This window comes from Maribacter sp. HTCC2170 (assembly GCF_000153165.2).
Classification (GTDB): Bacteria; Bacteroidota; Bacteroidia; order Flavobacteriales; family Flavobacteriaceae; genus Maribacter_A.
In genome coordinates this window covers 3,328,087-3,385,757 of record NC_014472.1, presented here as the reverse complement: position 1 = coordinate 3,385,757, position 57,671 = coordinate 3,328,087, and the positions used below count along the sequence as shown (strand labels likewise).

General features: G+C 36.8%; 52 protein-coding genes, 1 pseudogene and 1 riboswitch (2 of these 54 only partly in view). Of the genes and pseudogenes, 21 read left to right on the top strand and 32 right to left on the bottom strand.

All coding sequences use genetic code 11. The annotated features are described in order from the left end of the window. From FB2170_RS14875 to FB2170_RS14855, 5 genes are all read right to left on the bottom strand, one after another. Positions 1–243, bottom strand: the start of a protein-coding gene (locus FB2170_RS14875) for an acyl-CoA dehydrogenase family protein (protein WP_013307414.1). The gene continues 1,569 nt to the left of window position 1, outside the view; 243 of the gene's 1,812 nt are visible here — the first part of the coding sequence; it begins with the start codon at positions 241–243; the stop codon falls past the left edge of the window. 24 nt (positions 244–267) lie between these two features. Next, positions 268–1,458: an acetyl-CoA C-acyltransferase gene (locus FB2170_RS14870; protein WP_013307413.1), complete on the bottom strand. Its 1,191-nt coding sequence runs from the start codon at positions 1,456–1,458 to the stop codon at positions 268–270. Between the two features lie 3 nt (positions 1,459–1,461). Beyond that, positions 1,462–3,867, bottom strand: coding sequence for a 3-hydroxyacyl-CoA dehydrogenase/enoyl-CoA hydratase family protein (locus FB2170_RS14865; protein ID WP_013307412.1), 2,406 nt, complete (start codon positions 3,865–3,867; stop codon positions 1,462–1,464). 15 nt (positions 3,868–3,882) lie between these two features. Beyond that, a complete protein-coding gene (locus FB2170_RS14860) occupies positions 3,883–4,335 on the bottom strand; it encodes a MarR family winged helix-turn-helix transcriptional regulator (protein WP_013307411.1) in 453 nt (150 codons plus the stop codon). Positions 4,336–4,723: 388 nt separating this feature from the next. After that, positions 4,724–6,496 carry an AMP-dependent synthetase/ligase gene (locus tag FB2170_RS14855; protein WP_013307408.1) on the bottom strand — a complete coding sequence of 591 codons (1,773 nt, stop codon included), beginning with the start codon at positions 6,494–6,496 and terminating at the stop codon, positions 4,724–4,726. Positions 6,497–6,765: 269 nt separating this feature from the next. On the opposite strand from FB2170_RS14855, the gene FB2170_RS14850 reads away from it, so the two are divergent. Beyond that, positions 6,766–7,887 (top strand): hypothetical protein, encoded by a 1,122-nt coding sequence (locus FB2170_RS14850; RefSeq protein ID WP_013307407.1) that lies wholly within the window; start codon positions 6,766–6,768, stop codon positions 7,885–7,887. A gap of 84 nt (positions 7,888–7,971) precedes the next feature. On the opposite strand, the gene FB2170_RS14845 is transcribed toward FB2170_RS14850, so the two are convergent. Both FB2170_RS14845 and purL read right to left on the bottom strand, forming a co-directional pair. Continuing rightward, the gene (locus FB2170_RS14845; RefSeq protein WP_013307406.1) at positions 7,972–9,603 is read right to left on the bottom strand and encodes a beta-N-acetylhexosaminidase; all 1,632 of its coding nucleotides are present in this window, start codon (positions 9,601–9,603) and stop codon (positions 7,972–7,974) included. 15 nt (positions 9,604–9,618) lie between these two features. Then, positions 9,619–13,275 (bottom strand): phosphoribosylformylglycinamidine synthase, encoded by a 3,657-nt coding sequence (gene purL / locus FB2170_RS14840; protein WP_013307405.1) that lies wholly within the window; start codon positions 13,273–13,275, stop codon positions 9,619–9,621. A gap of 147 nt (positions 13,276–13,422) precedes the next feature. On the opposite strand from purL, the gene FB2170_RS14835 reads away from it, so the two are divergent. Beyond that, positions 13,423–15,021 carry an amidohydrolase gene (locus tag FB2170_RS14835; protein ID WP_013307404.1) on the top strand — a complete coding sequence of 533 codons (1,599 nt, stop codon included), beginning with the start codon at positions 13,423–13,425 and terminating at the stop codon, positions 15,019–15,021. On the opposite strand, the gene FB2170_RS14830 is transcribed toward FB2170_RS14835, so the two are convergent. Together FB2170_RS14830 and FB2170_RS14825 are read right to left on the bottom strand one after the other, a co-directional pair. Then, a complete protein-coding gene (locus tag FB2170_RS14830; protein ID WP_013307403.1) occupies positions 15,018–16,229 on the bottom strand; it encodes an RsmB/NOP family class I SAM-dependent RNA methyltransferase in 1,212 nt (403 codons plus the stop codon). The genes FB2170_RS14835 and FB2170_RS14830 overlap by 4 nt on opposite strands. A gap of 101 nt (positions 16,230–16,330) precedes the next feature. After that, complete coding sequence (locus FB2170_RS14825; RefSeq protein WP_013307402.1) at positions 16,331–17,551, bottom strand: NADH:flavin oxidoreductase/NADH oxidase family protein; 1,221 nt, start codon at positions 17,549–17,551, stop codon at positions 16,331–16,333. A gap of 111 nt (positions 17,552–17,662) precedes the next feature. On the opposite strand from FB2170_RS14825, the gene FB2170_RS14820 reads away from it, so the two are divergent. Then, positions 17,663–18,694, top strand: a complete 1,032-nt coding sequence (locus FB2170_RS14820; RefSeq protein WP_013307401.1) for a VPS10 domain-containing protein — start codon at positions 17,663–17,665, stop codon at positions 18,692–18,694. Between the two features lie 44 nt (positions 18,695–18,738). On the opposite strand, the gene FB2170_RS14815 is transcribed toward FB2170_RS14820, so the two are convergent. The 8 genes from FB2170_RS14815 to FB2170_RS14780 form a co-directional block, all read right to left on the bottom strand. After that, entirely contained in the window at positions 18,739–19,089 is a 351-nt protein-coding gene (locus tag FB2170_RS14815) for a DUF6515 family protein (protein ID WP_013307400.1), read from the bottom strand. A gap of 146 nt (positions 19,090–19,235) precedes the next feature. After that, complete coding sequence (locus tag FB2170_RS14810) at positions 19,236–19,691, bottom strand: hypothetical protein (RefSeq protein WP_013307399.1); 456 nt, start codon at positions 19,689–19,691, stop codon at positions 19,236–19,238. Next, on the bottom strand, positions 19,681–20,208 hold the full coding sequence (locus tag FB2170_RS14805; RefSeq protein ID WP_013307398.1) for a hypothetical protein: 528 nt from the start codon (positions 20,206–20,208) through the stop codon (positions 19,681–19,683). The genes FB2170_RS14810 and FB2170_RS14805 overlap by 11 nt, the downstream gene beginning before the upstream one ends. A 33-nt stretch (positions 20,209–20,241) precedes the next feature. Next, the gene (locus FB2170_RS14800) at positions 20,242–20,784 is read right to left on the bottom strand and encodes an RNA polymerase sigma factor (protein ID WP_013307397.1); all 543 of its coding nucleotides are present in this window, start codon (positions 20,782–20,784) and stop codon (positions 20,242–20,244) included. Positions 20,785–20,932: 148 nt separating this feature from the next. After that, a complete protein-coding gene (locus FB2170_RS14795; protein WP_013307396.1) occupies positions 20,933–22,753 on the bottom strand; it encodes an ABC transporter ATP-binding protein in 1,821 nt (606 codons plus the stop codon). Further along, positions 22,753–24,462: a phospho-sugar mutase gene (locus FB2170_RS14790; RefSeq protein ID WP_013307395.1), complete on the bottom strand. Its 1,710-nt coding sequence runs from the start codon at positions 24,460–24,462 to the stop codon at positions 22,753–22,755. Before FB2170_RS14790 ends, FB2170_RS14795 begins: the two co-directional genes overlap by 1 nt. 28 nt (positions 24,463–24,490) lie before the next feature. After that, positions 24,491–25,462 (bottom strand): glycosyltransferase family 2 protein, encoded by a 972-nt coding sequence (locus tag FB2170_RS14785; protein WP_013307394.1) that lies wholly within the window; start codon positions 25,460–25,462, stop codon positions 24,491–24,493. A gap of 41 nt (positions 25,463–25,503) precedes the next feature. Continuing rightward, positions 25,504–26,025 carry a DUF4199 domain-containing protein gene (locus tag FB2170_RS14780; protein ID WP_013307393.1) on the bottom strand — a complete coding sequence of 174 codons (522 nt, stop codon included), beginning with the start codon at positions 26,023–26,025 and terminating at the stop codon, positions 25,504–25,506. A 181-nt stretch (positions 26,026–26,206) separates the two neighbouring features. Between FB2170_RS14780 and FB2170_RS14775 the strand changes: the two genes are divergently transcribed. The 3 genes from FB2170_RS14775 (at position 26,207) to mtaB (ending at position 29,160) form a co-directional block, all read left to right on the top strand. Continuing rightward, positions 26,207–26,476 (top strand): type B 50S ribosomal protein L31, encoded by a 270-nt coding sequence (locus tag FB2170_RS14775; RefSeq protein ID WP_013307392.1) that lies wholly within the window; start codon positions 26,207–26,209, stop codon positions 26,474–26,476. An 88-nt stretch (positions 26,477–26,564) separates the two neighbouring features. Continuing rightward, the gene (locus FB2170_RS14770; protein WP_013307391.1) at positions 26,565–27,737 is read left to right on the top strand and encodes a GlmU family protein; all 1,173 of its coding nucleotides are present in this window, start codon (positions 26,565–26,567) and stop codon (positions 27,735–27,737) included. Between the two features lie 109 nt (positions 27,738–27,846). Further along, positions 27,847–29,160 carry a tRNA (N(6)-L-threonylcarbamoyladenosine(37)-C(2))-methylthiotransferase MtaB gene (mtaB, locus tag FB2170_RS14765; RefSeq protein WP_013307390.1) on the top strand — a complete coding sequence of 438 codons (1,314 nt, stop codon included), beginning with the start codon at positions 27,847–27,849 and terminating at the stop codon, positions 29,158–29,160. A 57-nt stretch (positions 29,161–29,217) separates the two neighbouring features. Here the strand turns inward: mtaB and FB2170_RS14760 are convergent, their stop codons facing one another. After that, a complete protein-coding gene (locus tag FB2170_RS14760) occupies positions 29,218–29,511 on the bottom strand; it encodes a GNAT family N-acetyltransferase (RefSeq protein ID WP_013307389.1) in 294 nt (97 codons plus the stop codon). Positions 29,512–29,676: 165 nt separating this feature from the next. Between FB2170_RS14760 and FB2170_RS14755 the strand changes: the two genes are divergently transcribed. Beyond that, positions 29,677–30,339 carry an alpha/beta hydrolase gene (locus FB2170_RS14755; RefSeq protein WP_013307388.1) on the top strand — a complete coding sequence of 221 codons (663 nt, stop codon included), beginning with the start codon at positions 29,677–29,679 and terminating at the stop codon, positions 30,337–30,339. A 45-nt stretch (positions 30,340–30,384) separates the two neighbouring features. Then, positions 30,385–31,344, top strand: a complete 960-nt coding sequence (locus tag FB2170_RS14750) for a lytic transglycosylase domain-containing protein (protein WP_013307387.1) — start codon at positions 30,385–30,387, stop codon at positions 31,342–31,344. Positions 31,345–31,348: 4 nt separating this feature from the next. Here the strand turns inward: FB2170_RS14750 and FB2170_RS14745 are convergent, their stop codons facing one another. Further along, positions 31,349–31,864: a membrane protein gene (locus FB2170_RS14745; RefSeq protein ID WP_013307386.1), complete on the bottom strand. Its 516-nt coding sequence runs from the start codon at positions 31,862–31,864 to the stop codon at positions 31,349–31,351. 210 nt (positions 31,865–32,074) lie between these two features. On the opposite strand from FB2170_RS14745, the gene rpmH reads away from it, so the two are divergent. After that, positions 32,075–32,242 carry a 50S ribosomal protein L34 gene (rpmH, locus tag FB2170_RS14740; protein WP_013307385.1) on the top strand — a complete coding sequence of 56 codons (168 nt, stop codon included), beginning with the start codon at positions 32,075–32,077 and terminating at the stop codon, positions 32,240–32,242. A 91-nt stretch (positions 32,243–32,333) separates the two neighbouring features. Further along, entirely contained in the window at positions 32,334–35,186 is a 2,853-nt protein-coding gene (gene carB, locus FB2170_RS14735) for a carbamoyl-phosphate synthase large subunit (RefSeq protein ID WP_013307384.1), read from the top strand. A gap of 65 nt (positions 35,187–35,251) precedes the next feature. Here carB and gndA read toward each other — a convergent pair whose 3' ends face one another. The 6 genes from gndA to FB2170_RS14705 all read right to left on the bottom strand — a co-directional run bounded on the left by gndA (position 35,252) and on the right by FB2170_RS14705 (position 41,502). Next, positions 35,252–36,664: an NADP-dependent phosphogluconate dehydrogenase gene (gndA, locus tag FB2170_RS14730; protein WP_013307383.1), complete on the bottom strand. Its 1,413-nt coding sequence runs from the start codon at positions 36,662–36,664 to the stop codon at positions 35,252–35,254. A gap of 81 nt (positions 36,665–36,745) precedes the next feature. Further along, positions 36,746–37,111 (bottom strand): 6-phosphogluconate dehydrogenase, encoded by a 366-nt coding sequence (locus FB2170_RS14725; RefSeq protein WP_013307382.1) that lies wholly within the window; start codon positions 37,109–37,111, stop codon positions 36,746–36,748. Continuing rightward, positions 37,108–38,454: a DNA recombination protein RmuC gene (gene rmuC / locus FB2170_RS14720; protein WP_041633254.1), complete on the bottom strand. Its 1,347-nt coding sequence runs from the start codon at positions 38,452–38,454 to the stop codon at positions 37,108–37,110. The genes FB2170_RS14725 and rmuC overlap by 4 nt, the downstream gene beginning before the upstream one ends. A 64-nt stretch (positions 38,455–38,518) precedes the next feature. Next, positions 38,519–39,265 carry an ABC transporter ATP-binding protein gene (locus FB2170_RS14715; protein WP_316927708.1) on the bottom strand — a complete coding sequence of 249 codons (747 nt, stop codon included), beginning with the start codon at positions 39,263–39,265 and terminating at the stop codon, positions 38,519–38,521. Between the two features lie 58 nt (positions 39,266–39,323). Continuing rightward, positions 39,324–40,298: a FecCD family ABC transporter permease gene (locus FB2170_RS14710; protein ID WP_237701177.1), complete on the bottom strand. Its 975-nt coding sequence runs from the start codon at positions 40,296–40,298 to the stop codon at positions 39,324–39,326. A gap of 58 nt (positions 40,299–40,356) precedes the next feature. Further along, complete coding sequence (locus tag FB2170_RS14705; RefSeq protein WP_013307378.1) at positions 40,357–41,502, bottom strand: ABC transporter substrate-binding protein; 1,146 nt, start codon at positions 41,500–41,502, stop codon at positions 40,357–40,359. 225 nt (positions 41,503–41,727) lie between these two features. Beyond that, positions 41,728–41,953, top strand: a riboswitch (cobalamin riboswitch). A 70-nt stretch (positions 41,954–42,023) separates the two neighbouring features. On the opposite strand from FB2170_RS14705, the gene FB2170_RS14700 reads away from it, so the two are divergent. Further along, positions 42,024–43,895: a TonB-dependent receptor plug domain-containing protein gene (locus tag FB2170_RS14700; protein WP_013307376.1), complete on the top strand. Its 1,872-nt coding sequence runs from the start codon at positions 42,024–42,026 to the stop codon at positions 43,893–43,895. Between the two features lie 71 nt (positions 43,896–43,966). Here FB2170_RS14700 and FB2170_RS14695 read toward each other — a convergent pair whose 3' ends face one another. Then, positions 43,967–45,445: a S41 family peptidase gene (locus tag FB2170_RS14695; protein WP_013307375.1), complete on the bottom strand. Its 1,479-nt coding sequence runs from the start codon at positions 45,443–45,445 to the stop codon at positions 43,967–43,969. A 231-nt stretch (positions 45,446–45,676) separates the two neighbouring features. Here FB2170_RS14695 and FB2170_RS14690 point away from each other — a divergent pair, with 231 nt between their 5' ends. The 6 genes from FB2170_RS14690 (at position 45,677) to FB2170_RS14665 (ending at position 49,362) form a co-directional block, all read left to right on the top strand. Further along, positions 45,677–46,186, top strand: coding sequence for an RNA polymerase sigma factor (locus tag FB2170_RS14690; protein ID WP_041632887.1), 510 nt, complete (start codon positions 45,677–45,679; stop codon positions 46,184–46,186). Beyond that, the gene (locus FB2170_RS14685) at positions 46,173–46,592 is read left to right on the top strand and encodes a hypothetical protein (RefSeq protein WP_013307373.1); all 420 of its coding nucleotides are present in this window, start codon (positions 46,173–46,175) and stop codon (positions 46,590–46,592) included. Before FB2170_RS14690 ends, FB2170_RS14685 begins: the two co-directional genes overlap by 14 nt. Positions 46,593–46,602: 10 nt before the next feature. After that, positions 46,603–47,148 carry a DUF4252 domain-containing protein gene (locus tag FB2170_RS14680; RefSeq protein ID WP_041633253.1) on the top strand — a complete coding sequence of 182 codons (546 nt, stop codon included), beginning with the start codon at positions 46,603–46,605 and terminating at the stop codon, positions 47,146–47,148. A gap of 89 nt (positions 47,149–47,237) precedes the next feature. Further along, positions 47,238–47,783 carry a DUF4252 domain-containing protein gene (locus tag FB2170_RS14675; protein WP_013307371.1) on the top strand — a complete coding sequence of 182 codons (546 nt, stop codon included), beginning with the start codon at positions 47,238–47,240 and terminating at the stop codon, positions 47,781–47,783. An 80-nt stretch (positions 47,784–47,863) separates the two neighbouring features. After that, positions 47,864–48,403 (top strand): DUF4252 domain-containing protein, encoded by a 540-nt coding sequence (locus FB2170_RS14670; protein ID WP_013307370.1) that lies wholly within the window; start codon positions 47,864–47,866, stop codon positions 48,401–48,403. A gap of 143 nt (positions 48,404–48,546) precedes the next feature. Beyond that, complete coding sequence (locus FB2170_RS14665; RefSeq protein WP_013307369.1) at positions 48,547–49,362, top strand: mechanosensitive ion channel family protein; 816 nt, start codon at positions 48,547–48,549, stop codon at positions 49,360–49,362. A gap of 65 nt (positions 49,363–49,427) precedes the next feature. Here FB2170_RS14665 and purB read toward each other — a convergent pair. Together purB and FB2170_RS14655 are read right to left on the bottom strand one after the other, a co-directional pair. Further along, positions 49,428–50,770: pseudogene (gene purB, locus FB2170_RS14660) on the bottom strand (adenylosuccinate lyase). Between the two features lie 106 nt (positions 50,771–50,876). Continuing rightward, positions 50,877–51,437 (bottom strand): hypothetical protein, encoded by a 561-nt coding sequence (locus FB2170_RS14655; RefSeq protein WP_013307367.1) that lies wholly within the window; start codon positions 51,435–51,437, stop codon positions 50,877–50,879. 34 nt (positions 51,438–51,471) lie between these two features. Here FB2170_RS14655 and FB2170_RS14650 point away from each other — a divergent pair, with 34 nt between their 5' ends. Beyond that, positions 51,472–51,945 carry a heme-binding domain-containing protein gene (locus FB2170_RS14650; RefSeq protein WP_041633252.1) on the top strand — a complete coding sequence of 158 codons (474 nt, stop codon included), beginning with the start codon at positions 51,472–51,474 and terminating at the stop codon, positions 51,943–51,945. Here the strand turns inward: FB2170_RS14650 and FB2170_RS14645 are convergent. Further along, a complete protein-coding gene (locus tag FB2170_RS14645; protein ID WP_013307365.1) occupies positions 51,908–52,600 on the bottom strand; it encodes an SIR2 family NAD-dependent protein deacylase in 693 nt (230 codons plus the stop codon). The genes FB2170_RS14650 and FB2170_RS14645 overlap by 38 nt on opposite strands. Positions 52,601–52,634: 34 nt before the next feature. Between FB2170_RS14645 and FB2170_RS14640 the strand changes: the two genes are divergently transcribed. The 3 genes from FB2170_RS14640 to FB2170_RS14630 are packed head-to-tail and all read left to right on the top strand — an operon-like array spanning position 52,635 to position 54,249. Beyond that, entirely contained in the window at positions 52,635–53,285 is a 651-nt protein-coding gene (locus FB2170_RS14640) for a TrmH family RNA methyltransferase (RefSeq protein ID WP_013307364.1), read from the top strand. A 48-nt stretch (positions 53,286–53,333) separates the two neighbouring features. Further along, complete coding sequence (locus tag FB2170_RS14635; RefSeq protein ID WP_041632886.1) at positions 53,334–53,861, top strand: SRPBCC family protein; 528 nt, start codon at positions 53,334–53,336, stop codon at positions 53,859–53,861. Positions 53,862–53,871: 10 nt separating this feature from the next. Next, positions 53,872–54,249 carry a VOC family protein gene (locus tag FB2170_RS14630; RefSeq protein ID WP_013307362.1) on the top strand — a complete coding sequence of 126 codons (378 nt, stop codon included), beginning with the start codon at positions 53,872–53,874 and terminating at the stop codon, positions 54,247–54,249. A gap of 13 nt (positions 54,250–54,262) precedes the next feature. On the opposite strand, the gene FB2170_RS14625 is transcribed toward FB2170_RS14630, so the two are convergent. The 3 genes from FB2170_RS14625 to FB2170_RS14615 form a co-directional block, all read right to left on the bottom strand. Further along, entirely contained in the window at positions 54,263–55,954 is a 1,692-nt protein-coding gene (locus FB2170_RS14625; protein ID WP_013307361.1) for an alpha-amylase family glycosyl hydrolase, read from the bottom strand. A 51-nt stretch (positions 55,955–56,005) separates the two neighbouring features. Next, on the bottom strand, positions 56,006–56,779 hold the full coding sequence (locus tag FB2170_RS14620; RefSeq protein ID WP_013307360.1) for a carboxypeptidase-like regulatory domain-containing protein: 774 nt from the start codon (positions 56,777–56,779) through the stop codon (positions 56,006–56,008). A 75-nt stretch (positions 56,780–56,854) separates the two neighbouring features. Further along, a protein-coding gene (locus tag FB2170_RS14615) for a DEAD/DEAH box helicase (RefSeq protein WP_013307358.1) crosses the window boundary here: on the bottom strand, positions 56,855–57,671 show its end. 995 nt of this gene lie beyond the right edge of the window; only the last 817 of its 1,812 coding nucleotides appear in the window; its start codon lies off the right edge, out of view; its stop codon occupies positions 56,855–56,857.

Below are 57,671 nucleotides of genomic sequence, written 5' to 3'. Positions count from 1 at the left end.
AACGGAAAGAAGACCGAGTTCTCCTGCTTTGCGCATACACTCTTCTGTATAGGCATAGTCTTTCTTTTCAAAACGTTCCCAATGTGCCCAAAGTTCGCGATCTACAAATTCCTTTGTGCTATCACGCATCATGCGTTGCTCTTCTGACAAATCCTCCAATGTAAATACATCTTCACACTTGGTTTCCTTAACTAGAAATTGCCCACCTCTTAAAAGGTCTTTTTCTTTTGATTCGGTACTCATAGTCTTAAATTTTTTAAACTTTTCTTATTTCAAAAACTCGTAGATACCAGCAGCCCCTTGACCTGTACCTACACACATTGTTACCATTCCGTATTTGCCCTGCATATCCCTCTTACGCATTTCATCAAATAATTGAACTGATAATTTAGCCCCTGTACATCCTAAAGGATGACCTAATGCAATTGCGCCACCATTGACATTGACAATATCTTGGTTAAGGTCTAATTCTCTCATAACTGCTAGTGATTGGGAAGCAAACGCTTCGTTCAATTCTATTAGCTCAACATCATCTTGTTTTAAACCGGCTTGTTTCAAGGCTTTTGGAATAGCTTTTACTGGTCCTATACCCATGATTCTAGGTTCCACACCCGCTGCGGCGTAGTTGACCATTCTGGCAATTGGTTCAAGATTCAATTCTTTTACCATTTCTTCACTCATCACCATAACAAAAGCAGCGCCATCACTCATTTGAGATGAATTACCTGCGGTTACACTTCCGCCAGCGGCAAAAACAGCCCTTAGTTTCCCAAGTACCTCTTTACTGGTTCCAGCACGGGGTCCTTCGTCTTTAGTTACCGTGTACTTTTTTGTGGCTTTTTTGCCATTATTATCAAGGTATGTTTGCTCAACTTCAATTGGAACAATTTGATCTTGAAAACGATCTTCAGCCAATGCTTTCAATGCTTTCATATGAGAGTTGTAGGCAAACTCATCTTGATCTTCCCTTGACACTTTGAATTCATTGGCCACCGCTTCCGCAGTATTTCCCATGCCCCAGTAATAATCTTCATGACCTGAATTAACTAAATCGTAATTCAACTCAGTTTTATAACCGGTCATAGGTACTGAACTCATACTCTCTGCTCCACCCGCAATAATACAATCGGCCATACCTGCTTGTATTTTTGCTGTTGCGATACCAATGGTTTCAATTCCTGAAGAACAGAATCGATTTACTGTTACTCCGGGGACATCAACAATATCCAAGCCCATTAGAGAAATCAAACGTGCCATGTTCAATCCCTGTGATCCTTCAGGCATGGCGTTACCTACGATGACATCGTCAATACGTTTTTTATCAAAATCAGGCAACTCTTTCATCATGTATTCGATGGTTTCTGCAGCCAACTCGTCGGTTCTTTTAAAACGGAACACACCTTTGGGTGCCTTACCAACCGCTGTCCTATATGCCTTTACTATATATGCTGTTTTCATCTTTTAATTTCTTAATGGTTTACCTGTTTTAAGCATATGCTGAATTCTCTCTAAAGTTTTACGTTCTGTACATAAACTTAAAAATGCTTCGCGTTCAATGTCCAATAAGTATTGTTCGCTTACCATGGTTGGTTCGGAAAGATCTCCACCGGCCATTACATAGGCTAATTTATTTGCTATTTTATGGTCGTGTTCGCTTATATAGTGACTTGCTTCCATAGCATCTGTACCTACCAAGAACATACCCAATGCTTGTTTACCAAGTACCTTGATATCTTTTCTTTTTACGGGTTGTGTATAACCGGCTTCAGCCATCAATTTGGCATGTGCTTTGGCTGTGGCTATTTGTCGGTCCTTATTTACTACAACAATGTCCTTGCCTTTTTGAAGAATTCCTAAATCATAGGCTTCATAAGCAGAGGTCGAAACTTTTGCCATACCAATAGTCAAGAAATATTCTTGCAAAACGTTCAATTCAACATCATTCTTCTTAAACGTATCAGCAGCTCTCAGGGCAAATTCCTTAGAACCGCCACCACCTGGTATAACACCTACACCAAATTCAACTAAACCAATATAAGTTTCTGCAGCGGCAACAACCTTATCAGCGTGTAAGGACAATTCGCAACCACCACCTAAGCACATTCCATGAGGAGCCGATACCGTTGGAATCGCAGAATAACGCATGCGCATCATCGTGTCCTGGAACATTTTTATTGCCATATTCAGCTCATCATATTCCTGCTCCACGGCCATCATGAAAATCATTCCAATGTTGGCACCAACAGAGAAATTTGCTGCTTGATTGCCGACAACCAGTCCTTGAAAGTCTTTTTCGGCTAAATCAACTGCTTTGTTCAATCCTGCTAAAACATCACCACCAATCGTGTTCATTTTGGATTGGAATTCTACATTCAATATACCATCGCCCAAATCTTCAATAACGACACCACTATTTTTGAATACTTCGTTGGATTTACGAATGTTGTCCAAAATGATAAATGAATCTTGACCAGGAACTTTCTCCATGGATTTTTTAGGAATATCGTAGAAATATGTAGCTCCTTCTTTTACCGAATAAAATGAATTTATTCCGGCGGCGGCCATTTCAGAAACCCATGCTGCTGGTTCTTGACCTTCAGCCTTCATGATTTCCATTCCTTTTTCAAGGCCTATGGCATCCCAAATCTGAAAAGGACCATGTTCCCATCCAAATCCCGCTTTCATAGCGTCATCAATCTTATAAAGTTCATCGGTAATTTCAGGAATTCTATGCGACACATAGGCAAATAAGGCTGCAAAACTCTTCCTATAGAATTCGCCCGCTTTATCTTTACCTGAGACAAGAACTTTGAATCTATCAACAACCTTATCAATGGTCTTTGTTAGCTCAAGTGTAGCAAAACTGGCTCTTTTTTTGGTGCGATAGTCCATCGTGTCCAAATCCAAGGTCAGGATTTCACTTTTTCCTTTATCGTTCTTTATTTTTTTGTAGAATCCTTGCCCTGATTTACTACCCAACCATTTGTTTTCCATCATTGTATTGATGAAATCTGGAAGTTTGAAAAGCTCATGTTTTTCATCATCGGAACAATTCTCATAAATACCATTGGCGACGTGCACCAATGTATCCAAACCAACAACATCAACAGTTCTGAATGTGGCGGATTTTGGTCTCCCAATTACCGGTCCACTTAGTTTATCAACCTCCTCAACGGTCATTCCCATGTCTTTCACCATATGGAAAAGACTCTGAATACTGAAGATTCCAATTCTATTGCCAATAAATGCAGGAGTGTCTTTAGCAACCACTGAAGTTTTTCCTAAAAATTGCTCACCATATCCATTAAGGAAATCCAATACTTCAGGTGAAGTTTTTGGACCAGGAATGATTTCAAACAATTTTAAATAACGGGCTGGATTAAAGAAATGCGTTCCACAGAAGTGCTTTTGGAAATCATCACTTCTTCCTTCCGACATAAATTTGATAGGAATACCTGAAGTATTTGAAGTAATCAGTGTTCCTGGAGTTCTATGCTTTTCAAGGTTTTCAAAAACTATTTTCTTAATATCCAATCGTTCGACCACAACTTCGATAATCCAATCTACCTTAGCTACTTTGGAAATATCGTCTTCAAGATTACCTGTGGTTATTCTTGAGGCAAATTTTTGATGATAAATAGGGGATGGCTTTGATTTCAAGGCCGCTGCCAAAGAACTGTTCACCAATCTATTACGTACTGCCTTGTCCTCAAGGGTCATGCCTTTGGCCTTTTCTTTTTCGTCTAGTTCTCGTGGAACTATATCCAATAACAGTACTTCGACACCGATGTTGGCAAAATGACAGGCTATGCCACTTCCCATTATACCCGAGCCAATAACTGCTGCTTTTTTAATATGCTTGTTCATTTATTATAAGCTGTATTAATTAGTTGTTGATTCTTTTATTGTTATGTTTTTTTCAGATATTAACCTATTAATGGTATCCATTACCTCAAAAAAGTTATTCAATTGTTCCTCCGTAACATTTGCTTTGACCTTATCGTTAAAATTGAAAACGGCATTTTTGGAGTCGTTTCTTTTCTCTAGACCAAATTCAGTGAGGTGTATCAAGACTCCTCTTCCATCTTTAGGATTGGGCTTTCTTTCAATCAGCCCTTTTTCCTCCATACTTTTTAAGATCCTTGATAAACTGGTTGCTTCCATTCCCATTTTTGGTCCTAAAGCTGTAGAAGGAGTACCGGTTTTAGGGTCAATACTTAACAAGGTAAAGCCAACAGCCATCGTTGAACCAAATCCCTTAGCTTCTTCATTGTACATTCTAGCAACCGATTGCCAAGTGGCTCTCAGTGTATAATCTATGGTCATTTCTTTCATGCGGGACAAATTGGCTACCAAATATATAAAAATTTATTATGCATGCATAATAAATTTGATAAATTGTTTTACTGTAGATAATTTATTTGGTATGAAGCTTATAGATTGTTTTTCTCCCTTTTTTTGATTTCGCTGGTGAACTTGGTAGAAAACAATAAGGTAAAGATGGAGAGCGGCCCGAGAAGTGTTGGAACCCTATAGATAAGTATGGAATCTGTACCATTTGCTATTGGATATAAGGAATAGCCTAATACAACGCACATGATAAGTAATACAACAATTCCTATGACAAGTAAGGTTCTGCTGTACGTTTTTATCTGATTAGTTGTATAATTTTCAAATGCTAATTTACCGGGATATGTTAATTGTTACTTTTTAAAGAGCACTCTCAATGACCATAAATGTCATTATATAGGCTCATGTATATTTCCTTGATTTTTTTTCTCTTCATTTTCATTGTAGGGGTCAAATGACCTCCATCAATTGTCCAAGCACTGGGCGTAAGCTTAAACATTTTCACCTTTTCCCATTTAGCAAAGTATTCATTGGCAAGGTCAATTTCTTCTTGAAAGCGATTAACTACCTGCTCATGTGAAACAACCTCAGTCATATTTTCGAAATTGAGGTCATGTCTTTTTCCCCATTCTTTAAGGAAATCAAAATCGGGCTGAATAAGTGCTGCTGGCATTTTCTCACCTTCACCGACAACCATAACCTGTTCAATGAACCTAGACTGTTTCAACTGATTTTCAATCAAAGCTGGCGCAACATATTTACCTCCCGAGGTCTTGAACATTTCCTTTTTACGGTCCGTGATCTTTAAAAAACCATCACTGTCTATTTCACCAATATCGCCGGTATGGAAATAATCACCAGTCATTACGGAAGCGGTTTTTTCAGGATCTTTATAATAACCCTGCATCACATTGGGTCCTTTTACCAATATCTCACCATCATCCGCTATTTTCACTTCTACATTATCGATAACCCTTCCGACAGTACCAATTCTAAAGCCTCCATTGGTTTGATCATTTACAGACACAACGGGTGAAGTCTCAGTTAAACCATAACCTTCCATTATGGGCATGCCTGCAGCTGCAAAAATGCGTGTTAATCTTGCTTGTAAGGCTGCACTCCCAGAGACCATCAGCTCCAAGTTTCCACCTAGTGCTTCTTGCCACTTACTGAAAATCAATTTTCTAGCTAGCTTTAATTTTTGTTCATACAGCCATCCGTTGGCACCATAAGGTTCATATTTTAATCCAACATCAACGGCCCAAAAGAATATAGCTTTTTTCAAACCTGTTAAATCACTTCCTTTAGTAACAATCTTATCATAAACCTTTTCATATAAGCGCGGTACGGCTGTCATCACGTTTGGCCTAACTTCTTTAAGATTTTCAGTCATTTTTTCCAATGATTCAGCAAAGTAGATTTCAACACCACAATATTGATATAAGTACAATATCATTCGTTCAAAAACGTGGCATACAGGTAAAAAACTTAAAGCCTTTGAATTACCATTTCTTAGTGGAACATGCTTTTCACTATCAATTACGTTGGTCACAAGATTATTATGGGACAACATTACACCTTTTGGTCTTCCGGTAGTGCCCGACGTGTATATCAAAGTGGCCAAATCAACTGGCAATACGTTGTTTTTACTCTCTTCAACTAAGTTTTGATTGGAAGAATCTTCCCCTGTTTTCAAGACTTCATTCCAGTTCTGGCACCCATCAATAGTATCAAAAGAAAAAACCTCTTTTAAAGTAGGAACATTTTTTTTGATAGCATTGATTTTCGCTAATACTTCAACGCATGAAACAAAACAATATTTGGCTCCACTATGATTCAAGATATATTCATAGTCCGATTGCGATATGGTCGGGTATATAGGTACATTCTGCGCACCCAGTTGTAAAACACCTATGTCAACAATATTCCATTCTGTCCTGTTGGTCATTGATATAACAGCAATCTTGTCATTCTTCTCAACTCCCATTCGCAATAGCCCTCTACTAATTGCATTGGCTTTGTCTATATATTCTTTTGTGGAAGTGGCTACCCACTCACCATTATATTTTGAGATAAGAGACTTGTCGAGGTTGTATTTTTCTAATTGGTAATTAGGAAAGTCAAAGAGTCTGGTAATTTTTTGCATACTAAGTTTCTGATAGGTTATTGCAAAATAGGAAAAGCAGATGGGATTCTAAAATGAGATTGTCGATTTGAAGCATATTTTATGAGAATAGTTTATAAATGGATCATGACCAATAAAATGCCTTGTCTGAAACTTCTTGTGAAATGAATATTTTCATTTGCATTTCGTCTTTACAATGTTGTTTATGTTCGTAGTCTTGTTGTTAAGCTAAGAATTGAATTGCAAAACATTTTATTTAGTAAGTTCAATCTCCAATTAAGATAATGTAAATGAAAAGGCTGTTTTTGATTTGTTCACTTTTGCTTACTATGGTTTCATGTACTGAAGCAGAAAAAGTTAAAATTCCTGTATATGCATGGATGGGAGGCCCTGGAGAGGCAACGGACTCTGTGTTGAAGGCTAATTTTGATGATTTAAAAGCAAAGGGCATAGACGGTTTAATGTACAATGGTGGACAAAACCCAGCAACCTACAAAAGGGTAGGGGCCTTGGTTAAAGAAGCCGGGATGGAATTTCATACTTGGATACCAACCATGGTTCAAGGTGAAAACCCGAAAATAGCTAAAGACCTTTACGCACATAATCGAAACGGGGAGTCGGCCTTTGAAAAACCGGCATATGTGAATTACTATAAATTTTTATGTCCAAATAAAGAAGGCACCTATGAATTTTTATCCGATATGTATGGTAGTGTTGCCGAAGTTGAGGAAGTTGACGGTATTCACCTGGACTATATTCGTTTTCCCGATGTGATATTGGCCGAAGGTCTATGGGACAAATATGGGCTGGTCATGGATCAAGAATTTCCTGAATACGATTATTGTTATTGTGAAAAATGCACCTCTGATTTTAAAGAGCTGACAGGTATTGATATTAATGAGGTAGAAGACCCTTCTCAAATACAGGAGTGGAAACAATTTAGATATGATTTGATTACCAAGATGGTGAATAGATTATCAAAAGTTGTTCATGAAAAAGGTAAGGTTTTGAATGCAGCTGTTTTTCCAGGCCCATCGATTGCGAAGAAGTTGGTAAGACAAGAATGGAATAAATGGGATTTAGATGCAATTTATCCTATGAATTATAACGACTTCTACCTGAAAGGACCAGAATGGGTGGGTGAGGTTACCAAGGAAGAAGTTGCAGCGGTAAAGGGCTTAAAACCAATTTATAGCGGATTGTTCATTTGTCCTAATCCCGAGAACAAAACGAATGAAAACGATCCTGAAAATCATGGTCTTTTACCTTCAGAAATTGAAACGGCTATAAGAACATCTATGGAAAACGGTGCTGCTGGTATTTGTTTGTTTACCCCAGGACGAATGAAAGCTGAACATTGGGAGGCCTTTGAAAAGGCCATTTACAAGGACTACAATAAAATAGAAGAATAATTATTTGAGTTAGTTGAGTTGAGTTGAGTAAAAAAGAAGGAGCCACCAATTGGGGCTCCTTTTTTGATTTTCTTCTATTTCGAATTAATTTACTGGGTCATCTAAGAATTCTGCATATGCTATATTCAGTTTGTCCCAATGTTGTTGTAATTTTTTTAGGCGAATTTTGAAAACCTCAAAATCCTTATTTTCATCATCGGTCCATCCAACTTCTGCATAGGCCGCAATTCTTGGAAATGTCTGGTAGACAACATCTTTTGTAGTTGGGGTCCATTCAGTCCACATTTGGCAACCAAGACCGTATACATTCTTATGATATTTTTCTTCCAAACCATCTGGAATCGGATTAAAACTGTACGCTTTTTCAAGAGTTATGTTATCATAGGCATAATCTAAATATGTCTCGCTATGAAGAGAATTGACGATACCATAACCTTTTTTAGCGGCTTCGGTAGCTAAATCTAAATTTCCTTTCCAAAAATGCACTACAACGTTTTTAGCCAATGCGGTTTCTGCGTCTTTGTCGTCTTTTTTTTCTTCAAATCCTTGGTGAATATTTTTGCCCATGATTTCATTCCATCCCATCATTCTTCTGCCATTCTGTTCAATGAATTTAGAAATTTCATTGGTGAAATTTACCTGAAGGTCAGCTGGAGTCTGCAATCCATTCTGTTTCATGTAATTCTGTACATGTTTGGCGTCTTCCCAAACTTTATATCCAACTTCATCTCCTCCAATGTGTATTACTTCAGACGGAAACATTTCGAACATTTCAATCAATACGTCCTTTACGAATTGAATAACCTCAGGTTTGGTTATATCGTAGTTATCGTAATGTCTTCCAAATTTTATTGGAACATCAATATCCTTTCCTGCAGTACCTAACCAAGTATACGCAGCGATGGCTGAACTGGCATGACCGGGCATTTCAAATTCCGGTACTATTGTAATATGCCTTTTAGCAGCATATGCAACAATATCTTTGATTTGTTCTTGGGTATAAAAGCCACCGTGCGGTTCACCAGAGGTCTTTCCACTTTTCCACGTTTCAATTTCACTGTCAACCCTATGCGAACCAATTTCTGTTAATTTTGGATATTTTTTTATTTCCATACGCCAACCACCGTCATCGGTCAAATGCCAATGAAAAACATTCATCTTTAAGTATGCCATCTGATCAAGGACAAGCTTTACAAATTCCTCCCCTTGGAAATATCTAGACTCATCGAGCATATATCCCCGCCATTTAAACTTTGGAACATCATTAATCACTACGGAGGGAACTAGCCATTTCTCTGTAGAGGTTTCGTCCTTGGTCAACAATTGAAGAATGGACTGAACTCCATAAAAATAGCCAGAAGGACTATTTGCACTAACCTTTATTTGATTTGGAGTTATATTCAATTTATAAGCCTCAACTTTCAAGCTTGTATCATTTGAAAATACAATTGAGGATGTGGAATCAGAATTTGATTTTACAAGACTCACATTGGCATTTTGTTGTAAACTGTTAATCAGAAAATCGGCAGCTGCATTTTGTTCATTACCTGTTACAGATATTTTAAGGCCATTTTCAAATGCGAATGATTCTTCTACTAGGCTTAATTCTGCTGGTTTTGGAATTATCGAAATTTCAGATGCCAAAAATGTCTTGTTCTTTTCGGTACAACTACTGGCAAAAATAAAAGTTACCAGAATAATAAGTATTGATCTCATACTAAATGAATTAAGTTATTTGTTCTCCACCCATTCCCTAGCATTAACAAATGCCTGAATCCATGGTGATACTTTGTCTTCAGAACTTATTGGGTAGTTTGCCCAGTTCCATGGGAATATAGAACGTTCTATATGTGGCATCATAACCAAATGACGACCGGTTTTATCGCATAGCATAGCGGTATTGAAGTCACTTCCGTTTGGGTTTGCAGGGTATCCTTCATACCCGTATTTAGCAACAATGTCATATTTGTCCTCAGTATAAGGTAGACTGAATTTACCCTCTCCATGTGAAATCCAGACACCCAAGGTTGCACCCTCCAAATTAGATAACATTACCGAATTGTTCTTTTGAATATCTACAGAAGTAAAACCACTTTCATGTTTGTGGGAATCATTGTGTAAAAGACGCCCGTGGTTTTCGTGATCCGGATTTATTAAATCCAATTCCATAAATAATTGACACCCATTACAAATACCAACTGAAAGTGTGTCAGGTCTTGCAAAGAAGTTTTTAAGAGCTTTGTTCGCTTTTTCATTGTATTTAAACGCTCCGGCCCATCCTTTGGCACTTCCCAACACGTCTGAGTTTGAGAATCCGCCAACAGCACCTATAAACTGAATATCTTCAAAGCTTTCACGACCCGAAATCAAATCGGTCATGTGAACATCTTTTACATCAAAGCCGGCCAAATACATGGCATTTGCCATTTCACGTTCAGAATTACTGCCTTTTTCCCTAAGAATTGCCGCCTTTGGTCTTTTTTGCACTTGAGAGGGTAATTCTCCTGTAAAGGAATTCGGGAAGTTGTATTGTAAAGGTTGATTTTTATAATTCTTGAATCTATCGTCAGCAAGATTGTTGGCTGTTTGCTTTTGGTCCAATAAATAAGAGGTCTTATACCAAGTATCTCTTAAAGAATTTACATTAAGACCTAGTTCCATGCCACCATTTTTAATGGTCAATTTTGACTCAGAGGTTACAGAACCAATTTTAATGACTTCGATTTGTTCGAATCTAAAAGACTCGATGGCTGAAGCATCTTTTGCTTGGAACACAATTCCTGCATTCTCTGCAAAAAGGAGTTTAATACTGTCAGATTCACCAAGTGCCGATAGGTCCAAATCCGCACCTAAATCGACATCTGAGAAACATAGTTCCAACAATGTTGTTATCAGTCCCCCTGCGGCAACGTCATGCCCAGCTAATATTTGCCCATTTCTAATCGCTTTTTGCATTGTATTGAATACTGTTTTAAGGTAGCCAGCATCAACGACGGTTGGAGCTTTGTTTCCAATTTTGTTTAAAACCTGTGAGAATGAAGAGCCACCTAAATGGTAACTATCTTTTGATAGGTTGATGTAATAAATATTACCTCCATCTTTTTGTAACACTGGTTCGACAACTTTAGTGATGTCATCACAATTACCTGATGCTGAGATGATTACAGTGCCAGGGGATATTATGTCACCATCTTTGTATTTTTGTTTCATTGAAAGGGAGTCTTTCCCAGTTGGGACATTGATACCCAAATCAATGGAGAAGTCAGATATAGCTTTAACAGCTTTATACAAACGAGCATCTTCGCCTTCATTTTTACAAGGCCACATCCAGTTAGCGGAAAGGGATACAGATTTTAATCCATCTTTCAATGGAGCCCAAATGATGTTTGTCAAAGATTCGGTAATACTATTTCTACTTCCAGCAACTGGGTCTATAAGACCTGAGATAGGCGAGTGGCCAATAGAAGTTGCAATTCCCTCTTTCCCCTTATAATCTAGAGCCATTACTCCGCAATTGTTAAGTGGAAGTTGTAATGGGCCAGCACACTGTTGTTTGGCAACCTTACCACCAACACAACGGTCAACCTTGTTGGTCAACCAATCTTTGCAAGCAACTGCCTCTAGTTGAAGTACTTGATCTAAGTAGTCATGAAAGTTCTCTAAGCTATAAGCAGCGTTTTCATAGTTTCTGTCAACGGTAATATCATTCATTATGGTTTTTGGAGAACTTCCGAACATATCCTCTAAATCCAAATCCATGGGTTTGTCCCCTTTGGTTTCAGATTCAAAAGTAAATCTATGATCTCCAGTAACATCACCAACTTCATACATTGGCGAACGCTCGCGATCTGCTATTCTATGCAGTAAATCAACATCTTTTTGACCTATGACCAACCCCATTCGTTCTTGGGATTCATTTCCTATTATTTCTTTAGCAGAAAGGGTAGGGTCACCGATGGGCAATTTGTCCAAGTCAATTTTACCACCAGTATCTTCCACTAATTCAGATAAACAGTTGAGGTGGCCGCCTGCCCCATGATCATGAATAGATACAATAGGGTTTATCTCGCTTTCTACCATTCCTCGAACAGCATTGGCTGCTCTTTTTTGCATTTCAGGATTGGAACGTTGTACAGCATTTAGTTCTATAGCTGAGCTAAATTCTCCTGTATCGGCACTAGAAACAGCAGCGCCACCCATCCCAATACGGTAATTGTCACCGCCAAGAATCACTATTTTATCCCCTGTATTAGGAACGTCTTTTAAAGCTTGTTCAGCTTTGCCATAACCAATTCCGCCTGCTTGCATTATTACTTTGTCGAAACCTAGACGGCGCGCATCTTCAGTATGTTCAAAAGTAAGAACAGAGCCAACAATTAAAGGTTGTCCAAATTTGTTCCCAAAGTCAGAAGCTCCATTAGAAGCTTTTATTAGGATATCCATTGGGGTTTGGTACAGCCATTCACGTTCTGGCATTGCTTTTTCCCAGGGTCTGTTTTCTTCCAATCTAGAATAAGAAGTCATATATACCGCTGTCCCAGCTAAAGGCAAAGAACCTTTGCCGCCTGCCAATCGGTCTCGTATTTCACCGCCAGAACCTGTAGCTGCCCCATTGAAAGGTTCGACCGTAGTCGGGAAATTATGTGTTTCAGCTTTTAAAGAAATTACTGACTCAAATTCTTTTTCTTCGTAAAAATCTGGCTTATCAGCGCTTTTAGGTGCAAACTGTACGACTTTTGGGCCTTTTACAAAGGCCACATTGTCTTTATAAGCCGAAACAATGTCGTTAGGATTTTCTTTTGAGGTTTCCTTTATCAATTTAAACAAGGAAGATGACATTTCTTCCCCATCAATTATAAAGGTCCCATTGAAAATTTTATGACGACAATGTTCAGAATTCACTTGACTAAAACCAAAAACTTCAGAATCGGTTAATTTTCGACCTATTTTTTCTGAAAGTTGATTTAAATACTCAACTTCATCATCACTAAGTGCAAGTCCCTCTTGATTATTGTAGGCTGAAATATCATCAATTTCAAGAATAGCTTCTGGTACAACATCAACCTTAAAAGTTTCCTGTGTTAAGCTATTGAATTTTTGGGAAAGCATTGGGTCAAAATCACTGTAGGTTTTATCAACGGATTCAAACTCTTCAATACGGAGTATGCCTTCAACTCCCATATTTTGGGTAATTTCTGTGGCATTGGTACTCCATGGTGTTATCATTGCTGCTCTTGGCCCAACAAAAAAGGCGTCAAGAGACGCCCTATTTATTTTAGGTTGATTGCCGAATAGCCATGTAAGTTTATTAGTATCTTTCTGAGAAAGTTCTTGCTGCGTCTGTACAGCAAATACTTTAGTCGTGACATCCCCGAAAAAGTGAATCATGTATCCTAAGAATTGTTTAGTTTGAGAAAACGCAAATTTACATTTTTTTAGGCTACCATATTGTGTGAATAGTTAACAGTTTTAAACGATAATTGTTAATTAGTCTGTCTGTTTTTAGTATCTTTTATCTTAATTAAAACCAACCTCATGAAAAGAAATACCACCTTGATTTTGACCATTGCAATGTTGATGGCTGTTACCCCGTTCATTTACGGACAAAGAAAAAAATCCAATAGACAAATTGAAAAGTTAAAGAGTGAAGTTGCTGCAATTGTTGAGGCTAACAAAAAACAGTCGCAAGTAATGGTAGATAAGGTGTTCAGTTTTGCTGAACTGGGCTTTCAGGAGATCGAATCATCAAAATACCTTACAGGAATATTAGAGAAAAATGGTTTTGAAATAGAACATTCTATTTCCGGGATTCCAACAGCATGGTTTGCTAAATGGAGTAATGGGGAAGGACCTGTAATTGCATTGGGAAGCGATGTTGATTGTATTCCAAAAGCTTCGCAATACCCTGGAGTTGCTTATCATAAACCTATAATTGAAGGTGCTCCGGGTCATGGGGAAGGTCATAATTCTGGAATCCCCTTGAACATTAGTGCAGTACTTGCCGTAAAACAAATCATGGAACTGGAGCAAATTGGGGGGACATTGATTATGTGGCCCGGAATTGCGGAAGAACTTGTTGCAGCTAAAGCCTGGTATGTACGGGATGGACTTTTTGACGATATTGATATGTGCATTTTTACTCATGTGAGCAGTAATTTATCTGTGTCTTATGGACCTTCACGGGGAACCGGACTCATATCAGTTGAATACTCATTTGAAGGTGAGGCAGCGCACTCCGCCGGTTCACCTTGGAGAGGAAGAAGTGCCTTGGATGCAGCAGAACTTATGAATATTGGTTGGAATTACAAACGAGAGCATTTGCACCCTTTAAAAAGGTCTCATTCAATCTTTACTGATGCTGGTGATCAACCAAATGTTGTGCCCTCAAAGGCATCAATCTGGTTTTATTTTAGGGACATTGAGTACGATGGTATAATGGAGATGTACGGTGAAGCAAATGATATTGCAAAGGGAGCAGCACTTATGACCGGAACCAAAATGACCTCAAAAGTTTTAGGGGCAGCATGGCCACGACATTTTAACAAGGTGATAGCCGAAACCATGTATGAAAATATAAAGGATGTGGGCTTGCCAAATTGGTCTGAAGCTGATAATGAACTCGCGGTAGCTGTTCAGAAAGAGGTGGAGTCTAAAAAGAGCGAGGGACTTGCCACAAAACTATCGCCGCTAGGACTACCGGTTAAAGTTCCTGTGAGTGGTGGTTCTGATGATATTGGTGATGTTTCTTGGAAAACACCAACAGTTACTATGCGTTTTCCTTCGAATATTCCTGGTTTGCAGGGTCATCATTGGAGTAATGCGATCACCATGGCCACCCCTATAGCTCATAAAGGTGTCGTTGCGGGTGCTAAAGTAGAAGCTATGACCATTCTTGATTTTCTCTTAAAACCAGAATTGGTAAAAGAAGCGTGGAATTATTTCAATAATGAACAGACCAAGGAAACTCAATTTTTTCCAATGATATCTGAAAGCGATACGCCTCCAATATATCTAAACGAAGATAAACAGGGTGAGTTTAGAGAAGCATTAGAGAAATTCTATTATGATGAAACTAAATACGATAGCTATTTAGAGCAATTGGGTATAGAATATCCTACATTGAAAAAGGACTAGGCTCTTTCAAGTAATGCCATATAAAATCCGTCATAACCCGATTTGGACGCAAAGATTTTATTCTCTTTTGCCAAAGTGAAATCTTTGCCCTCTTCCGAAGCTAAGAATGATTTTACTTGTTCATTATTTTCTTGTGGTAAAATTGAGCAAGTGGCATACACCATTTTACCACCAGATTTTACCATTTTACTATAGCTTCTAAGAATTTCTTGTTGGGTTTTTGTGATTTTTTCCAAGAAATCTGGTTGCATTTTCCATTTGGCACCTGGGTTCCTACGAAGTACTCCCAAGCCAGTGCAAGGAGCATCTATCAATACTCTATCGGCCTTATTATATAACTTTTTAATGATTTTAGTTGAGCTGATATGACGAGGCTCTATATTATGGGCACCATTTCTTCGAGCTCTACGCTTTAATTCCTTCAATTTGTTGTCGTAGATGTCCAAGGCAATCAATTGTCCTTTGTTTTGCATAAGGGCAGCTAAATGTAATGTCTTTCCGCCTGCTCCCGCACATGTATCTACAACACGTTGTCCTGGTTGTACATCCAAAAATTCAGATACCAATTGCGATGAAGCATCTTGAACTTCAAACCAACCATCTTTAAAAGATTGTTTGGTGAAAACATTAGTCCGCTCTGCAAGTTTCAGTGCGGATGAGTACCCTTTTATCGGCTCGGCAACTATACCATCATCAAGCAATGATTTTCTTAGTTTTTCCTTGGTGGTCTTTAGGCTGTTTACCCTGAGAATAACATCTGCCTGTTTATTCAAGGCGGCAATTTCACTTGTCCAAAGTTTTTCACCCAAAGCTTTTACACCCAGTTCATCAATCCAATCGGGAATTGATTCCTTAAATTTTCTAATTTTGGAAAGTTCATCAAATCTACCTTTGATTCTTCTTGCTGGCACAGGCTCCAATTGTTTCCAGTCGGGTAAATCTATTCCCCTTAAAACGGCCCATACGGTAAATAATCTAAATAAATTTGCGCGGCTGTAAGGGGCTTTTACTTCGGCAATTTCCGCATACAACCTTTTCCAACGAACAATATCATAAGTCGTCTCAGCGATGAACCCTCGATCACGGGATCCCCAGCGCTTGTCTCTCTTTAGTACTTTTTCTACAACCTTGTCGGCATATTCCCCTTCATTAAAAATGAGTCCTAAAGCATCAATTACCGCAAATACAAGGTTTCTATGTAGTTTCATAATAAAAAATAAGGCTGCAAAGGTATTCTTTTACAAAGATTTAAAAATCAATATTTGCATTATTTTGAAAATGAGGGGATTGGTTTGCTGATCAAGCATTTTTAAAACCAGCCTTTTATTAGTTCATTTTTGGTGAATCTCAACACGCCTAAATAGGGATTGTAATTTGGTTTTAGTGGTTTGTCTTTTGCGATTTGGTGAATTTGGTAATCATAAAAACCAGCTTCAGCAAAATCGGCTAGTTTTTTTATTTTAAAATCAAAATTGGCATCCTCTACTTTTTTGGTATCCCCTTTAATAAAACTTGATGGAAAGTCTTTATCGTTTAAAAAAGGCCTTGCGAATCCGATCATATCCAATTCCTTGTTCTTGAGTACCTGTTCGCAGAAATCAAAGGTTCGAAATCCACCAGTGACCATAAGTGGAATATTGGTATGCTTTCTGATTTTTGCTGCAAAGTCTAAGAAGTATGCCTCTCTTTTTCGCGTTGATTCCCGCTCACTTCTTTTGGTCAGAAAAACTGTATTTTCATAAGTTCCACCTGATATTTCAAGCAAATCTATTTTCAATTCATAGAGTTTTTCTATGACGAAAAGGGCATCTTTTTCATTGAATCCACCCCGTTGAAAATCGGCTGAATTCAACTTTACAGAAATTGGAAAATGTGGACCCAACTTAATCCTTAACCGCCTTACAATTTCCAATAAAACACGTGACCTGTTTTCAATGGAACCTCCATATTCATCGGTTCTCAAGTTTGTATTAGGCGATAAAAACTGATTTATCAAATACCCATGGGCTGCATGAATCTGAATACCTGTAAAACCTGCTTTTTTGCAAATCACACCTGTATTTATGAATCTGTCGATTACGTTTTCAACTTCTTCAATAGTCATTGCCCTAGGTTTGGCAAAAAGCATTAGTTTTTTTAATTGTACGGCTGAAGGAGCAATAGGTTTAAAGGTTGAGAAGATGGTAGATTGTCTACCAGCGTGATTTATCTGTGCCCAAATATGATTACCACTTCTTAATCCATTCGCAGTTAAATTTTGCAATTCTTCTAGACCACTTTTGTCTTCTATTACAATATTTCCTGAAGATTCTTTATATCTACCGTCTACCATGACATTCCCGGTAATAATCAGACCTGTGCCAGATTCACCCCATTTCTTGTATAAATTGGAATGGGATTTATTTGCTTTGGAATTCCCGCTTGCCAAGCGTTCTGTCATAGCAGCTTTTGCTATTCTATTTTTTAATGAAGCGCCACACGGTAGATTTAGTGGTTGGAGAATATGTGGTTTGTCTTTTGAGACTGACATTTAAAAGATTTATTGAATTAGAACTATATACTTGAATTCGGAGGGCGATGCAAATTATGTGGATTAAAGATATTGTTTTAAGTTACATTCGAGCTATTTTTAAAGAAAATAATGACTATGCGTTTTTACACAGTTTTCCTTGCTTTTTTATTGTTAACTGCTTGCGGGATTGAGCATCCCAAGGAACCATTTACGGAGGTGAGTGTAGATACAGTTTTTGAAGACTCTTTAAGTATTAGGGCTATTGAATTAATGGATAATAGTTTGGCTTTCGCTGCAAATAAGGGCACATTTGGCAGTATCGATTTAACGACAAATAAAATTCGAACCAATGTTCAGAAATATGATTCAGTTCTTCCCGGTTTTAGGGCAATAGCCCACACATCCACAGATTTCTTTATGCTATCTGTCGGAAGCCCTGCCTTATTATATAAAACTGGAGTTGGTGGAATGGAATTGGTCTATAAAGAAGAAGGGGAAGGCGTTTTTTATGATGCAATGACCTTTTGGAATAATAGCGAAGGCATAGCTATTGGCGATACGGTTGACGGTTGTTTGTCAATTATTATTACTCGTGATGGAGGTAAAAGCTGGAAGAAAATACCTTGCTCCGATTTACCTGAGGGCGTAGAAGGGGAAGGGGCTTTTGCAGCCAGTAATACCAACATAAGAACTGTGGATAACAAAACTTGGATTGCCACTACAAGTAGTACAATTTATTTTTCAAATGATAAAGGGCAAACTTGGCAATTGCAACAAACTCCTATTGTAAGGAAGAAACCAACACAAGGTATTTATTCAATTGATTTTTACGACGAAAACTTGGGAGTAGCTATTGGAGGTGATTATACCAAGCCTGAAGATGCGATGGGAAATTTAGCAGTGACCAAAGATGGAGGCGCAACTTGGAACTTAATGGCAGATGGGGAAGAGCCCGATTATAAAAGCTGTATACAGTTTGTGCCAGGCACAAAAGGAAAAGGAATTGTGGCACTTGGGTTTACCGGGATTTCATACTCAAGTGATATGGGAGAAAATTGGACTGAGTTGTCCAAGGAATCTTTTTACACTATTCGGTTTAAAAATGATTCGATTGCCTATGCAGCAGGAAAAAATAGAATAGCCAGACTTACTTTTAAATAAAAGAGGAGCCCGTGAGCTCCTCCTAAAACAATCAACCAAACCAACTATACGTTTACTATAATATACCCACCTCTCTTTTTTTGATACCAAATACCTTTGTATTTGTACATTTTTCTTCCATTTACCCGTACTACTTTGTATCCTCTTGGTAAGTGCCTAACTTTAATACCAATTGGTGCGGCACAGACAACAAACTTCTTCCCTCTGGTTTTATACCAAACCCCTTTTGCAAAATGGAATTTGGCACCTTTGTGCACAACAATTTTTGGTTTATAAACTTTGGTGATAACTGTACCATGTTTAGGATAAACCTTAACTACTTTTTTTTGGGCGTTCATAGATGCCATACTACCAATGAAGACCAAAATGACCATAATGATTTTAAAATTTTTCATAGCTTAATTTTTTATGATCCTAAACGTCTTCCATTGTGGAATAAAAGTTGGATCAGGTTATAGTTCTTTGACTTGTGTTTTGGTGTAGGGTTTAATGAAAAAAGGAGCTTATTAGCTCCTTTTTGTGTATTTTAACGAAATGTATGTTATTTGGGATCACCTCCATGCTTTTGCCTGTATTGCTTTAATAAGCGTCTTTTGAAACCATTTTCAGTCTTCAATAAAAGGAATGTTTTCTTTGCTGAAACCACCTTTCTAATATCTTTAAGAAATTGCTGGCGAACTTCATGTTTTTGTTTTTCAAGTGAAACAAGGTCTTGAAATAAATCGTCAATTTCCTTATCAGATAATGATTCCATATCGCGCAGCTTAGCATAGATTTGGGTACGTTCCTGTTGTCGAAAAGCTTCCATTCTTTCTTCGTGGGCATTGTAAATAGGCCAAAAGGCTTGGGCTTCACTACTAGTCAAATCCAAACGCTCTGTAATATAGGCCACTTTCAATGATTTTATCTTCTCTTTGTCCGGTCTGCGTTGTGCAAACGACAAGGTAGCTACAAACAACAATAAGAATAGGGTTGCTATTTTTTTGTTAGTAATCATAATCTGTAAAGTTTAATTCTTCAATCGTATCAAGATTATCGTCTAAATAATCAATAATGTTATCTTCATTTAATTGAGTGTCTAGAATATCAGAAATTTCCAAATCATCAACTGGGATAACTTCCGCTATTTCAAAAGTACTCAAACCTAGGTCAGTGTTTTCAAAATAGTCCTCAATTTCATTTTTGGCCAAATCATCAAAAGTTGGTTCCACATTTGTCGTATTACGAATTCCAATAGTTAAAAGAAACACTGCGGCAACGGCTGCAGCTGCATAATAGTAAAACTTGGTTCTTGAATTAATAGTGATAACTTTTGCTTGTTCCTCTTGTAGTTTCTCCTGAATTTTATTGTTCAAACTATCAAAATAACCCTCCGGGACCTTGAATCCAGGTTTTTTTGGCAATATTGATTCATTCTGTATGTCATTGGACATACGGTCCAACAAACTATCAGTAAACCCTTCAAAGTAACCTTCTGGGGTTTTGAAATCATTATTTTTGTTGCTCTTGTTCATGCTTTTAATTTGACTGTCAAATACTTAAAAGGTTTAATCCTCTTTTATATATGCTTCGATTTTTTTAACTGCTAAATGATATGAGGCCTTTAATCCACCTACCGAAGTATTGAGTATTTCAGAGATGTCATCATACTTCATTTCCTCAAAATATTTCATGTTAAATACGAGCTTCTGCTTCTCTGGTAGTGCGGCAACGGCTTTTTGAAGCTTCATTTGAATCTCATCTCCTTCAAAATATACATCGGCCTGCAGATTATTTACCATTCTGTCCTGTAATTCGATATTGGAAATTCCAAGTTTGTTCGATTTTTTCTTGAGAAAGGTGAGAGATTCATTGGTGGCGATTCTGTACATCCAAGAAAATAACTTACTATCCCCTTTGAATCCTTCTATGTTTTTGAAGACCTTAATGAAAGTGTTCTGTAGTACGTCATCCGCATCATCATGATTGAGGACAATTCTTCTTATATGCCAATATAAACGCTCTTTATAAGTGTTGACCAACACTTCAAAAGCTTTAGCTTGTGTTTCTAGCTGTTTTAATTCGTTTAGTAAAGTCTCTTCAGCAATCAAACGATATTAATTTGGTTTGGTGTTGGACTTTGAATTAGACAAAAGGTTTAATTCAACACAAATTTTATTTGTAATTCCAGCAAAAAAGACTGAAAGTCATATAATTAGAACGCAACCAAAGACCAATTCTTGTGTGTTGAATATTAGGTCAAAGCGATTGCATTGCCACTAGTCGCTTATAAACACCTTTCTGAGCCATTAATTCTTTATGTGACCCTTGTTCAACAATTTTCCCCTTTTGGAGAACTACTATGTTATTGGCGTTTTGAACTGTTGATAGTCTATGGGCAATTACTATTGATGTTCTATTGCGCATCATTTTCTCCAAAGCATCCTGAACAAGTCGCTCGCTCTCTGTGTCTAAGGCAGATGTTGCCTCGTCAAGAATCATTATTGGCGGATTTTTAAGTACAGCCCTCGCGATTGATAACCGTTGTTTTTGACCACCACTAAGTTTATTGCCGCTATCACCGATATTCGTGTCATAACCCATAGGTAGCTCTGTGATAAAATCATGGGCATTAGCTATTTTTGCGGCTTCAATAATTTCAACTTCCGTTGCATTTTCTTTACCTAAGCCGATATTGTCCTTAACGCTGCCATTGAACAATATGGAATCTTGTGTTACCAAGCCCATTAAACCTCTTAGAGATTTTTTGCTAATATCTTTTATATTGACCCCATCTATATTGATTGCCCCATCGTTAACATCATAAAAACGTGTAACTAAGTTGGCGATGGTACTTTTACCACTTCCTGATTGCCCTACTAGTGCGACAGTTTCTCCTTTTGAAACTTTTAAATCAAAATCATTGAGTACCAGGTCATCTTCATATTTGAACGAAACATCATTCAAGGTTATTTCCGAATCAAAGGCAGTTTTTTCAATAGCATTTTCCTTATCAACAATTGGGTTTTCGGTTTCAAGAATTTCCAATACCCTTTCGGCAGCGGCATTTCCTTTTTTAACACCATATGATGCTTTACTGATAGCTTTTGCTGGTGTAAGTATGTTATAGGCCAGTCCCATATATGCTATGAAAGATGAGGCGTCCAAAGTCTTGTCGATTAAAACCATTTTACCCCCAAACCATAATAGAACGCCAATAACAAGTATTCCTAAAAACTCCCCTGTGGGTGACGCCAAGTTTCGGCGATTCAACAATTTGTTGGAAAACCTGAAGAAACGTTCGGTTGATTTGCCAAATGTGTTATAAAACCGAGATTCTGAATTAAAAGCCTTAATAACCCTAAGCCCTCCAAGTGTTTCTTCAACAATTGATAAAAACTCGCCCTGTTCCCTTTGTACTCTATCAGATTTTTTCTTGAGTGATTTTCCAATTCTGGATATAATGGCGCCTGCGATTGGAATAAAAATAAATACAAACAAAGTTAGTTTTGCACTTATTCCAAACATGATTAAAATCGTGAATAATATGGTCAACGGTTCGCGAACTATCAATTCTAAAATTGAAAGAAATGAGTGTTGAATTTCAAGAACATCTGAGGTTATTCGAGCAATTACATCGCCCTTTCTTTTTTCGGAATAATACGATACTGGTAGCTCAACAATTTTTTGAAACATTTTATTCCGTAAATCCTTTAAAACCCCATTACGTAAAAATGTAATAAAATACATGGCTAGGTAGTTGAAAAAGTTTTTCAGTAAAAACAATATCAAAACCAAACCAATGACCAAAACCAAACCTTTCATCTGGTCATCGCCAGAATATGCGTTGACCCTAAAGTTGATGTAATCTTGTAGATAATCTTTTAAATGTCCAATGTTGGTAAATACTGGTTCTATCTTAATTTTTTTCTCTGGTTTGAAAAGAACATCAAGCATAGGAATCAGTGCTGCAAAAGATAAAGCACTGAATAGAGCATACAGGATATTGAAGAAAATATTAAGAAAGCCGTAATTTTTATAAGGCTTCGCAAAACGAAGTATTTTTTTGAAATATTCCATTAACCAAGTTTAAGCTCACTCACTATTCGCGAAAGCTTGTTTTCCAATTCTGAACGTTTTGCAATGAAACTACCAGTTTCATTCAAATTCCCATTTACACTAAAGTAAAACTTTATCTTAGGTTCTGTTCCACTCGGCCTGGCAGCCATTCTTGTGCCATCTTCAGTAGTGTATATTAAAACATTGGATTTAGGAACACTAATAGTTTCGGTTTTCCCGTTCAATAAATTTGTAGCTACCGACGTGTCATAATCATGAATCCATTCTACTTTTGAACCGTCAATTTCCTTGATTGGATTTTCTCGAAAATCGACCATCATCTGTTTTATTTCCTCTGCACCACTTATTCCTTTTTTGGTCATGGAAACCAACTTTTCCATGTAGAAGCCATAATCAACATAACATTGAATCAATTCTTTATAAAAAGAACTTCCTTTGGCTTTTGCTGCTGCAGCAATTTCGCATGCCAATAGGGTAGCGGTAACAGCATCTTTATCCCTAACAAAATCGCCTACCATAAATCCAAAACTCTCTTCGCCACCACCAACGAAAAACTGTTCAGGGAAATCCTTGATCATTTTGGCGATCCATTTAAAACCCGTCAAAGCTACTTTGCATTCTACTTTGTACGCTTTTGCCAAAGAAAGCATCATAGGTGTTGAAACAATTGTGGAAGCTATGAACTCGTTGCCTTGCATTCCTTTGGCTTTCCTTTGGTCCAATAGGAATTTGGTCATCAGCATCATGGTCTGGTTGCCATTGAGTATTTCCATTTCTCCCTCGAGATTTCGAACTGCAATACCTAATCTATCACTATCAGGGTCGGTACCTACTACCATATCAGCACCAATATCTTTGGCCTGTTTAATTGCCATAGATAACGCTTCTGGTTCTTCAGGATTGGGTGATTCAACGGTTGGGAAGTTACCATCGGGCTTCGCCTGTTCTTCAACAATACTGACATTGTTATATCCAGCACGTTTCAACACTTCAGGAATTGCAGTAATTGATGTTCCATGTAATGATGTGAACACTATTTTAAAGTCATCTTTGCCTGCAGCATTAAAATTTCCATTGATTACAGAAGCATTCATGAAAGCTTCGTCAACTTCAGTATCGATTATTTCAATCAATTCTTCATTGGCGTCAAATTTTATTTCTTCATAGGCCAGCCCATTGATTTCAGAAATGATATCGCCGTCTTGAGGAGGAACAATTTGACCACCATCGGTCCAGTAGACTTTATATCCGTTGTATTCCGGTGGATTGTGAGATGCGGTTAAAACTATACCTGCGTGGCAACCTAAGTGCCGGACAGCAAATGAAAGTTCTGGAGTGGTTCTAAGCTCTGAAAATAAAAACACCTTAATATCATTCGCAGATAAGACCTCCGCTACCGTTCTTGCAAGCGTATTGCTGTTATGGCGGCAGTCATAAGCGATTACAACCTTATGTTCTTCACCAGGGCAGGCTTTTTTAATATAATTACTAAGCCCTTGAGTGCTTTTTCCCAACGTATATTTATTGATTCGGTTGGTGCCAACACCCATTAAACCGCGCATACCACCTGTGCCGAATTCCATATTCTTATAGAAGCGATCTTTTAGTTCCTCAGGATCATTGGCCATAAGATTTTGAATCTCAACCTGTACTTCATCATCAAAAAAATCAGTCAACCAGCTTTTTGCTGTATTAATAATAGAATCCATTAATTTTTAGTTTTGATAAGTTAAATTACTAAGAAAATTGTTCTTTCTTTTTGTGGAGGTTCAATTTCTCAGATATTCTATAACGTTTTTCGTTTTTTCTGGAGCGCACCATTATTTCGCCTAAAAATCCGGCTAAAAACAATTGTGTTCCAATAATCATCGCTGTCAATGAAATGTAAAATTCAGGTCTTTGGGTAATTAGCCTTGCAGTCGGGTTTATGAACAACTTGTCTATACCCAAAAACAGAGCAAACCCAAACCCAATAATGAACATGACCACACCTAGTGCTCCAAATAAATGCATGGGGCGTCGTCCAAACTTGGATACAAACCAAATTGTTATCAAGTCAAGGAATCCATTTATAAATCTTTCCATACCAAATTTTGTCTTACCATATTTTCGTGCCTGATGCTGCACAATCTTTTCTCCTATATTTGAAAAACCAGCGCTTTTGGCCAATACGGGAATGTAACGATGCATTTCACCTCTGACCTCTATGTTTTTGACAACATCTTTTTTATAAGCTTTCAGTCCACAATTAAAATCATTCAACTTAACTCCAGAAGTCCTGCGCGCAGCCCAATTAAAAAGCTTTGAAGGAATATTTTTGGCTATGACGGAGTCGTATCTCTTTTTTTTCCAGCCTGAAATAAGGTCAAAACCCTGGTTGTGTATTAAATCATATAGTTCAGGAATCTCTTCGGGATTGTCCTGAAGGTCAGCATCCATGGTAATTATGACATCACCTTTGACTGCTCTAAAACCTGCGTGCAAAGCCTGAGATTTGCCAAAATTCTTTGTGAAACGAATGCCCTTTACGCATGGGTTCTTAAGTGAAAGTTGTGATATTATATCCCAAGAAGTATCCGTACTACCATCATCGATAAAAAGAATTTCATATAAAAAACGATTGGATTGCATAACATCTACAATCCAATCGTGAAGTTCATTTAACGATTCTTCCTCGTTAAGTAATGGTATTACTATCGATAAGTTCATTTAATACTTCTGAATTTCTTTTCAAAAGTACGAATTTGATGTTAATAAGCCGGTTTTTGTTTTTTCATTATAAGGCCGCTTATTAAACCAAAAATCAAGCCTATGATTATGTTCATAACCAAAATAATAGGATACGATACCCAAGCAAAACTCTTTTGCATTTCAATTCCTTGATCAATCTGCTCTTCTGTTAATTTTGGGTTGTCGGCCATTGCTTTCGTTTTTCCTATTTCATACATTTTATCCATGAAATCTGGTTCAATAACATTTGAAAGCAGAAAGAAATAGATTAGACTAATAATTCCTGCAATCAAAGCAATTCCAGTTCCCAATTTCAAGGCTTGTGAAATAGTCAAAAAGCCTTCATTTGCTTTTTTGAACTGTGTAATACCAAAAAATATTGCAGCAAAAGATAATACCAAACTGACACTTCTTATGGCCCAACCTTGGTCATAATGCATATCCATAGAAAAGAGCATAAGCCCAAATATTACTCCTACTACACCTAATAGAACACCATAGTTCATAGCGAATTTTCCAGTTTTAGGTTGATTTTCTTCCATTTTATTTAGTTTTTAGAGGTTTGATTAATTAGTTGATTGCAAATTAGATTTGTTACATTTAAAGGTACAAATTTTTCTTTTTTCTTTTTCATGTAATTTATTGTCTTTTTGCGAAAAAAGCGTAAATTTGCAGCCTTAAAATAAATGCCTGTTGGAATGGGCGTGCTAAAGATTTTATAAGATGAAAAAAGGAATACACCCAGAGAATTATAGATTAGTTGCCTTCAAAGACATGTCGAATGAGGATGTTTTTATAACTAAATCCACAGCTAACACAAAAGAAACCTTAGAGGTTGAAGGAGTAGAATATCCTTTGGTAAAATTAGAAATCTCTAGAACTTCTCACCCTTTCTATACAGGAAAGGCCAAATTCTTGGATACTGCTGGTAGAATTGATAAATTCAAGAACAAGTACAAGAAATTTCAAAAGACAGAAAAGAAAGAAGAATAGTAGAACTATTTTTTCACTACAATAAAGTTATGCCCTCGATAGTTATTATCGGGGGCATTATTATTTAAATTTGTTTTAAAAACCACAAATGAACTATATTCTATTTGATGGAACCGTTAGGGATGCCTTGTTGCCATTTACATTTACCAGACCAGTGGCCGATATTAGAGTGGGAATCCTTACTATTCGTGAAAAATGGGAAAAATACTTGAGTTCCACCACCACAACTGTTACTGAGGATTATCTTGCTGAAAAGTATCCAATGGTGGAAATGGAGGAGAATGTACTGATTAACGCTTCATTTCTTCCAAATGAAGAGCTGGTCTCAATTGTTCGCTCCTTGAAAAAGAATGAAGCAATTTTTAACGGGGAGGAAGTGATCGCTTTTTTCTCAGAAGAAGGACAGGAAATTGATTTTTCAACTTTCAACAGTATCGAATTCGAAGGAGAAGTACTCAGGATAGAAAATACCTGGGATATTTTCTCTAAAAATGCTGAAGCCTTGCAGGCTGATTTTGATTTTATCACAGAAGGAAGAACAAGTGCTCCTATTTCAAAGACCAATAACCTTATAAACCGCGATAATATCTTCTTGGAGGAAGGGGCTATTGTAGAGTACTGCATGTTAAATGCTACTGACGGGCCAATATATATTGGTAAAAATGCACAGGTATGGGAAGGAGCCCTAATTCGCGGTGCTTTTGCCCTTTGTGAGCATGGTACAGTTAAAATGGGTGGTAAAATGTATGGTGCAACAACGGTTGGCCCATATTCTAAAGTAGCGGGCGAAGTCAGTAATGCTGTAATATTTGGATATTCCAGTAAAGGTCATGAAGGGTATCTTGGTAATGCCGTTTTAGGGGAATGGTGTAATATTGGTGCTGATTCGAATAACTCGAACTTAAAGAACAATTATGCTAAAGTTCGGTTATGGAACTACGCATCTGAAAAATTTGAGCAAACAGGATTGCAGTTTTGTGGTTTAATGATGGGGGACCATAGCAAAACAGCAATAAACACTATGTTGAATACCGGAACGGTTATTGGAGTAAACTGCAATATCTATGTTCCTGGCTTTCCTAGAAATTTTGTCCCCAGCTTCAGTTGGGGTGGGGCTTCGGGTTTCTCTACTTACCTACCTGTGAAGGCTTTTGAGGCCGCAAAAGTAATGATGGCCAGAAGAGGGGTGGAGTTTGATGAAAAAGAGGCAAATATCTTAAATCACGTTTTTGAACTTACCAAAAACTGGAGAAATTACTAATTCTTAAGAAAACCATTACATTTTTCAATATTGGGCATGTTGTCTAAGGTTGTATATTTGCAAGCCGTTTTGAGGCACGGGGTATTGGTAATTTGAATTTTACAAAGGTTTGAAAAAAGTTGCATTTTATACATTGGGTTGCAAGCTCAATTTTTCTGAAACATCTACTATAGCAAGAGGGTTTCAAAAAGATGGTTATGAGCGAGTAGACTTTTCCGAACATGCCGATATGTATGTTATCAATACTTGCTCAGTTACTGAGAATGCGGATAAACGATTCAAAACCATTGTAAAACAGGCGATTAAAAAAAATCCACAAGCATTTATAGCCGCAATAGGTTGTTACGCCCAATTAAAACCGGAACAACTCGCAGCTGTTGATGGAGTTGATTTGGTATTAGGGGCTACTGAAAAATTCAAAATAAGTGATTATATAAATGATCTGTCAAAGAATGAGATAGGAGAGGTGCATTCTTGTGAAATAGATGAGGCAGATTCCTTTGTAGGTAGCTATGCCATTGGAGATAGAACAAGGGCTTTCCTAAAAGTACAGGATGGTTGTGACTATAAATGTACTTTTTGCACAATACCATTGGCGAGGGGGATTTCCCGCTCAGATACCATGGATAACGTTCTTAAGAACGCTGCCGAAATTTCTAGTAAAGGAATAAAAGAAATTGTTCTTACAGGTGTTAATATTGGTGACTTTGGCAAAGGCGAGTTTGGTAATAAAAAGCATGAACATACATTTTTGGACCTGGTTAATGCTCTTGACAACGTAGATGGTGTTCACAGATTACGAATCTCATCCATAGAACCTAATTTGCTGAAAAATGAAACCATTGATTTCGTTTCAAAAAGTAATTCGTTCGTACCACACTTTCATATACCTCTACAAAGCGGTAGCGATGAAATTTTAAGGTTGATGAAAAGGAGGTATCAAAAAGAACTATATGTTGATAGGGTAAAGCGAATAAAAGATGTTATGCCCTTTGCTTGTATAGGTGTAGATGTTATCGTTGGATTTCCTGGTGAAACCGATGATCATTTTTTGGAGACTTACCATTTCTTGAATGAACTTAATGTTTCCTACCTACACGTTTTTACTTATTCCGAGCGTGATAATACACCTGCATCCGAGATGACCGACCCCGTGCCGCAAAAAGTACGAACAAAAAGAAGTAAAATGCTACGTGCTTTATCGGTTAAAAAAAGGAGGGCGTTTTATGAAGGGCAATTGAACAGAAGGAAAACTGTTTTGTTTGAAGGGGAAAATAAAGACGGATATATACATGGATTTACCGAGAATTATGTAAAAGTAAAATCACCTTGGAAACCAAGTTTGGTAAATACCTTACACGAGGTTACCCTTAAAGAAATAGATGTTGATGGTTTAGTTAGGTTTGAGTTTTTAAAGGAATAGTAAAGTATAAAAAAACCCGCTTAAAAAGCGGGTTTTTTTATTTAAATATTGTTATAGTTAGATTCGAATCCCAACAGGAAGCATTTCTTTATACTGTCTGTTTTTTCTTAAAAATCCAGCAATTTGCGGACTAGTAGGTACAACCCTTAGATTCTGTTCTTGAATATGATGTAGAACCGATTTTATGAAATCCTCTTTAAAGCCGTCCTTAGTGATTTCTTCAGGCACTACTAATTTGGTTAAAAAAACTTTACGTTCTTGTGAAGAATATTCGATCTTGGCTAAATGACCATCAACTCTAGTTTCAAATTGGCGTAAGAAACTATTGTCCTTTATTTCTACTTCATTCATATAGTTTGATTTTAAATTGGTCTAGACAAAAAAATCACGATGTTCTCTTACCGTAATTTTATACTTTTACTTAGTTGTTAAATATGATAGGGTTATATTTAAAACAGAATACAAAAGTAATAAAAAAAATACGAGTTTCCTAAGAAATTCGTAATACTAACCCGTATGAGCCAAGATAAAATTCAGGTTTACCTTATGCCGGGAATGGCTGCCAATTCATCGATATTTGATAATATCAAATTGCCTAAAGAAAGTTTTGAAGTGCATAGGTTAGAGTGGTTTGTTCCAGAAAAGAACATGACCCTTATTGATTATGCGAAAAAGATGGCGAAAAGTATTACATCTCCCAATCCTGTTCTTGTGGGTGTTTCTTTTGGAGGGATTTTGGTCCAGGAAATGTCCAAGGTCATTCCTGTTAAAAAGGTGATTGTTGTTTCAAGTGTTAAACAAACATCAGAGCTGCCAAAGAGAATGATTTTTGCTAAGTATACCAAAGTTCACAAATTACTCCCCACAGGATTGGTGAACAATGTGGAATTATTGGCTAAATATGCTTTTGGTGAAACTGTGCACAAACGATTAGAGTTGTACGAGCAGTATTTGTCGATAAGGGATAAGTATTATATTGATTGGTCCATTGATCAGATCGTTAATTGGAAACAAATGACCTCGCCAGAGAATTTGGTACATATTCACGGGGAAAAAGATGTTGTTTTCCCAATAAACCACATCAAAGATTGTATCCCTGTCAAAAATGGCACGCACACCATGATTATTCATAGAGCCCGATGGTTTAATGAGCACTTACCCACAATTATTTTGGAATAAGAGAGTTGTATTAATACCTTTGAGTGCTAAGCTAACTAAAGAATTATGAAGATTTTAAAGAATATTTTAATGCTATTGGGAGTGTTTTTTGTTATAACAACCCTAATTTTTGCTGTTCAAAACAACAACGATTCTGTAACTCCAGATGTTCAGGATGTTGCTGAGAATGATGAAGATAAGAGTGTTTCTGATACCTATAGAATTTCGGCGATAGATATTCCCGTAGATTTGAATTTTGCAGGAGAAATAGTGCCACAAGATGACCCAGAGATAATGGAGCGGGTAGACAGGGAGTTTTTGGTGAATACCTATTGGCAGTCTAATGCACTGTTGTTAATGAAAAGAGCAAATAAGTATTTTCCAATAATTGAGCCTATTCTTGCCAAAAACGGAATTCCTGATGATTTTAAGTATTTGGCCGTGGCAGAAAGTGCATTGACCAATGTTGTTTCCCATGCTGGAGCAACTGGTTTTTGGCAGATAATGAAAGGAACAGGTAAGGAGTATGGCCTTGAGGTCAATTCGAATGTAGACGAGCGTTATCATCTTGAAAAATCAACCCAAGTAGCTTGTGATTATTTGAATAAATGGAAAAAAAGATATGGAACTTGGACCCTTACGGCAGCGGCATATAACGCCGGCCCAGGTGGGATAAATAAATATATGAGAACCCAAAAGGTAGATGATTACTATGATCTGCTCTTAGGTCAAGAGACAGGTAGGTATGTTTTTAGGATTATGGCCATAAAAGAGATTCTTTCAAATCCTGATAAATACGGTTTTGATATTGATAAGAAAGATATGTATAACTCGGTACCTACTTTCAAGGTTGAGATTGATGATCCTGTAGCTAGTTTTGCTGATTTCGCCAATAAATATGAAATCAACTACAAAATACTTAAACGACATAACCCTTGGCTAAGAGAGGCGCATTTAAATAATTCGTCAGGAAAAAAATATACCATTGAAATTCCTAATAAGGGATACTACAAGGTAAGCAAATAAGAAATCAGATTTTCTTCATTTGTTGCTGCATCATTTTTATTTGATCAGTCAACATATTGCTTTTGTCAAGTTTTTTGGCTTCGTTCAGAAGCGTGGTAGCTTCCCTTTTACGACGTTTTTGCATTGCAATTCCAGCTAAACTTAATTTGGCCATTGCAATATCATAGTCCATGGTAAGCCCTAGTTTTAAAGCTTTTCTAAAAAACTTTTCGGCCTTGGTCAGGTTTTTTTGTGAGTGAAGTATTCCATGAAGATAATTATAGTACCCTTGCTGTTTGGTGATTAGTGAAGCTTCTGGGTTTTTAATTTTATCCAACCACTTTTGTGTACCTTCCATATCTTGCTTCCTCATTCTCAGAAATGCAAGTAATATAATCTCATTTCTAAAATATAGAAATATGAAGATAGAGGCTAGAAGAATCAAAGAGATACCATTTCCAAGGTTCCCCTCTATAAATTGATAAACGGAATAAGCTATTATAAGCCCTGCGATGACTAGTTTAATGTTTTTGTTAAACATGTTGTTTCTCTATTATTAGTGTATGATTGTGGTCAAATAGACTTTAATCGTTGGTGAGGCAAAAGTAATAAAAACCTATCTGTAGGAGGTAAGGCATTCTAAAAAAATATTTTTTTGATAAGGTTTGCCAAAGTAAAAACTCTTTGTATATTTGCGCCCAGTTTTGCAGGTCGTTCTGCTCAATAATAAAACAACGAAAAGTATTCAACAATGCCAGGTCAAAAAAGAACATATCAGCCATCAAAAAGAAAAAGAAAAAATAAGCACGGCTTCAGGGAGCGTATGGCAACCGTTAATGGTAGAAAAGTTCTTTCTAGAAGAAGAGCGAAAGGAAGAAAGAAAATATCTGTATCCTCTGAGCTGAGACACAAAAAATAATGATTGAAGTTTTTATAAAATATTAAGGTGTTACTTTTTAAAAGTAGCACCTTTTTTTTGTCCTTATAGTAGTATTAAAATAACCGAGAGCATGCCAAAAAGAAAAGATTTAAAGTCGATATTGATAATAGGATCAGGACCTATTATCATAGGACAAGCCTGTGAGTTTGATTATTCGGGTTCCCAAGCTTTACGTAGTTTACGTGAAGACAACATAGAAACCATCTTAATCAATAGTAACCCGGCTACGATCATGACTGATCCCACAATGGCGGATCATGTTTACCTTAAACCTTTGACAACAAAATCTATCATTGATATTTTAAAGGAACACCCTCAAATAGATGCTGTTTTACCTACAATGGGGGGACAAACCGCATTGAACTTATGTATAGAGGCCGATGAAAAAGGAATCTGGGAAGATTTTGATGTTGAAATAATTGGCGTTGATATTGATGCGATTAACATTACCGAAGATCGCGAGCAGTTTCGTGAGCTAATGCTTAAAATTGGTATTGGCATGGCGCCACAGGCAACGGCCACATCTTTTTTGAAAGGAAAGGAAATTGCCCAGGAATTTGGTTTTCCGCTGGTGATTCGTGCTTCGTACACACTAGGTGGGGCAGGGGCCTCTATTGTTTACAAGCCTGAGGATTTTGATGAACTTTTGAGTAGGGGGCTAGAGATTTCCCCTATTCATGAAGTAATGATCGATAAGGCCTTAATGGGATGGAAGGAATATGAATTGGAATTGCTGCGTGATAAGAACGACAACGTAGTGATTATTTGTACGATTGAGAATATGGATCCGATGGGGATTCACACAGGGGATTCGATTACGGTAGCACCCGCAATGACATTATCAGATAGGACATTCCAAAAAATGAGGGATATGGCCATTAAGATGATGCGGAGTATTGGCGATTTTGCAGGAGGATGTAATGTGCAATTTGCCGTTAGTCCTGATGAGAAAGAAGATATTATTGCAATTGAAATTAACCCTAGGGTTTCAAGATCATCGGCCCTGGCTTCAAAAGCTACAGGATATCCCATCGCAAAAATTGCCTCAAAATTGGCTATAGGATATCATTTAGATGAGCTTGATAATCAAATCACGAAGTCTACATCTGCGCTCTTTGAGCCGACACTGGATTATGTCATTGTAAAGATTCCTAGATGGAATTTTGATAAGTTTGAAGGATCGGATAGAAGTCTTGGACTTCAAATGAAATCTGTTGGTGAAGTAATGGGTATAGGACGTTCGTTCCAAGAGGCATTGCATAAAGCTACCCAATCGCTTGAAATTAAAAGAAACGGACTTGGCGCTGATGGGAAAGGGTATAAAGACTATGAACAAATAATTAAAAAACTTACCATTCCTGGATGGGATCGTGTTTTTGTGATTTATGACGCCATTCAATTGGGTATTCCTTTGAGCAGAATCCATGAGATTACCAAAATTGATATGTGGTTCTTAAAGCAATATGAAGAGTTACACTTTCTTGAAAAGGAGATATCACAATATACAATTGCAAGCGTACCCAAAGACTTGCTGTTGGAAGCTAAGCAAAAAGGGTTTGCAGATAGGCAAATAGCCCATATGTTGGATTGTTACGAAAGTGAGGTATATAACAAAAGAGATGAGCTGAATATTAACCGAGTTTATAAACTGGTTGATACTTGTGCGGCAGAGTTTAAGGCAATGACACCTTATTATTATTCCACTTTTGAAGCGGAATATGAAACGGCTGATGGCGTGCGCACCGTGGAGAACGACAGTATTGTAACTGACAAAAAGAAAATCGTAGTACTTGGTTCTGGCCCAAATAGAATTGGTCAGGGTATCGAGTTTGATTATTGTTGTGTTCATGGGGTTTTGGCAGCTGCCGAATGTGGTTATGAAACCATAATGATCAATTGTAATCCTGAAACAGTATCTACCGATTTTGATACTGCCGATAAGCTATATTTTGAACCGGTCTTCTGGGAACATATCTATGATATTATCCGTCATGAGAAACCAGAGGGTGTAATTGTTCAATTAGGAGGTCAGACCGCATTAAAACTTGCTGAAAAGCTTTCCAAATACGGAATCAAAATTATTGGAACAAGTTTCGAATCATTGGACTTGGCCGAAGATCGAGGTAGTTTTTCAACCTTGTTGGAAGAGAACAACATTCCGTTCCCACAATTTGGTGTTGCAGAAACAGCGGATGAAGCCTTGGAATTGGCAGATAAATTAGATTTTCCCTTGCTTGTTAGACCGTCTTATGTGCTTGGTGGCCAAGGAATGAAAATTGTAATCAATAAAGAGGAATTAGAACAACACGTAGTTGATTTGCTTCGTAAAATACCTAACAATAAATTGTTGCTTGACCATTATCTAGATGGTGCAATAGAAGCAGAGGCAGATGCGATATGTGATGGCACTGATGTTTATATTATTGGTATCATGGAGCATATAGAGCCTTGCGGTATTCATTCAGGTGATTCGAACGCTACGTTGCCTCCATTTAATTTAGGTGAATTTGTAATGCAACAGATTAAGGACCATACCAAGAAAATTGCATTGGCATTGAATACTGTAGGTTTAATAAATATACAATTTGCGGTTAAAGATGACATGGTTTATATCATCGAGGCAAATCCAAGGGCATCAAGAACGGTTCCTTTTATTGCCAAGGCTTATAAAGAGCCTTATGTAAATTATGCAACTAAAGTTATGTTGGGAGAAAAGAAGGTGAAAGACTTCAACTTCAATCCCCAATTAGACGGATTCGCGATTAAACAACCGGTCTTCTCTTTTAATAAATTCCCGAATGTGAACAAGAATTTGGGACCAGAGATGAAGAGTACAGGAGAAAGTATACTCTTTATTGATAGCTTAAAGGATGATGAATTCTATAATCTTTATTCTAGAAGAAAAATGTATCTGAGTAAGTAAAAGGGCATACAACCTAAATCCAAACAACAATTTCAATGCTTTGATATATTGTTGTTTGGGTTTTTTTATTCTTCCCAATGGGTATGAAAAATTCCATCCCTATCGGTTCTTTCATAGGTGTGGGACCCAAAATAATCTCGTTGTGCCTGTATAATATTCATAGGTAATCTCTTGGATGTCAAACTATCAAAATAGGTGAGTGAATTTGTAAGACCGGGTAGGGGTACACCATTTTTAATGCCAAGGGCAACTGTTTGCCTAACATCACTTATTGTAAGTTTTATTTGTTTCGCCATAACGTCATTGAATAGCAAATGGGAAAGACTCGAATCTTTTTCATAGGCACTTGAAATGTCTTCCAAAAGAGAAGCCCTAATAATACATCCGGCTCTCCATATTTTGGCTATTAAACTGAGGTTCAATTCGTAAGAGTATTCTTTTGAAGCTTCACTTAACTGGTGAAAACCTTGGGCATAAGTCACAATAAACCCAAAAAACAATGACTGTTCTGCCCTTTTCGCCAATTCGGATTTAGCTATTTGCTCTAGATTTGGTCTTGAATATATTTCTGCAGCGGTATCACGTTCTTTTTTGAGTGCTGAGATTTCACGCATGGTAACTGCAATGTCAATTGAGGGAATAGGGATCCCCAAGTCCATGGCGTTCTGTGATGTCCATTTTCCAGTACCTTTTTGTTTGCCTTTGTCCAATATCAAATCCACAAGATCAGCACGAGTGATTTCATCTTTTTTCGTAAGGATATCGGCTGTTATATTAACCAAGAAGGACTGCAATCTCCCTTTGTTCCATGAAGCGAACAATTCCTGAATTTCAGAATTACTATATCCGCCGAGCTTCTTGAGAATATCATAAATTTCCGATGTAAGCTGCATTAATCCGTATTCAATACCATTATGAACCATTTTAACGTAGTTTCCGGCCGATTTTGGTCCCAAATAGGCAACACAAGGTTCTCCTTTGAATTTTGCTGCTACAGCTTCAAAAATTGGCTGTACCATCTTGTAAGCTTCTTTTGACCCTCCTGGCATAATACTAGGACCAAGTCTAGCACCTTTTGCACCGCCAGAAACACCGGTTCCAAAAAAATGGATTTCTTTTGATTTTAGGTATTCCTCTCTTCTATCTGTATCAGTAAAGAACGAGTTCCCACCATCAATCAAGATATCCCCTGAATCTAAATGCGGTAGTATACTTTCGACTACAGAATCTACAATTTTCCCAGCCGGTACCAACAACATTATTTTTCTTGGAGTGGATAAGGAGTTTACGAAGTCCGTTACATTGGAAGAAGCATTAACGTTATTCACGTTACCACCTTCTTCAATTAGTGATTTAACTTTGGTTTCATCTAGGTCATGGCCAAATGCATTGAAGCCTTTATCTGCCACGTTCAAAATGAAATTACGCCCCATGACACCAAGACCTACTAAACCAAAATCATACGAAACTTCAACCATAAATTATATTCATTTTTTATTCATGTTTATAAACCAAAAATAAAGACGTTCTTGTCTATAATAAATATTGAGTATTAATCCCTAATCCCTGAAATGGGGAGATTTTTCAGGTTCAACATTGGTAATAAAGTATTTTGTATCCCCAAGCCAGAAAAAAGTAGCATATCTTTCTACATAATCCAATTTCACATATTCCCCCTGATATTCTTTTAGTTTGTTAATGACTTCTTGGTTTTTATCCAACACTGAAAATGTAAATATCTGCGCACCAGAAATACCTTGACTAATCTCACCTTCCCAGGTTTTTGCCAATACCCCTTTTCGACTAATTTTGATAAGTTCTCCGGAACGAACCCCTTCACTATAAGGCACAAAGTAAACGAATGCATAAATCAAAAGGAACACAGCAATTATGGTTGCAAGGGCTAATACCAGTATCTTTTTCATAATTCTAATTTAGGTTCTTCCTCAAAATCGTCTTCCTGAGCTCGTTTTAATATTTGGTCAGGTAATGATTTTTTTGCTTTGGCTCCCATTTTTTTCAACTTTTCAATACTTGTCACCAAATTACCACGGCCTTCAACCAGTTTGTTCATGGCACCTTTATATTCATTTTTGGCCTCATCCATTTTCTTCCCAACCTTGGTTAGATCAGTTACAAAACCTTCGAATTTATCGTATAACGCCCCAGCTTGTCTCGCAATTTCAATCGCATTTCGTTGATGTTTTTCATTGTTCCACATGCTATCTATGGTGCGTAATGTTGCCAATAAGGTTGCGGGAGTAACAATTACAATGTTTTGCTCAAATGCCTTGTTATACAAACTATTATCTTGGTTAATGGCAATGGCGAATGCAGGTTCTATAGGAACGAACATTAGTACAAAATCAGGACTCTCCATTTCATAAAGATCCTCGTATTTTTTTGCGGACAATTGGTCAACGTGCTTTCTGATTGAATTGATATGGTCCTTTAAGAATTTTTCACGCAATTCATCTTCAGCATTCATGTACCGCTCATAATCGGTAAGTGAAACCTTGGAATCCACAATCATTTTTTTACCATCAGGAAGATTGATGATTACATCGGGAAGAACCCTTGTGCCATCTTCTCTAGTGAAACTTTGCTGTACCGAATACTCCCGGTCTTTTTCCAAGCCCGATTTCTCAAGTACACGTTCCAAGACCAATTCTCCCCAATTCCCCTGCATTTTACTGTCACCTTTTAATGCTTTAGTAAGATTTTCGGCTTCTTGGGTTATTTTTAAGTTCTGGCTCTGAAGGTTTAAAAGCTGCTCTTTTAATGCAGAATGCATACTAATGCTTTCTTTTTGGGATTTTTCGACTTTATCCTCAAAGGTTTTTATTTTTTCCTGAAGCGGGGACAATAAGTTTTTTATGTTTTTTTGATTCTGCTCGGTAAACTTTGTGCTTTTTTCCTCAAGAATCTTATTCGCAAGATTTTCAAATTCTTTAGTAAAACGCTCCTGAAGTTTTTCAACTTCCTCTTTTTGCTCTTTGTTCTTTAAAGACAAATGCTCTAAATCTGCTTGAAATCGAACATTTTCATTACCTATTTGTTCTTTTTCTGAGCGTAAATCATCTTTTTCATTTTCGAGGGCCAGATTTCGATTTTCCAAATCCTTTTTGGAATGTTCTAAATGACGGCGTTCTTCTTCAAAAGTACCTTGATTGGATTTTGTCTTTAGTTTTTGGATATAGACACCCAAAAAGTAGCCAATGGCTAGGCATAAAACTCCAATGATAATGTAAACAAGGTAAATATTCATTAGTACTTGTAATTCGTTGTTGTAAAGATAACGGTTTGACATGAAACCTTTAGAACAGATTCTGTTACTTTTCTATTCTAAATGAACCCGTTTTTGAGTCAAACTTCACCGTGTCTTGGGGGAAAAGCCGTTCAAAAGACCCATTTTCAATTAATTCACTAGGTTGACCAAATTCATGACCTTTTTTGTTCATAATCAGTATTTTATCACAGAGCTGAATGGCCATTTCAATCTCATGACTTGTGAACAAAATGGTTTTATGTGTTTTATGTGCTATTTGTTTCAAAAGCTTCAATATCTGCACTTTGTGATGAAGGTCTAGGTGAGAGGTTGGTTCATCTAACAATACAATTGAGGTATCCTGGGCCAAAGCCCTGGCTATCATCACACGCTGCAATTGACCATCACTTAATTCATAACATTTTTTATCCTTTAGGCCTTCTAAGTCGACCATTCTAAGGGCTTCTTTTATTTTGTTTTTATCATTTTCGCTCAAACTACCTATCCAATTGGTGTACGGCTGTCGACCCAAAGCAATAAGCTCCAATACTGTTAGATTTTTTGAGGCGAGACCCTCGGTAAGTACCAAACTGATAGTCGAAGCAAATTCTAGGGATGCGTAATCTTGCAACTTTTTATTGTTAAGAGAAATGACCCCATCGAGTTTGGATTGTACTTTTCCTAGAGTACGCAAGAGTGTTGATTTTCCTATACCATTTACACCTACAATAGCTGCAACTTCTCCTTGAGAGAGTGAAAAACTTAAGCCCTCCGCAACTACCGAGGCTACATTTTTCGATTTATAACCTATTGAAAGGTTATTAACTGAAAGGGCGGTATGTTTTTCTTTATGATTGATTTTATTCAGTTTAAAATATCATCTTCTTTTTTCTAACAAGTAGCCATATAACCACCGGTGCTCCCACTATGGATGTAATTGCGTTAATTGGCAATACGTTGGCCGAATTAGGTAATTGGGCAACAGTATCACATATCAGCATTAAAATGGCACCATAAATCAAAACAGCAGGCACTAAAATTCTATGATCTGTTGTATTGAAAATCTGTCTTGTTAAATGTGGAACAGCTAAACCTATAAAGGCTATTGGACCAGCAAAGGCTGTAATTCCGCCAGCCAAAAGTCCAGTTGCAGCAATAATCAAATAGCGCGATTTTTTCAAATCAACACCTAAACTGCGAGCATACGTTTCACCTAAAAGCAGTGAGTTCAATGCTTTAATAGATAGTACACTCAAAATTACTCCAATAAAAACAATGGCCAACAAAATCACTAATTGTTGCCATGTAAGGTTCCCGACACTCCCAAAAGACCAATAGATGTATTGCTGTAATTTTTCGGCATCTGTGAAATACGAAAGAACACTTACCACGGCCGCGGTAATGCTTCCAAACATGAGCCCAATTATCAAAAGGGCCATAGTGTCCTTTATTCTATAGGCTACAATTACAACAACCAAAAGAACCAAAAAACTACCAATACTAGAAGCTATGGCTAATGAAATATCACCAATCATTCCTATTGCATAAAAACCAGAAAACAGAGACGCGCCCATGATTAAAAGTGCCGCCCCCAAACTTGCTCCTGAACTAATACCTAAAACGAATGGCCCCGCCAAAGGGTTTCTGAAAAGTGTTTGCATCAACAACCCACTTAGGGCAAGTCCGCCACCTACAAGAATGGCAGTCAATGCCTTTGGAACTCGATAATTCCACACAATATAGCTCCAGGAACCATTATTTAATTCACTTCCCAAGATTGCCTTTACTGTTTCGCTAAAAGGAATAGAAACAGAACCTAAACTAATGTTCGCAATCAAGCACAGCAATAGTGCTGCCGTCAGATATAGAAATCTAGATTTGTATTTGCTGGTGTTAAACAAACTAATTCAATGGCTTAAAAAAGAACAATTCATGATCAGGTAACAGTTCTGGATGGAAAATGTGTATTAAGTCTTTTAGTACCCAATCGGGTCGATTTGGAGCCAGTTCATAATACAAAAGTCCGCCAGTATCTCCTTTGGTGTTTGCAAATGTATAGATGTTTTTGTTTTGAAACGCCTTAAACTTTAGGTAATGAACATTTGCATTCTTCATTTCTTCATATGAAATGAATTGAGAAGGTGATATCCAAAAGTCAGTATCATGACCTTCGGCCAAAACACTTTCGATACTCATATTAAGACTCCCTGTCTGCTCATTGTCTGACCAAGGGTATTCGGTATTCGCATCTTCAATAAATTTTGCAGCCCAACTATTGCCTCCGGGTAAATACCATACATCTTTGTACAGCGCCCCACTTAAAACAGTAGGCCTGTTTTTTGCTTTTTTAGCCAAAGATTTGGCTTGATTATAAGAATTTGAAATTTCCTTGAAAATACTATCCGCTAATTGCTCTTTTTGAAAGAAAGGGGCAAAGAATTTAATCCATTCTGCTTTTCCCAATGGGGTTTCCTCCGTCCAATCCCCATTATAAACCACTGGAATGTTTGAACGCATTAAAGTTTCATACGCTTTGTTTTGACTGTTGATGCTGAACCCTATGACCACTTCAGGTTGCAATTCAATGACCATCTCGGTGTTAATGGATTCATTGTTCCCCAATTCTTTGATTTTTCCTTCGTCAATACGATTTCTTGCTTTTTTCGAAGAAATGTATTGTGTGTCGGGGAAACCCGTCAATTTTTTAATTTCACCAAGAGCTTCCAAAGCTGGAATATGCGTTGTAGAAGTTGCGACCATTGAATTTATTGGGGTACCAATAATTGCATCAAATTCATTCTTGTTCAAACTGATGGATGCCATTTTATCCTTTGGTACCAGGGCATATTTAAATCCAGTTTTGGCATTTGGCCATGGTGAAGATATATTCATTACAGTTATTCCGTTTGATTGTTTTTCAATAGTAAACCCCTTGGCATATTCAATTGAGGTGGAATTTGTTGTAACTGGATTTGGCAATTCTGCCTTCTTTGCTTCCTTGCAGGAAGAAAGAAAAACAAATAAGATTGCAAGGATTCTAATGTTCATATTGAAATATGGATGAAATGTTATACCAATTTGCGCAAGGTAACAAATGTCACAATTTTAAAGGATATTGTATTTTACTTTTGAATAAATTTTAAACATGAGAGATAGTTCAAATGCAGTAATCTATATAGTAGCAGGCATTATCATTCTTCATTTTGTAGTCGGTTTTATTTGGTTGGCCATTAAACTAAGTAAGAAAAAAGACGATAAATAGTTTATTAGGTTTATTTTTGCACTGAATTTGGTTTTGTCACTTTCACGGTGACTAAATTAAAAGGGAATCCAGTGAAAATCTGGTACTGTTCCCGCAACTGTAAGTTTATGCCAAACTTGATTTGGCACCTCTATAAAAGAGGGTGTTGTTTTCTTCAAAGTCACTGTCCGTAGATGGATGGGAAGGCGAAATAACATTGAACAAGTCAGGAGACCTGCCAACTTCAAACAAACATTGTTAAACTTTCGGGATAAAAGTTTTCGTATGAATAAAGACATACCACACTCCCGTTTATTCACTTTTTGAAATGAACAAAAAAATCATGAGTTTAGGCGCTGCCGTGTTGGTAAGTGCTAGTATTGCTGCACAGGAAATGCAGAACGATTCGATTAACGTACAACAATTGGATGAAGTTGTTGTTAGCGATTCCCGTTTTGAACTAAAACGAGAAAATTCAGGTAAAACGGTAATTAAAATCGGTTCAGAAGAGTTACAACATAATCAAGGCAAATCAGTAGCGGATATCATTAATTCCAAAAGCGGAATCGAGATTGCTGGGAGTAGAGGAGCCGACGGTAGTATTCTAGGTGTTTTTGCAAGAGGAGGAAGGGGACGACAGGTTCTTGTGTTGATTGATGGGGTCCGGGTATCTGACCCTTCATCATTTTCCCAAGAGTATGATTTACGCTTACTTTCCGCAGCTAATATTGAGTCTATTGAAATATTAAAAGGTGCTGCAAGTACTTTGTACGGTACTAATGCGGCAACGGCAGTAATCAATATAACTACCAAAAAAGTCTCTGAACAAAGTATTTCACTTAATGTTCAAGCGTCAAGAGGAACTAATCAAAATAGTGACGACCAGAATTATAATTTGGCCCAGGCATTCAATAGTGCTAGTTTAGGTGGTACTTTAGATGCATTTACTTATCAAGTAGGTTTTTCGAATCGTTATTCTGACGGCCTTTCCGCAATAATTACTCCGCAGAATTTTGAAGATTCTTATTCTCAAATAAATACCGATATAAAATTGGGCTATCAAGTTTCTGATAAGTTTACAATTGGAGTATACGCTAATCAAACAAAATTGAATACTGAATATGACGAATCGTTTGGGCTTTTTGATGCCAATTACCGTTTTTTAAGTAATCAAAAACGAGCAGGGCTAACTTCAGAGTTTAAATATCAAAATGGTTCATTGCACCTGAACATGGCCTACGCCAACTATGAATCGGAAAATAAAAGTGCTTTCCCAAGCTTTTTTGAGGGGAAAAACTATGTTGCTGATATTTATAATAAATATACTTTCAATGACAAGTTCTATACTATTGTTGGTTTAAATTTTATTAAAGATGAAACAGTCTTTAGCGCTAATCAGGATTTTAAAATAATTGACCCTTACGCTAATTTGGTCTACATTTCTGATAGCGGATTAAACCTTAATGTCGGTGCCCGTTTTAATAATCATTCAGAATATGGCTCGCATTTGGTATATAACTTAAACCCTTCATATACTTTTAAAACAGAAGAGGGTTATGTAAAATTTCTGTCAACATACGCAACATCTTACATAACACCTTCATTGACCCATCTGTTTGGAAATTTTGGCGCAAATCCTGACTTGGAACCTGAAGAAAACAGGACTATAGAGGGTGGTCTGGAATATGCATTAAATAACAGATTTAGAGTGAGTGGTGTATATTTTAATAGAAAGGAAGAGAATTTCGTTTTCTATGATAATATTACAGGAACATATGGTAATGCGGATAACAAGATAGATGCTCAGGGTGCCGAAATAGAACTTAAATGGAATCCAAGTGATGAAATCGTAATTGCTGGTAATTATTCTTTCACAGAGCGAAAAGGTGATGCGGCCATTCGTATTCCAAAACACAAAATAAACGCCTCTTTTGGGTATGCAATATCAAAAAGAACCTACGCCTCTTTGGATTATAGGTATACCGGTGAAAGATTGGATACGGATTTCAATACTTTCTCCAATGTAGCTTTGGACCCGTATTCATTGTTGAATGTATATACTGAACATGAATTAATACCAAGTAAGCTCAAAATATTCGTTGGCTTGCAAAATGTTTTGAACACAGAATATGTTGAGATAATAGGGTATACCACAAAGGGAAGAAATATTAATGCAGGGTTAAACCTTACGCTGCAGTAAACAACCTCAAATAAAAAAAGAAAGCCTTGGTCATAAACCAAGGCTTTCTTTTTTATAAGTTGAGACCTTAATTATTGAATTTTAAGATCTAATTTTTTGTCCAAAACCATATTGTCTTTCAGAACAGTGTACATTTTAGAGCTGGTCATAACATCAGCAGGCATAAGCACTTCAAAACTTCGTTTGCCAGAAGCTCCAGTTATTTCCTGAATGGCCCTAGCCAATAAAGGTTCATTTTGATCCCCCCAAGAACCAAGGTTTGCTATATCTTCCTCAAGTTCTATAGTTGGCGTTAAACCAGAGGTGTAATCAGAAAATCCATCGGCATTTTCGTTGCGACCAACCAAAGGTTGAATAGCCCATTGATTATTTGGGTTTATATTGGACTCTCTTTCTGGACTATAAATATAGCTGCCATCAAAATCATCAACCATAGTAATAGAGAATTCGTTTTTCCCTCTTGTAGTTTCTCCAATATGAACTACATCAACATAAGGTGCAAGGCCATTAATAACCAATTCGCTAGCTGATGCAGATCCATTGGTGGCTATAATATACACTTTGGTTAAGTTAAGTGTGTTTATGTCTGAGCCATCGCTAGTTTTATCACCAAAGTAATCAGTTAGTTGAGAATCACTCAATTGTCCTTGAATTTTTGCGTTCCAACGTTGTCTTAGAAACAATTCGTCGGTATGCGTGCCATAAATCATACTGGACAACAGACGGGCAGAATTAACTGACCCACCTGGATTGTATCTCAAATCCAATACCAAATTGGTGACCCCGGCAGCTTTAAAATCGCCGAATACATTATTTAAATCTTCATCAAATTCGTTCGTGAAACCATTGTACACCAAATAACCAATTTTCTCTCCTCCAATATCAAAGGTTTTTGATAAGAAAACAGGATTTTCCACTAGACCTTCAAGTTTTGTGAGTTCAACTTCCTTATCATTTGGGGTAATTGTATTATTGGCAATATCGGCCATGTTTAAGGTATACGTATCGGCATCCCCAAAAAGCAAGTCTACATAATTACCAATAGTAAGGGTTTGCCCATTAACCCCTGTAAAAAGCTCACCTCGGCTAATATCCTTAGTTGAGGCATTTGAATTGGGTACTATATATCGTACATAACCAAAAACCTCACTATTTGGAGTGTCATCAAAACGAAGCAATCCGAATTCAAGCCCATTGCTTTTTGAAATTCCTGAAAAAGCTTGTGTCAATTCTTTGTAATCATCAGAATAAAAGCTGAATCGGTCCTCACTGAACAAAAGCATATCATCAAAAAATACCCCTGGATCGGTTTCAGAGGCTAAAAACTCAGTATAATCCTCGGTATTTGTAAACTTGTCATCAGCTAAATTAGGGACGTCAGCTTGCCAGAAATACCAAAAATTCATGGCCTTCCACATAAAGTCCTGTACTTCTACATTTGCTGTTGGATCTGGATCTATTCCATCAGGAGGAGTAAGGTCATCATCACTTTTCTTACAGGCAGTGATAAACAACCCCAATGAGAGGAACAACAAAAAATACTTTTTCATAATTTTCTTTTAGCAATGAACAACCTCAATTATCATTCCAATTCGGTGGGAATAATGTGTAGAGGGATTTTATTTCGATATTCTATTGATTAAATACGCAATTTTTTAGACAATAGATGTCCAATTTACTTACATATCCAATAAAAAAAAATTATTTGTAACAAAATTCGTTATACTTCGTCTTCATTGTGTAGACCGGTAAGAAAGTCTTAAAACAACTAAACCAAGAAAGTGAAACAGTCAGAGTTTTTAAATGTGGTAATGCCCTTTAAGGATAAGCTGTATAGATTGGCAAAAAGACTGCTGGTTTCTACAGAAGAGGCTGAAGATGCGACGCAAGAGATATTAATGAAGTTGTGGTCTAAAAATGAAAATATTGGGAAGTACAATAACGTTGAGGCTTTTGCCATGACAATGACCAAGAATTTTTGTTTGGATCGACTAAAGTCAAAGCAGGCAAGCAATTTGAAACTTGTTCATAGTAATTACGGAGATGATAATACCTCATTACAAAAACAAGTTGAAGCAAAAGACAGTCTTAGTTGGGTGGAAAAAATAATGGAAGAACTACCAGAACAGCAAAAAATGGTATTGCAGTTGAGAGATGTTGAGGAATATGATTTTGATGAAATAGGTGAATTGTTGAATATGAAACCAACAGCAATACGAGTAACCTTATCAAGGGCACGTAAAACAGTAAGAGAAAAATTAATGCAAAAACATAGTTATGGAATCGGATAGAATAGAAATATTATTGGAAAAATACCTAGAAGCTTCCACTTCAATAGCTGAAGAGAAAGAGCTTAGAACATATTTTTCACAGGAAAGTGTACCAACACATCTTGAACAATATGCCCCCATGTTCCAATATTTTTCAGTAGCCAAAGAAGAACGATTTACAAAGCAGGTACCGCTAAAAACCAGAAGAATAGATTTCAAGTGGGCATCCGTTGCAGCAGTAGCAGTTCTAATGTTTGGCATATACTTTGGTAATGAATACCAAAAACAAAAAGAGGCAGAATATGCTTATAACGAAACAAAGAAAGCATTGAACCTTTTGGCCAATAATTTTAATCGAGGTACTGAAAAGGTGGCCTACCTCAATGAATTTGAAAACACAAAACAAAAAATTTATAAACACAATTAATATAAAAACCATGAAGAAAATTATAATCATAATGGCATTGATAATGCTACCAGCATTAGGTCTTTCACAATCGGTCTTTGATAAATATGAAGATTTGGACAACGTTAGTGCTGTAGTGGTCAATCAAAGTATGTTCAGACTGTTATCTAACATAGATGTAGAGGTCGATGATCCTGAGGCAAAGGATTTTATGGATATAGCCCAAAGTTTAAAGAATCTAAAGGTGTTCATCACAGAAGACCCTCAAATATCCAAAGACATGATGAGTACTATGAATCAATATCTTAAGAGCAACAAGCTTGAGGAGCTAATGCGGGTAAAGGATAAAGATGCAAACATCAAATTTTATATAAAGACTGGTAAAGATGAAGATCATGTAAGTGAGCTGTTGATGTTCGTTACCGGTATGAAAAATGTAGATATTGATGTAAACGGCAGAAAATTAGAAACTGTTTTACTTTCATTGACCGGAGATATAGACTTAAGAAAAATAGGGTCTCTAACTAAAAAGATGAACTTGCCGGAAGAATTGAACGAAGCAGGTAAAAAGAATTAAAAAAACAATCATAGGCGGTTTACCTTTTACTTAAAAAGTAAACTGCCTTTTTATTTAAATAAATCACAATCAATCAAAAAACGACAATCATGAAAAAAATCACTTTAATTTTAGCAATCGCATTATTACCATTCACAGGAATATCTCAATCTATCTTTGACAAATACGAACATATGGATGAGGTTGGAGCTGTTATCGTCAACAAGGGCATGATAGATTTGGTCTCATCAATAGGAAATTTAGATGATGACAAGGATGCAAAGGAGTTTGTAGAAATGGCGAAAGGAATAAATGGAATAAAAGTATTCATCACAGAAGATAAAGGCGTTGCAGCAGAAATGTCAGCAACCGTTAAAAAGTACCTTAAGAAATCTTCTTTAGAAGAATTGATGCGGGTAAAGGATAAAGATGTTAATGTTAAATTTTACATTAAAAACGGAAAGCATAAGGACCATGTTACCGAATTGTTAATGTTCGTATCAGGAATGAAGAAAATGGATGTTGACGTGAACGGAAGAAAATTTGAAACTGTTTTAGTATCTATGACAGGAGATATAGACTTGAACAAAATCGGTGCACTAACCAAAAAAATGAACCTTCCTGAAGAATTGAATGACGCAGGAAAACACAACTAAAGAAAAGATTTAAATCGGTCATCATTCTATTTTGATGGCCGAATTTTTAGTAATTTACAGACAAACGTAACAGTGAACACATGAAAAATGTAATTAATAGTTTAGCCCTTGTATTTATGTTGGTTTTGGCCAGTTGCTCTTCAACACAAAGCCTTCAAGAGTATTATATTGACAATTCTGAAAACCCCAACTTTCTATCTGTGGATCTTCCTGTAAGTCTTTTGAACATGGAAAAGACCGATTTGGATGAAGATCAACGTGAGGCTCTAAATTCTCTTAAAAAGATGAACGTTTTGGCATTTAAAAAAACTGATGCAAATACTGCTGAATTTGAAGCCGAGAAAGTAAACGTGAAAGCGATTTTAAAAAATGAAAAGTTCATTGACCTTATGAAGCTTAATACTAGTTATGGTAAAGGGGTGATTAAATATATGGGGAATGACGAAATAATAGATGAGGTTATTATTTATGGGGATAGTGATGAAAAAGGTTTTATGCTTATTCGTGTTTTGGGCAACAACATGAAACCGGCCAACTTGGTTAAATTCATTCAGGCTATCCAAAAATCTGATTATAAAGGAGAAGGTTTAGGAGAAATAGGAGAATTTTTAAAGGGTTAGGTAGAGTAATAAGTTATAAGTTAGACCCGACTAATCAATTAGTCGGGTTTTTAGTTTAATGAAAAGATTTCTCTATTGTAATAACCATTCATTTTTTAACTATTATTATCTTCGCTCAACTATTAACACTAACAAAAATTAAAATGGAAAAAGTTGAAGGATGGATTGAATATGGGATAGAATTGGCCAAAGAATTTGGCCCAAAATTACTGGCCGCTTTTCTGATATTCATTATTGGATTATGGGTTATCAAGAGGATTGTAGGAGCTTCTAGAAAAATGATGGGTAAAAGTAATTACGATGAATCCTTACAAAAATTTCTTCTGAACCTTATTTCCTGGACGCTGAAGATATTTCTTGTAGTATTGGTTATTTCTCAGTTGGGAGTAGATGTGACTACGTTTGCGGCCATTATTGCAGCTGCCGGTTTAGCAGTTGGCCTGGCCTTGCAAGGTTCACTTTCGAATTTTGCTGGAGGAGTATTAATCATGATTTTCAAACCTTATAGAATAGGTGATTTGATAGAGGCGCAAGGTGAATTGGGTGCTGTAAAGGAGATTGAGATTTTTACAACCAAATTGATAACTCCAGGGAATAAATTAGCGATAATCCCTAATGGTGCTATGGCAAATGGTAACATTGTGAATTATACGGCTGAGGGAGTAATTAGAGTAGATACTATAATTGGTGTGGGGTATGATGAGGATATTAAAAAAACAAAAGAAGTTTTATTAGAGGTACTAACATCTAATCCCTTGGTTTTACAAGATCCAGAACCATCTGTAAATGTTTCTGAATTGGCAGATAGCTCGGTAAATTTTGCTGTAAGGCCATATTGCAAGCCAGAGCATTATTGGGATGTATACTTTGCAACTATGGAAAACTGTAAGCTTGCCCTTGATAAGGCAGGAATCGAAATTCCTTATCCACATTCAGTTGAAATACACAAACAAGGGTAAAAGGAAATATTCTTAAATAAAAAAAGGCCACTCGAATGAGTGGCCTTTTTATGCTATGCTAATTTTTAAATTCCCGTGTAATTCTTCGGGGTAATCACTTTTAATTCATCTTTGATTTTATCTGAAACGTTAAGGGTTTCAATAAAATCTGCAATGGTCTTCTGATTTATTTTAGTATTGGTGCGCGTTAATCCTTTTAAAGCTTCATAAGGATTAGGGTAGGCTTCCCTTCTTAGGATGGTCTGAATGGCTTCAGCAACAACTGCCCAATTATTTTCTAGATCTTGTTCAATTTTATCTTGATTTAAAAGTAATTTGTTCAAACCTTTTAAGGTAGATTGAAAAGCGATTAATGTATGTCCAAAAGGGACACCTACATTTCTCAATACTGTACTATCGGTCAAATCTCGTTGTAATCGAGATACAGGTAGTTTTGCGGAAAGATGTTCGAACAGTGCGTTGGCAATACCTAGGTTCCCCTCTGAATTCTCAAAATCAATGGGGTTTACTTTATGTGGCATGGCTGATGAGCCAACTTCTCCTTTCTTTATTTTTTGCTTGAAATAATCCATAGAAACATAAGTCCAAAAATCCCTGTCTAAATCAAGTAGTATTGTATTTATTCTTTTCAAAGTATCGAACAAAGCGGCCATGTGGTCATAATGCTCAATTTGAGTAGTAGGAAAAGAATGATGTAGGCCTAATTTTTCTTGAACAAATTTTGACCAAATGCTTCCCAATCAATACTGGGATAGGCAATTTTATGCGCGTTGAAATTACCTGTGGCACCACCAAATTTGGCTGCACTGGGGATATCATTCAATAAATTAAATTGCTCTTTCAAGCGTTCAACATAAACAGCAACTTCTTTACCCAAACGAGTAGGGGATGCAGGTTGCCCATGGGTTCTAGCTAATAAAGGGACATTGGCCCATTCTTTCACCAACTCATTCAATTTTTCCAATACTTCAAAATACAATGGAACATATACATCGTTCATGGCATCCTTGATAGATAGAGGAACAGCTGTATTGTTTATATCCTGTGATGTAAGTCCAAAATGAATGAACTCCTTATGCTCACCAAGTCCTAATTTATCAAAGGCAGCTTTTATAAAATACTCAACCGCTTTGACATCATGATTGGTGGTTTTTTCAATTTCCTTGATTTCCTGTGCATCATCAGCATCAAAATTCCTGTAGATATCCCTTAGAACATCAAATTTTGAATTATCAAACGATTCAAGTTGAGGTAAAGGAAGTTCGCAAAGAGTAATGAAATACTCTATTTCTACCTGAATACGATATTTTATCAATCCTTCTTCAGAAAAATAAGGGGATAAAGAAACAGTTTTGCCTCTATAACGACCATCAATAGGTGAAATGGCATTCAATTGAGTTATTGACATGAGCGTGGAAATTGATTTTTATTTGAAGTCGCAAAGATACTTATTCGTAAATGAGTACGAAATGTTTATGGGTATTGTTTGTTCTTTGTTTTCAACACTTTTTCGCTTATTTGATTTTTGAAAGAGTCATTCTTGCACGTGCTTTGTAGGCAGCGCTTCCTGTTGAATAATTTTGTTCAAGAACCATTTTCAATTCGGGGTGTATCCAGTCAAAAGTTTGCCCCAAAAGCAACAAAGAAGTCATGGAGTATGCCTTAGCTGCAACTTTATGATTACCTATCAACCAATCAAAGCACGCAGATGAAATTTGCTCGAGGTGTTTATTTACCAAGACGGTTTGCGTTTCATTTTCATTTTTGGAATAGTATTCTTTGATTAGGAATTCACATATTTTGGCCATAGGCCTAACAGAGGAGTCGAGTTTTACCTTATTGATTTTATTGGTGAACAAATCAATGTTGGGTAGGATATAGGAAAGCTTATTTTTTGCAGCAAATTCCAAAACCCAACATGCTTTACTGGAAACAGGGTTGTCATGGTCAAACGCAATTTGCATTAGGGGCTCAACAAAATGGGGGTTAGATAAGATAAGCGACGCCATTTTTTGTCGTTTATCCCTAGAATGGTTTACATAATCCAAAGAATCATATAGTTCTTTTTTGGTCATGAAGTTTTGTATTTTTAATTCAAACAATTACCCAATGAAAATAGTAAAAAAAATAGCTTTAGCCCTAATTGTGGTTTTTATAGGTATTCAATTTTACAGACCAGAAAAGAATACAGAAAAAGGTGATTATACAAAAGATTTTTTCATAGAGACCAATCCTTCAAATGAAGTAAAATTAATAATGAAAGAAGCCTGTTATGATTGTCATACCAATAATACTAGATATCCTTGGTACAACAATATTGCTCCAGTTTCATATTGGATGGCCGACCATATCCGACACGGAAAAGGTGAACTTAATTTTTCTAAATGGAACGAATATTCGAACAAAAAGAAAGCTCATAAATTAGAAGAAGTGGTTGAGGTGATTGAAGATGGGGAAATGCCCTTGAAAGAGTATACTTGGACTCACCCTGAAGCCAAATTGACCGACCTTCAGAAAAAGGCCATAATTGAATGGGCCAATGGATCTAGAGTTCTTTACCAATTAAATCAGCAACCAAAGTAGGAACACCTAATGTTGCATTTTCTGGAATAACTTCAATATTTTTACGAAGAACCCCTTGTAATGACGGTTTAGGATCAATAAAATAGATTGGGGTTTCAGGCTCTACAAAATCAATCAAACTTGCCGCTGGATATACTTGCATAGATGTTCCAATAATAATTAATATATCAGCCTTACAAGTTATTTCGATGGCTCTGGTCATCATGGGAACATCTTCCCCGAACCAAACAATATGTGGTCTAAGTTGATGACCATTCTGGCATAAATCACCTAAATTCAAGTCTTTCCTCCAAGTCGTTGTTTGATTATCGGAAGTACTACGTACTTTAAGTAGTTCACCATGTAGATGAACAACATTCTTACTTCCTGCCCTTTCATGAAGATCGTCAACATTTTGGGTGATAATGGTAACGGTATGCCTCGTTTCCAATTCTACGAGAGCATTGTGTGCTTTATTTGCTGATACTTCCAATAACTGCCTTCTACGTTGGTTGTAAAAATCAAGAACCAATTCTGGGTCGTTGGCAAAACCTTGTGGTGAAGCAACTTGCATTACATCATGCCCTTCCCAAAGCCCATCTGCGTCGCGAAAAGTTTTAATACCACTTTCTGCGCTAATCCCAGCTCCTGTCAAAACAACAATGTTCTTCTTCATTTTATAAAAATAGACTTTTTATTATATTAGATCTATGGTAGACCAACGACTTTTATCTTACCTCGAAGAGTTCATTTCCAATGAAAGAAAGAATCGTTTTCTTCAAGTATTGGAAGAACGCACTAAGTACGTTACGGTTGCTATAGAAGATGTTTTTCAATTGCACAATACTAGTGCAGTAATAAGAAGTTGTGAGGTTTTTGGATTACAAGATGCCCATGTAATCGAAAATCGTTTTGGGAAAAGGTTGGATAAAAATATTGCAATGGGCGCCCAACAATGGGTCGATGTCAAAAGGCATGAGGATACGGAGTCCTGCATCTCACATTTGCGTGACCAGGGTTATCAAATAATTGCCACCACTCCTCATGATGATTCCTGTCTGTTAAATGATTTTAATTTAGATAAAAAAACCGCTTTGTTCTTTGGAACAGAGAAAGAGGGCTTAAGTGAGGAAGTCATGCAAAAGGCTGATGGGTTTTTGAAAATACCCATGGTCGGGTTCACAGAAAGTTTGAATATTTCGGTATCTGCAGCGATAATTTTACAATACTTAAGAACTAAACTAAAACAGCAAGAGTTGCCATGGCAATTATCTGATATTGAAAAGTTGGAAAAAAGATTGGATTGGACTAAAAAATCAATAAAAAGCATTGATGATATTTTAAATAGGTTTTACGAATGATTGTAAATTTTTACTATATTTAAGAACAACTAACTAATTGATAAACAAATGACTATACTACTTTACATTTTAATCGGACTCGTTGTGTTAATAGCAATATTGGCTATGATAGCACCAAAAACTTATGATGTTTCTCGAAGTATTTCAATCTCAAAGCCCATTGGTGATGTTTTTGAATATGTACGCTCACTTAAAAAACAAGATGAATGGGGCCCTTGGGCAAAAAAAGACCCAGATATGGTGAAGGAATTTACTGGAACAGATGGTGAAGTAGGAGCTGTAAGCAGCTGGAAAGGCAATAAGGATGTAGGTGAAGGGGAACAGGAAATTACAGGGATTAAAGAAAATGAGGTTGTTGAAACCCAATTACGTTTTTTAAAACCCTTTAAGTCTGAATCTGATGCCTATATTAGAGTAAAGGATGAAGGAAATGGTTCAACAAAGGTTACTTGGGGTTTTTCCGGTAATAATAAGTTTCCAGTGAGTATAATGATGCTTTTCATGAATATGGATAAAAGTGTTGGAAAAGATTTTGAACAAGGATTATCAGATTTAAAGGATATTCTGGAAAAGTAGGGTAAGAAATATGGAACATAATATAGTGGGCTGGATTGAAATTCCAGTTAAAAATATGGACAGGGCAAAAAAGTTCTATGAACAGGTGTTTGACCTAGAAATTAGCATTCATGATCTTGGAGGTATTATCATGGGATGGTTTCCATTTGCTGAAGGAAAAAGTGGTGCTTCAGGTTCTTTGGTTCAGCACGAGACATATAATCCCAGCCTTACTGATGGTCCAGTTATTTATTTTTCCTGCAACGATTTGACACTTGAATTAAGTAGGGTAGAAGATGCCGGAGGCGAAATCATGCAACCAAAGACCGAAATTGGTGGTGGTCATGGCTTTATGGCCTTAATGAAAGATTGTGAAGGCAATAGGATAGCCTTACATTCTAATAAGTAAAGTAGTGTGGTTTTTATTTGACTAGTTCTAAAAGGGCAATATCAAATTCAGTATCAAGGACTACTTTTCCGTTTTTAACTTCTACCGCTGTTTCTGAGTATGCATCGTACAATTTGGTACCATCACCGAAAAAGCCTTTTACCCATAACGATTTTTTCCCTTTTGGTAAATCCAATCCAACAACGACCTTGTCTTTGTAATCTCCATCAACAAGGGTTCTACTAAAAGTATATGGTTTTTTTGCTAGCCTCTTATGTTTACCGGCACCAATGGCTGGGTGGTCTCTTCTAAACTTGCCCAATTTTTGCCAATGTGAAAGAATTTCTTTGATTTTTGGTAGGCTATCTTGCTCTTTCCAGTTCATGAATGACCGCAAAGTAGCATCACCTTGAGTACCCTCTATCGTTAAATCTCTAGAAGATTCATCACCGTAATACATCTGGGAGGCACCAGGTGTAAGCAGCAAGACATTTGCAGCCCTGATAGGTTTTTCGCGATTAGGGTCATAAGGCGACCCATCATCATGCGAGGTTAAATAATTCACAACACTTTTACCCTTCAACTTTGTATGTAAAAGTTTGCTGTACTTTTTGAATATAACCTCATAATCTTTATCAGCATCGTTTTTAAGTTCAAAATTGATGAGACTTTTGAATCCAAAATCGTAAAAATCGACCTTTTTATCTCCAAAATCGAAAGCTCTTCCTCCAGAAATTCCGTAGTTGTAAACTTCACCTACCATGTAGAATTTGTTATCATCCAATACCTCATCCGGGTGTTTCTTTTTCCAAATTTCAAATGCGGCTGAAGCTTCCTTGTATAGTTCTGCCCAGGCGTTTTCGTTCACATGCTTTACCGTATCTACACGAAAACCATCAACTCCCAAATCGTTCACATAATCTGTAAGCCATTTCATGATATAAAAGCGAGGTGCTCTAGGGTACCCTGTTTTTTCAAAAAACAATTGTAGTTCATCCAGTTCATTGCTCAGGCGACCTTCTTCTTTCCATTTGGCCAAAAGGGCATCAGGTAACTCTACAGGTTCATCTGACTCAGTGTAAATATCTGGCAAGTTATCGACCAAAGCACAAGCTGTTGTATTCTCATAGGTAGTGAATTCACAGGTAGGCTCGGTTCTGACCCATTCTTTAGGCCATTTTGGATCCATTGGTGTAACGGGACCGGTATGGTTCAAAACTACATCGAGCAAAACGCGAATCCCATTTTTATGAGCGGTTTTCACTAAAATTTCTAGATCTTTCTTTGTGCCAAAATTTGGGTCCAAAGCAGTCCAGTCTTTAGCCCAATACCCATGATAGCCATATGTGTTCCCAGTAGATTCGTCGGTTGAGCCATGTATTTGCTCAATAACAGGAGTGAACCAAATGGCATTTACCCCCAGGTTTTTAAAATAACCCTCTTCTATTTTCTTGGTGATTCCTATAATATCTCCGCCCATAAATCCTCTTAACGGACCTGTTTCCTCAATTCTATTTAAAGTAACATCGTTTGCAGAATCCCCATTATTAAAACGATCGGTTAGCATAAAATAAATATTGGCACCTTCCCAAAAGAAGGGTGATTTATTATTTTGGGTAATTTCCTTTGGAGCCACCTCTTTTGGCTTTTTTTCGGTAGGTTTTTCTTGAAAATTACAGGCAGTAAATAGGGTTAATGATAAGGCAAGAATGAGGAGTTTTTGCATACTACAATCTATTTTGGTTAAAGCTATAAAATGCAAGGGGAAATAGAAAATTTATTTTTTTCTATTTAGTACTTTGAATTCTTCATAACAATTGCTGATGGCATCCAAAATTTGTAGATCATTGGCTGTTCTTATAAAAGAGTTGGAATAACTGCAATTATTGAGAATATCATCAATATCCATTTTGTCAATTTGTAATAATTCTGTCAATGTTTCACGGTCGAATTTTGATGCAAGTAAATCTCTAATGGCATCATCTTCTTTCACCTGTCTTAGCTTTCGCATTTGATTTGGTTTTTTTCCAAAAAGATTACGAAGCAAGTCGGCAGGGTTTAGTATGGCACCAAGAACTTTGGTGACTGCACTAGGGTTCTTTTTGCCAGCTTCATAGCCAACATTCAATCCAGATATACTATACTGATACCCAGTGTTTACCGGAATGTTTTTCACATCTATTTCAAGGTAACCTGTTAATTGATAAGGCTTTACGATTACCTCTTCCAAAGCATAAGCCAATTCGGTCAATGCGATTTTGGTATCCTTGAATTTGAACATATCATTGGTAACCCTAATCTTTTGCGACTTAAAACCTAAATAGGAAAAGTACAAGGTATCGTTCACCGTTGCATTGATTGAAAACTCTCCTTTTTGATTGGTAATTGTGCCAAATACCTTGTTCAGGTTTACTATATGGACACTCTCCAAAGGTCTCTGCGTTTGCGCGTTTATGACAATAGCACTAAATGTTTGTAATTCTGTTTCGTTCTCTTGCGATAATCCCAAGAACCCAAAAAACAATACAAAAAGGACTAAATTTTTTCCCATTGGTCTAAAATCCGAATAAAAAGAAACTAATCAAAACAAAAAATACGCCGAAGCGTATTTTTAGTATACTATTAACTAAAAGAAATCACTTTTACGCTTGTTTCTTCTATTTCCAGAAAAACTGGACCCGCTACCAGATGATCTTTTCGATCTTCTCTTTCCAGAGTCATTTCTATCTCTACCTTTTCCACTACTAGACCTACGGTCACGATCTTTTCTTCCTCCGCCGCTGCGACTTCGATCCCTTCTTCCGCGACCTCCACCGCCGCCAGGATTTTTCGAAACTTCCACGTTGACAAATCGACCATCTACTTTAAAATCGGTAAAGGTGGATAATATTTTTTCCGTAGCATCGGCATCTGTGTTAAAGAAAGAGAAGCTATCCTTAACATCTACTTTAAACACATCTTCTTTACCAAGACCAACCGTATCCCTAATAAAATCTTTTAGTGACATCCAATCATAACCATCTTTTTCGCCCACATTGACAAAATACCTAACGGAACCACTGGTTGGGGCATTTCCACCCCGATCACCTCTTCGTTCTCCTCTATCTCCGGAGTCAACGGTATTTAAATCTCTCTTTTTGTTGTAATAATCATAGAATCTTGTGAACTCAACAGAGACTATTTTCTTTATAAGATCCTCTCTGTCAATTCCTTGAAACACGTCATTTATGGCAGGAAGAAAGTTTTCCACCTCCTCATGAATTTCTGTGTCCTTAATTTTATTTGCTAAATGATAAAGCTGTATTTCGCATATTTCCATTCCGGTAGGAATCTTTTTTGAAATGAATTTTTGCTTTATCTTATTTTCAATAGCCTTGATTTTACGCATTTCACTACGTGTAACAATGACCATTGAAATCCCAGATTTACCAGCCCTACCTGTT

Excerpts from the sequence above, each read along its gene's own strand:
- FB2170_RS14725 (WP_013307382.1), bottom strand. The coding sequence starts at position 37,111 with ATGAAAAAGATACTGGTATTAGCCCTTGCAACCATAATTGCTGTGTTC.
- FB2170_RS14630 (WP_013307362.1), top strand. The coding sequence starts at position 53,872 with ATGGAACATAATATAGTGGGCTGGATTGAAATTCCAGTTAAAAATATG.
- FB2170_RS14820 (WP_013307401.1), top strand. The coding sequence starts at position 17,663 with ATGACTATGCGTTTTTACACAGTTTTCCTTGCTTTTTTATTGTTAACT.
- FB2170_RS14680 (WP_041633253.1), top strand. The coding sequence starts at position 46,603 with ATGAAGAAAATTATAATCATAATGGCATTGATAATGCTACCAGCATTA.
- FB2170_RS14650 (WP_041633252.1), top strand. The coding sequence starts at position 51,472 with ATGAAAATAGTAAAAAAAATAGCTTTAGCCCTAATTGTGGTTTTTATA.
- FB2170_RS14795 (WP_013307396.1), bottom strand. The coding sequence starts at position 22,753 with ATGGAATATTTCAAAAAAATACTTCGTTTTGCGAAGCCTTATAAAAAT.
- FB2170_RS14830 (WP_013307403.1), bottom strand. The coding sequence starts at position 16,229 with ATGAAACTACATAGAAACCTTGTATTTGCGGTAATTGATGCTTTAGGA.
- FB2170_RS14705 (WP_013307378.1), bottom strand. The coding sequence starts at position 41,502 with ATGAACATTAGAATCCTTGCAATCTTATTTGTTTTTCTTTCTTCCTGC.
- FB2170_RS14640 (WP_013307364.1), top strand. The coding sequence starts at position 52,635 with ATGGTAGACCAACGACTTTTATCTTACCTCGAAGAGTTCATTTCCAAT.
- FB2170_RS14860 (WP_013307411.1), bottom strand. The coding sequence starts at position 4,335 with ATGAAAGAAATGACCATAGATTATACACTGAGAGCCACTTGGCAATCG.
- FB2170_RS14770 (WP_013307391.1), top strand. The coding sequence starts at position 26,565 with ATGAACTATATTCTATTTGATGGAACCGTTAGGGATGCCTTGTTGCCA.
- FB2170_RS14850 (WP_013307407.1), top strand. The coding sequence starts at position 6,766 with ATGAAAAGGCTGTTTTTGATTTGTTCACTTTTGCTTACTATGGTTTCA.
- FB2170_RS14790 (WP_013307395.1), bottom strand. The coding sequence starts at position 24,462 with ATGGATTCTATTATTAATACAGCAAAAAGCTGGTTGACTGATTTTTTT.
- FB2170_RS14865 (WP_013307412.1), bottom strand. The coding sequence starts at position 3,867 with ATGAACAAGCATATTAAAAAAGCAGCAGTTATTGGCTCGGGTATAATG.
- carB (WP_013307384.1), top strand. The coding sequence starts at position 32,334 with ATGCCAAAAAGAAAAGATTTAAAGTCGATATTGATAATAGGATCAGGA.
- FB2170_RS14835 (WP_013307404.1), top strand. The coding sequence starts at position 13,423 with ATGAAAAGAAATACCACCTTGATTTTGACCATTGCAATGTTGATGGCT.
- FB2170_RS14810 (WP_013307399.1), bottom strand. The coding sequence starts at position 19,691 with ATGATTACTAACAAAAAAATAGCAACCCTATTCTTATTGTTGTTTGTA.
- FB2170_RS14745 (WP_013307386.1), bottom strand. The coding sequence starts at position 31,864 with ATGTTTAACAAAAACATTAAACTAGTCATCGCAGGGCTTATAATAGCT.
- FB2170_RS14655 (WP_013307367.1), bottom strand. The coding sequence starts at position 51,437 with ATGACCAAAAAAGAACTATATGATTCTTTGGATTATGTAAACCATTCT.
- FB2170_RS14760 (WP_013307389.1), bottom strand. The coding sequence starts at position 29,511 with ATGAATGAAGTAGAAATAAAGGACAATAGTTTCTTACGCCAATTTGAA.
- FB2170_RS14670 (WP_013307370.1), top strand. The coding sequence starts at position 47,864 with ATGAAAAATGTAATTAATAGTTTAGCCCTTGTATTTATGTTGGTTTTG.
- FB2170_RS14855 (WP_013307408.1), bottom strand. The coding sequence starts at position 6,496 with ATGCAAAAAATTACCAGACTCTTTGACTTTCCTAATTACCAATTAGAA.
- FB2170_RS14825 (WP_013307402.1), bottom strand. The coding sequence starts at position 17,551 with ATGTCAGTCTCAAAAGACAAACCACATATTCTCCAACCACTAAATCTA.
- rpmH (WP_013307385.1), top strand. The coding sequence starts at position 32,075 with ATGCCAGGTCAAAAAAGAACATATCAGCCATCAAAAAGAAAAAGAAAA.
- FB2170_RS14845 (WP_013307406.1), bottom strand. The coding sequence starts at position 9,603 with ATGAGATCAATACTTATTATTCTGGTAACTTTTATTTTTGCCAGTAGT.
- purL (WP_013307405.1), bottom strand. The coding sequence starts at position 13,275 with ATGATTCACTTTTTCGGGGATGTCACGACTAAAGTATTTGCTGTACAG.
- FB2170_RS14780 (WP_013307393.1), bottom strand. The coding sequence starts at position 26,025 with ATGGAAGAAAATCAACCTAAAACTGGAAAATTCGCTATGAACTATGGT.
- FB2170_RS14755 (WP_013307388.1), top strand. The coding sequence starts at position 29,677 with ATGAGCCAAGATAAAATTCAGGTTTACCTTATGCCGGGAATGGCTGCC.
- FB2170_RS14685 (WP_013307373.1), top strand. The coding sequence starts at position 46,173 with ATGGAATCGGATAGAATAGAAATATTATTGGAAAAATACCTAGAAGCT.
- FB2170_RS14775 (WP_013307392.1), top strand. The coding sequence starts at position 26,207 with ATGAAAAAAGGAATACACCCAGAGAATTATAGATTAGTTGCCTTCAAA.
- FB2170_RS14695 (WP_013307375.1), bottom strand. The coding sequence starts at position 45,445 with ATGAAAAAGTATTTTTTGTTGTTCCTCTCATTGGGGTTGTTTATCACT.
- FB2170_RS14665 (WP_013307369.1), top strand. The coding sequence starts at position 48,547 with ATGGAAAAAGTTGAAGGATGGATTGAATATGGGATAGAATTGGCCAAA.
- FB2170_RS14620 (WP_013307360.1), bottom strand. The coding sequence starts at position 56,779 with ATGGGAAAAAATTTAGTCCTTTTTGTATTGTTTTTTGGGTTCTTGGGA.
- FB2170_RS14635 (WP_041632886.1), top strand. The coding sequence starts at position 53,334 with ATGACTATACTACTTTACATTTTAATCGGACTCGTTGTGTTAATAGCA.
- FB2170_RS14870 (WP_013307413.1), bottom strand. The coding sequence starts at position 1,458 with ATGAAAACAGCATATATAGTAAAGGCATATAGGACAGCGGTTGGTAAG.
- FB2170_RS14785 (WP_013307394.1), bottom strand. The coding sequence starts at position 25,462 with ATGAACTTATCGATAGTAATACCATTACTTAACGAGGAAGAATCGTTA.
- FB2170_RS14700 (WP_013307376.1), top strand. The coding sequence starts at position 42,024 with ATGAACAAAAAAATCATGAGTTTAGGCGCTGCCGTGTTGGTAAGTGCT.
- FB2170_RS14805 (WP_013307398.1), bottom strand. The coding sequence starts at position 20,208 with ATGAACAAGAGCAACAAAAATAATGATTTCAAAACCCCAGAAGGTTAC.
- FB2170_RS14750 (WP_013307387.1), top strand. The coding sequence starts at position 30,385 with ATGAAGATTTTAAAGAATATTTTAATGCTATTGGGAGTGTTTTTTGTT.
- FB2170_RS14815 (WP_013307400.1), bottom strand. The coding sequence starts at position 19,089 with ATGAAAAATTTTAAAATCATTATGGTCATTTTGGTCTTCATTGGTAGT.
- gndA (WP_013307383.1), bottom strand. The coding sequence starts at position 36,664 with ATGGTTGAAGTTTCGTATGATTTTGGTTTAGTAGGTCTTGGTGTCATG.
- FB2170_RS14675 (WP_013307371.1), top strand. The coding sequence starts at position 47,238 with ATGAAAAAAATCACTTTAATTTTAGCAATCGCATTATTACCATTCACA.
- FB2170_RS14645 (WP_013307365.1), bottom strand. The coding sequence starts at position 52,600 with ATGAAGAAGAACATTGTTGTTTTGACAGGAGCTGGGATTAGCGCAGAA.
- rmuC (WP_041633254.1), bottom strand. The coding sequence starts at position 38,454 with ATGAATATTTACCTTGTTTACATTATCATTGGAGTTTTATGCCTAGCC.
- FB2170_RS14625 (WP_013307361.1), bottom strand. The coding sequence starts at position 55,954 with ATGCAAAAACTCCTCATTCTTGCCTTATCATTAACCCTATTTACTGCC.